We start from the raw sequence: 55,847 nt of genomic DNA on the forward strand, positions 1-55,847 counted from the left end.
TGCGGCGACGATCTCGAGCTTCTGATGACACACAGGCTCGGAACCGATGAGGCTGAGATCCATGCGATAGCCTGGGAGACGTTCGAGAAGGCGACCGCAGAGGCGAAGAGCCTGAAGCTCTACGGCGCGGGGCAGGATCTACTCTGCGATGCGTTCTCCGGCAACATCCGCGGGATGGGGCCTGGTGTCGCTGAGATGCAGTTCACAGAGCGCGACGCCGAGCCGCTGGTCGCGTTCATGATGGACAAGACCGAGCCTGGGGCGTTTAACCTTCCAATCTTCAGAATGTTTGCAGATCCCTTCAACACTGCAGGTCTTGTGATAGATCCGTCACTCCACAACGGCTTCATCTTCGAGATATGGGACATTCTGGATCACAAAAAGGTATTCATGTCATGTCCCGAGGAGATGTACAACATCCTGGCGCTCATCGGGGCGAAGAGCAGGTATGTGATAAAGAGGGTGTACCCAAAGCCCGGAGGCAAGCTCCCCTCAGAGGAGCCTGTCGCGGTTGTGAGCACTGAGAAACTTTACCAGACCGCGGGGACGTACGTCGGAAAGGACGACCCGGTCGCTCTTGTCAGGGCACAATCAGGGCTTCCCGCGCTCGGAGAAGTCCTCGAGCCCTTCGCCCTGGGCCATCTGGTATCGGGATGGATGCGCGGCTCACACAACGGCCCGCTGATGCCATGCGCCTTCGAGGATGCTCATCCCACAAGATTCGACGGCCCGCCGAGGGTGATCGCAGCTGGATTCCAGCTCTGCAACGGACTTCTCATAGGGCCTGTGGACCTCTTCGCAGATGTCGCATTCGATCTCACCCGGATGAGGGTGCTGGAGATCACGGACTACATGAGGGCGCACGGGCCGTTCGAGCCCCACAGGCTGCCGCTTGAGGACATGGAGTACACGACCCTCCCGCATGTGCTGAAGAGGCTCGCGGAGAGGTTCGAGCCTGCTGAGTGAAGTCAAGCATTATCAACAGCTCCCCCCAGGAGCTGTTTTATTCAGGAGATGCAGATGAGAGAGAGATTTGATGAGATGGGGCCTGAGCAGAGGCTTGAGTATGTCATAGAGAACCTGAGAAGCCTCCCGGCTGAACTTGTGGAACCTGCGATAGACCTCTTGCTGAGGGCGAACGAGATCGAATACGCTGTAGTGCTCTGCAGGGAGCATGGCATGATCCAGAGGGCTGTCGATATTCTGGTGGATGCTGGGGACTACCTCTGGGCCGCTCAGATCACGAAGAGCGCGGGATCCCCTGAGGAGGCGGAACGGCTGCTGCGCAGCGGTCTCGAGTACTACATATCGATGGAGATGTACGGAAGGGCCATAAGCGCTGCAACTGCCCTGAACCTGCCTCCGGATCAGATAGACGCCCTCTACAGGGAGGGCATCGCCTTCGAGAGCAAGAGCATGGATCTGAGCAGGGCACATGCAGCCCTGGAGAGCATGATGTCTGCTGTTGCGATGCTGGAGACCGATGAGGAAGTGAAGAGGGAGCTGATGGATGCGATACAGGAGGAGCTTGACAGAGAGCGCGGCTCAGCTGAAGCGACAGCTCCGCCCGCGAACAGGTCCCAGCTCAGAAGAGAAGATGACAAGATCGATGGAGACCGCTTCTGCTGAGGGTCGCCGCAGCGGTTACTGGTGGGCGATGTCTCCTCGTCGCTCTTATCCATTTGATGACTTGCCGGAAGGAGGTGTGGTCATGCTATGCATTCGTATCGATTGAATGAGTGCTATCACCAACCAGATCGCATGCCCTACACGTTGCTACGCACATATGAGCGCTCCTCATTATGAGGTCGTGGGCTCGAATAGCTGAATGATTCTGCCAGAGCGATGTCGGGCGCAGGTTGCAGAGGTGGTGTGCGCCGGACGCATCAAACTGATTTCATCACCATGACCGCCATGCCATCCCCCTTCGGGACCGCCCTTTCTATATCGTCCGCTATCTCTGATGCACTCTTTGTTCTGGAGCCGCGAGCCACACCTATCAGACGCTCCAGGTCGAAGCCCTGCGCCTCTATCATGCCCTCAGAGTAGATCACAAGGACATCTCCCTTCGAAATGGGTCGGCGCTCATACCCGAGTTTGAGATCGTCCCTGATCGTCATGGGTATCCCATCGCCGCAGAGGGTATCCACGGATCCATCCCGGCTCACCACAAACGGCGGAGCGTGGCCTGCATTTGAGTACACCAGCTCCCCCTGCCCGTGATCGAGGACCGCGTAGAAGCAGGAGATGGGGGATGATGAGCTCTTTGCCAGTATGCTGTTCGCGCGCTTTATCACCTCATCCGGGTGCTGAGATGGAAGCGCTCTTATAACCGCTCTGGCGATGGCAGCGAGGACGGCAGACTCCATCTCCTCCCCATTTGCTCTACCCATGCACAGAGCGACCTTTCCGTGCTGGATCTCCAGAACGTCGTGGAACGTGCTTCCTCTCGATATCTGGCGAATGCTGAGATCATATCCCTCGATGAGAGGAAGAGTACCGGCAGTCAGATACGTGTCAAATGATTTTAATACAGAGCTCTTGCACTCCTGTGATCCCCTTGCATAACTCTCCGCTTTGGCCCCCTCGAGGAGCGTTCTGAGAGACTGGCGCATAGACTCAATGGATTGCACAATCCCCTCGATATCGCACTCCACAGGCACGCGCCTCTCCAGCTCACCCCCGCCGATGCGCTGCAGTGCATCAGATATGCAGCCTGCAGATCTCCTGAGCTGCCTGCGGATCATTATTCCTATCAATCCGAATGCCACACCAGAGATGATTATCAGTAACAGTCCTTTTGAGAACATTGCCGCTGTGCTGCTGCGCAGGAGTTCCACGGCTCTCTGACTGAGAGCGTTCGCGCTTCTCTCCACGATGCTTAGGGGAACCATCATCCGCTCGGATGGGTACGCAACAACGACTGTCCACCCAACACTCTTCACGGGCGAATAAACCACAAACCAGCCCCGGCCATCTATCATGAGATAATCCGAGCCGCTCTTACCCTTTGATATACGATCGCCGAGCTCCGCTAATGCAGAGATGTTGGATTTGTAGAGGTTTCCGGAGAGGAGCAGATTGTCCCATGGGGCATCACCCCTCCGGACCTTGGGAATCATCACCACATCGCCACTTCTGTTCACTATGAATGGATAGCCGCTGCCTCTGAGCATCGATAGATCTGAGTAGAGATCTGACAGAGATACCTCTGATGCAGCAACGCAGTAGAGTGTGATATTCCAGTATGCAGGCGTTGCGCACATCATGTGCATCTCGTCTCCGGGAATCCATACAGTTCCGCCGGCAGCCTGTGCCGCATTGTACCATCCCAGTGATCTGAGTTCGGATGCGTTTATGGCATAATTCCTGATTCCATCTGTCTCCGGCCATGAAGCTATTCTTCCATCAGCGGTCGCCAGGTATATTCGCTCGATCGCGCTGTTCCTCTTTATCGCCCTAGCTAGGGTCTGTGAGAGGGGGCTGTTCGGATCTGCCACTCGATCGATATCAGAGAAACCGGAAGCAGCATAGTCTGCCACGAACTGATTGCTCTCCGCGATCCTCCTGAAAAACTCCTCGTACTGCATGGCCTTGGAAGAGACGATAAGCTCCTGGTCTGTTGCGCCCGAGGAGTAGTTTACTGCGGTGCTGTTTATATCGCCAAGCTGCTCCTGTATCGGCCCCACCATTCTGCTGACCTCTGTATTGAAGAGCAGCCCCATAATTGCGGCAGGTACCACTGCTGCAATCACCATGATCACGATCAGAGTCGAAGATATGGGCGGTCTCATCATAATAGTTCACAGTTTATTTTATGCTGTACAGCATGAACGCAGTTTGCAATTTCTGTAATTCATTTCCTATAAACCATTTTTCAAGCCTGGTGCTTGGCAGCGTGAAGAATTTACTCTGTTAGCAAATCAGGTGCGCACTACTGAGGCGCTGAAGGCATACACACCATCCGATAAAACCGCCGGTTATGGAAGGAGATAAGTCGCTGAATACAGAAGAGCGGAGCCAGGCGCTATTGTGTTGTCAGCTCTCCGCGATCCTCCTGAAAAACTCCTCGTACTGCATGGCCTTGGAAGAGACGATAAGCTCCTGGTCTGTTGCGCCCGAGGAGTAGTTTACTGCGGTGCTGTTTATATCGCCAAGCTGCTCCTGTATCGGCCCCACCTTTGGAGAGACAGGCTGTCGGAAGCGCTCGTTGCTGGGCGTGCATCGCAGAACCAGCGTATCTGCGGGCAGGTTATCATATGTATAGGGGCGGAAACCACCAGCGATTGTCGCCCCCTCCTGCTCACCTTCTTCCTCTTACCAGGATGCATTGCCGGGCATGCGATCTGCGCTGCCCATCCCTGCGGCAGTTAGGGCACAGATCCAGCCAGCTCTTCTGGAACCTCGCGGGCATGAGAGCTGCAACATGCTCGATCTCCCTCTCCGTGGCGAATGGTTCTCCGCAGATGCTGCATCGCTTCATCCTGAACGCGAGCGTGATGCTCTCAGTTGTGAGAGCAGAGGATATCGCACCTGTCGGGCATGTCTCGATCAGCCTGTCTGTCAAGTCCTCATGTGGATGAAACGTTATGCTGCGCATCTCTGCATCCTCTGATATGGATATGCTGCTCGATATCGCCGAGCACGCGCGGCAGCCAATACATTTTTTCTCATCTATCTTCATATCCTCACCAGCCTGGCCGCCAGAGCGCCCGCAGCCCTCCTTCTGGTGGATCTGGAGACCACATCTACATCACCAAGCCGAAGAGCCTCCGCCGGACATGTCATGACACAGATCGGCGTCTCCTTCTCAATACAGAGATCGCATCTCTGTATCATTGAACGAAGCTCTATCGCCCCAAAGGGGCATGCAACTACGCACAGTCCACAGCGTGTGCAGAGATCCTGATCGAATGCAACCATATCGCCATCCAGCCTCAGTGAGCCGGTGTAGCAGACAGCGGTGCATGGAGAGGTATCGCACTGATGGCAGTACACAGGCACAGCTGCCAGATCGCCCACGATGCCCACAGATATGCGTGGATGCCCGTGCTCCCTCTCGCACGCGACCTCACATGAGCGGCATCCGATACACCTCTCAGGGTCCAGGTATATCTTCGCCATCAATCACACCTCCTGATCCTGCACGCGGCGACCTTGAGCTCGGGCATCATAGCTTTCCTGTCGAGAAGCTCTGATGCGATCAGGTTCGTCTCCGGGAAGTGGAATGGCATGAACAGTGTCCCGCGCTTCTGTCCTTGAGTGATCTGTGCTCGCGCCCTTGCTCTGCCCCATCTAGTCTCGACCATGACGGCATCACCATCAGCTAATCCGAAACGCATAGCGTCATCTGGATTCACATCGATGTGAATCTCCGGCTCTCGTTTCACAAGCCCTTCACTTCTCATGGTCATCGATCCTGAGTTGTAGTGGAGAGCCACACGCCCTGTGATAAGGATCAACGGGTACTCTGTGGATGTGCGCTCAAGCGCTGGGTGATGGACTGGAATGATTCTCGCTTTTCCATCCGGAGTGGAGAACCTCTCCCTGTGAAGCAGAGGAGTCCCGGGATGATCCTTATGCGGGCACGGCCAGATGATCCCGCCACGAGCTCCTGCATTGCTCCTGCTGATGCCGCGGTATGCTGGAACCGCCTGGTTTATCTCCGCCAGAACCTCATCCGGTTCGGATGCGAGATCGAATCCGATGCGTGCCGCCACCTCTGATAGAATCCACAGATCCATCCTCGCTTCCCCGGGAGGCTCTCCTGCTCGATATATCCACTGGACCCTCCGCTCTGTTGATGTGATTGTGCCTTCCTTCTCCGCCCATGCAGTCGCTGGCAGCACAAGATCCGCAAGCTTTGCGGTGTCGGTCATGAATATGTCCTGCACGACCATGAAACCTCTCTTCAACCTCCTCCGGGATACAGTGGGATCTGAGTTCACGATATCCTCGCCCATCACGTAGAGGAACTTGAGATCCGCGTCTGGCATCAGATCAGCGGTAAGTCCGCGCCCCATCGGAAGGGATCTCGCATTCCATAAACGCCTGAGATCATCGATCGCCCTGGAATCTTCCACAGATCTCCATCCGGGATAGAAATCCGCCAGAGCCCCCATGTCGCACGCTCCCTGGACGTTGTTCTGCCCCCTCAGCGGAAATATACCGGCGCCAGGTCTTCCAATCTGTCCGCAGACGAGGGCGAGGTTCGCGCATGCAGCCACATTATCTGTTCCGCATGTGTGCTGTGTGATGCCCATGCAGTAAACTATTGAAGATGCAGGAGATCTCGCATATAGCCTCGCGGCTCTGATGATATCTCCAGCACTCAGGCCTGTTATCGCGGATACCCTCTCAGGGGTGTAATCTCTGAGATCGAGATTCTCGAATCCAATGGTTCTCTCATTTATGAATGCCCTTTTCTCCAGCCCCTCTCTTAGTATTACGTTGATCATGCCGTTGATGAGCGCGATATCTGTGCCAGGGTTGAGCTGCATGTGGAGATCTGCGAGCCAGGAGGTTGGTGTCACCCTCGGATCTGCTACGATCACAACCGCGCCCCTGTCCTTCGCTCTCAGGATCCACCTGGCTACCACAGGATGGTTCTCAGCCAGGTTCGATCCGATCACCAGAATGCAATCAGAGAGCGCTAGATCTGATATTGGATTGGTCATCGCGGGGGTTCCGAGCATCTCGCGCAGCGCGATGATCGTCGGCGAGTGGCAGCGTCTTGCGCAGTTATCGATGTTGTTCGTCCCCATCAGTCGCGCGATCTTCTGGAAAATATAGTTCTCCTCGTTGGTGCATTTTGCGGATCCTAGGAATGCAAGGGCCTTCGGCCCTCTCTCCCGCAGAACCTTCTCCATCTCCTCTGCCACTCTGTCAAGCGCCTCGTCCCAGGATACTCTTATCCAGTCCTTTCCGACCCTCATCATCGGATACCGCAGCCTCTCCACGTGATTCAGGATATCAAGGGCTGCATTACCCTTCGCGCAGAGAGCCCCCTCATTGACAGGGTGGTCGGGCATGTACTCCATGCCGTTCCGGGTTATGTAAAACCCGCAGCCCACAGCGCAGTAGGGGCAGACTGTGGGTGTCCTGCCGCTCATTTCATCACCGACTGCTGACAGCCACACCCCGCGCGACCTTCAGAGCGGATTCTGCCCTCTTCGAGCTCGAGATCTCTTCAACATCCCCGTAGATCAGGGCGCGTGTGGGACATGCGCTGACGCAGGCAGGTACCTCCAGGTCCGGGCACCTGTCGCATTTTATAGCAACACGAGCCCTTCTGTCCCTGCCAATCACTCCGTAAGTGCAGACAGAGGCGCACGTCCAGCAACCGATGCAGATATCCTTGTTGTGCCTCACGACTCCAGAGATCGCGTCCTGCGTCAGAGCTCCAGTGGGGCAAACCGCAACGCACGGCGCATCCTCGCAGTGTCTGCAGAGTATGGGCACCGCGAGAGAGTACTCTGGAACGTGCTCCACGAAGAGACGCTTCTGCGGCATCTCTGACAACGCTCTGAAGAGATCCCTGCTCTGGGAGTGCTCAACAGCGCATGCTATCTCGCAGGAGCGGCAGCCCATGCATCTCTCCGGGCGAACAAGTATCTCCTTCATGGTCACACCTTCAGACCCAGCGCCCTTCTCTTGCTCTCAATGTGTTCTATAATGAGTTTGGATGCCTTGAACGGATCCGGCTCTACTGCAAACGTCGCCCCAACAGCATCGCCGAGGTCCTTCGTCAGGATTCTCGTAACCACAGGGCTTCCGAGAACAGGCGGAACCGTGCCCAGCACTGTAAACACTCCGGATGCAACAACATATGCCCCGATGCTAACCGCCTTCTCGCTCATCCACTCTGGAGCCGCGCCTGCCACTGGAAGATCGCTTATGTCCACGCCAAGCTTGTTTGCGATCGCTGCTGCCACTACAAGAATTCTGCTTATGTCAACGCATGAGCCCATGTGCAAAACCGGCGGGACGCCGAGGGACTCGCAGACACCTCTGAGACCGTCTCCGGCCTCCTTTGCAGCCGCAGGCCTGAGCAGACCTGCTTTTGCGCAGGCGATCGCGTTGCATCCTGTGGTTACTACGAGCACGTTGTTCCTGATCAGCTCCCTGACGAGGTTGACGTGACCATGGTCGTGCGGAACCTTTGGGTTGTTGCACCCGACGACCGCCGCGATGCCCTTTATGGATCCGTTTACTATCGCATCTATCAGCGGCTGCGGTGTTCCGCCGAGCGCCTTCAGGATGGCCTCGACGCTGAACCCAACCATGCACTCGCTCCTCTCCCTCGGTATGAGAACTCTGCCCCTGTCCCGCTTCGGGTAGTTCTCGACCGCGGTTCTCACGATCTCCCTTGCGATCTCTGCTGCCCTCTCCTCGCTGAACTCCATCCTGAGCGCCCCGGGGAACTCTGCCTTTGGAGAGGTCGAGATGAACTTCGTGTGATAGCACGCGGCGAGGCCGCCTAGCGACGGCATGATGCACTGCACATCAACCACCATCGCCTCAACAGCGCCCGTGATTACAGCGAGCTCCTGCTGGAGGAAGTTTCCTGCAACTGGAATTCCATGGCGCATCAGCACCTCATTTCCGGTGCAGCATATCCCAGCGACGTTGATTCCGTTAGCTCCGACACTCTTTGCGAGCTTGATCATCTCCGGATCTGATGCAGCTTCAACAATCATCTCCGAGAGGATGGGCTCGTGGCCGTGGACGATTATGTTAACTTCATCCTCCTTCAGCACTCCCAGGTTCGCCTCTGATCTCCTGGGAGATGGCGTTCCAAAGAGAATATCCTGCACCTCTGTCGCAATCATCGACGAGCCCCAGCCGTCGGCGATGCTGGTTCTCAGCCCATGCTGCAGGATGTGAAGCGGGTCGTTGTCCACACCCATATGGGTGCGGTGCATGCACTCCACGATCTCCCTGTCGATGCCTCTCGGGCTTATCCCCAGACTCTCCCAGATCTTCCGGCGCTTCTCCGGGGCTCTGCGGGTGAGCGTCACATATCCCTCCTGCCTTCCGAAGTCTGAGAGAAGGGCGTTTGCTAGATCCGCTGCACCTCCCTGCTCCCCCCAGCTCGAGATGTTGTACTCGGCTGCAAGCTCTCTGAGCTTCGCCTCATCCCTGATCTGATAACTCCTTGCCCTTCCCTCTAATGCCTCTTTGAACACTATGACTGCATCCCTTGCATGGTCAGCATGTGCTGCTGCGCCTGCAGCTATCATCCTCAGGAGGTTGCGCGCAACAATGATGTCAGCTGTCGCGCCACATACGCCCTTATCAGGTCCATCCCCAAAGGGATCTATTCTGCATGGACCCATGTTGCAGTTGCGGCAGCAAATGCCGAGCTGTCCGAATCCACACTGCGGTTGCTGTTTATTGAAACGATCCCAAACAGTCTCCAGCCCAGCCCTGCGTGCCTCGAGCAGCATCTTCGTGGTGGCCGGATCGATGCTTTCCGTTGCAGTTTTGTTCGCCATTTCTGGCCCCCCTTTAATGAGCATGTCTCAAATAGCCAGCCGCAACAGGCCGCATGCAGATCCAGCCGAAGGCAAGAGAGGATCATCCTATCGCAGTCGATTACTGGTGCTGTTTTGAGACACCTTCGATCACAGATCTGCTTATACCTGCCCCGAATGCAGATTTGTGAAGTGTGTGCGTATGCATAGCATGCCATTGTATGACATATAAACATATGGGTACTTAACAATTTTATGATAGAAGTTGACAGCGTGCGCCGCCAGCATACTATTACGCTGCTGGCTGGCGCCGCTCTGCTGTTCTCGCAGTCTCCAGATGAGATACCTGCCAGAACATGTCCGACCAATAGACGGGAGCTGCTGTGTTGATAACTTTTTAAAATTACGTCTTATGATATCAATTCCGATCTATTCTCCACACGTTCCAGGAATCTGTATACCGATTTTCATGACATATCCAACACAGCAACGAGAGACAAAAACCTTACAGCTCTTGTTTATCACAATTACTTTTCGCTTATTAGCATAAGTCTCCCTGCCATAAAGCAACGCTTATCTTCATGCAGCACAATAGAAATTTTTATGCCCAGGATAGAGATTTCAGAAAACTCAGGTGCTGAGGAGCTGGCACCCATTGCAATCGCCATAAACGAGATACTCAACCTCCCGGTCACAATGAGAAGCGCCGGAGCCAGGGGGGTGAGAGTGGAGAGGGGAAAGGTGGTCGATGACGACTACACAGGCCCTGTCCTCGAGGACGTTCTCAGATCTGGAAGAGCAATGAGAACGATACCGTCAAGCGGTGCCTTCAAGGGGGTTCCGGTATCAGTCGCGCCGATCAGGCTCAAAGATCGTGTTCTCGCTGCCGTCGGCGTGGTCGATGTCGTTGGCACAATCGATATCCCCGAGATCTTCGGAGCATACGTGGATGTCGTGAGACAGGTTTCGGAGCACAGGAAGCCCTGAACACATGCGGATCCGCAGAGCTTGCATTGAGGATCTCGACAGGATCGTGGAGATCGAGAGGCTCTGCTTTCCAGAGGAGGTCCTGTTCACAAGAGGTCTCTTCTCATTTCTTTTGAGAAATGCGACAGCCCTTGTGGCCTGCGATGACGAGATCATGGGATTTGTGATAGGGTATCTCTCCGGAAGAACAGGCGTGATATATACGCTCGATGTGCATCCGGATCACAGACGAAGAGGAGTGGGATCAGCGCTGCTAGATGCCATCGAGAGGGAGATGCGGGCAGCCGGTGCGAGGCGGTTCAGGCTTGAGGCCGATACCTCAAACAGGGCTGCGCTGGAGCTCTATCACAGATCTGGCTATGTCGAAGGTGAGGTGCTCAGGAACTACTACGGTTACGGTAAGGATGCAGTCAGGCTCTGGAAGGAGATATGAGTGGTATGCGATCGAACGATATGCGAGATGCATGTCTGTTTTTCGTATGCATGATTTTGTGCACGCTCTGGTGCGATGCGGGCGCAGAGACGATCACACTCGGACAGGTGGGTATATACATCGACATGAGCTGCGTGCCGGATCCGTATGTTGTAACTCACGAGGCGATAAAGGAGACGCATTGGCCAGAGCAGATCAACTGCACGGTCCACACAACCACCATCGGGCATGCGAATGATGTCATCCTGGAGCTTCACAGGCTGGATGAAGCGATAAATGTGAGCGTGGAGAGGATGCTCTTGTTCGCCGAGCATCTTATCCCCCTGGGGTGGAGCACGGAGCATGTGGATTTTGATGTGGCTGGGCATAATGGAGTTTTAATAAATGCGACGGATCTGTACTACCCAAAGATGCGCCTGATATGTTTCAGCCCTGACGGCGACGATGGTTGGGGGCGCGAAATAATCGTGGCACGGTCAACGATATGGGGCAACCGCAGCATCGATCTATTCAGATCGATACGTCTACTGTAAAGATCATGGGCATGCAGCCCTGCAGCATCGAGCGCCGATTCGATGATGCTCGATTATGCCAGCCCCAACTCACATCTGCGGAGCGCCTCTGCTAAGTGTCTTCTGCCCCATCATCCGTTCTGATTAAGTACCCCCTCCCATAAGATCCTGACATGCGATACAAGAACGTGTGCGACAGGGTTTATGCGGTTGGAGGCCCTGGCATCACAGGCGGCGATGACTGTTGCGTCTATCTCGTCGACTGTGGTGCCGATCTCGCTCTCATCGATGCAGGCCTGGGAAGGAGTGTTGATAACATCCTGAGAAACGTCCAGTCCGCAGGATACGAGCCGCACTGGATAAAGTACATAATAGCGACACACTGCCACATCGATCACATCGGGGGTATAGCGCCGATTGTGAATCTTTACGGTCCGAAGGTCATTGCGCACGAGCTGGACAGGAAGGGCATAGAGGAGGTGCATGATGATCTCACCGCTGCAGATCTTTACGGCGTTAAATACACACCGACGAAAGTCGACATATCCCTCAGGGGTGAGCATGAGATGATCCGCATCGGAGACGTAGATTTCCACATGATCCACACGCCAGGCCATACTCCGGGATCCATATCACCCTTCATCGACACAGATGATGGCAGGGTTCTATTCGGGCAGGACATCCACGGGCCGTTTTCTCCACGATGGGGCTCGGACCTGGCGAAATGGAAAGAGTCGATGGAGAAGATCCTCTCGCTGAATATCGATGTGCTCTGCGAGGGGCATGCTGGCGTCTACAAGGGGGAGAATGCGAGAAGGTACATCGAGTCGTACCTCAAAAGATACGGGCAGTCTCGCAGCGTCTAGCAGGCGGAGCGACTCGCATGGATGGAGCATGTCATTATCCGTTCTGCTCAAAATGGTTAAGACCGATGAGTGAGAACATCTGCACGTGGAGATGATTATGTGATCGAGCTCGGCATGCTTCTGCTTCTGATCGCGGTCCTGATTGGTCTCTTCGTGATCCTGAAGTCTCTCAGGACCTTTGTGGTCAATGCCCTGATAGGCCTCTTCGTCCTGTACCTCGCAAATGCAGCTGCGGGTCTCGGCATAGGATACAGCTGGCCTGTTGTCCTGATATGCGCATTCGGCGGAGCGCTCGGCGCCCTGATGGTGATAGCGCTTCATATCATGGGATGGGCGTTCTGAGAGTCTTTCCGTACCGGTTTCACAGAGCAGGCCAGATCTCCAGGAAGAGCCAGTACACGGCCAGGTTCGCTGCTGTGAGAGGGATCCCCGCCTTCACGAACTCAAGGAATGTTATCGTGGCTCCATCCTTCTCTGCGTTCTGAATTATTATGACATTGCTCGCAGCTCCAAGTACCGAGAGGTTGCCTGCGATAGTACTTCCAGCTGCCAGCGCAACCATCGTCTGGGCAGTCGCCCCGATCTGATCGAGCACTGGCAGGTACAGGGCGACAAAGGGCACGTTTGAGACCAGCTGGCTCAGTGTGACGCTCAGCCCGAGAACCATGGATACGGAGGCGATGCCATCGCTCTCCAGACTCAGAGACTCCTGGATGAAGCCCGATCTCCACACAGCCTCCATAAGAACAAACATCGATGCGAAGAATATCAGCGTCTCCCAGTCAATGCCCCTGAGCATCTCCCACCTCCGGTTGCTCAGGGTGATGACAGGGAGAGCTGCTGCCACCGCAATGTACGTCAGCCTGAACGATTCCCCTGCGCCCAACATCACGGCCACTATCTTCAGGAGTATGAGAACCACTATCGTGGCGAGGGAGATCCTGCACACTCGTGCGAGATTCTCATCGCTGAGCGAACAACTCACGTGTATTTGATCCAGCCTCCTGAACTCATTCCTGTAAAAGGCCTTCATCAGGAGATAGACTATGAAGAGGTTGATGCATGTAGGTATGAACAGATTGCCGAAGAAGTCCGCGAAGGGATTATCCAGCCCACCGTCGATCGCTATGAGCAGGTTCTGCGGGTTGCCGATCGGGCTCATCGCGCTTCCTATTGTCACGGCGAACGCCAGCGAGAGGAGCATGAGGGCGGGCGCCACTCTGTGAAGCCTGGAGAGGTAAAGCACCACAGGGGTGCCTATTATCGCTATGGTGTCGTTCATGAGAAACGCAGAGAGCATGCCCATCCCAAATAGCAGCATTATGAGAAGCTCATCTGTGCTGTCAGCTCTTCCGAAGAGCCTGTTCGTGAGGTAGAATAGATAGCCGCTCTGGCGCATCGCCTCCCCGACCACGAACATGCCCGCGAGAAAGATCATTACATCTGCGTTGATCGATCTTATGGCATCCACGGGGGATATCTCGCCGAGCGCGACAGCAGCAATAGCTCCGCCTGTCATTATCTGCCATATCTTAAGCCTGATCCCGCCGACCTGCCTGAACGCTATGAGCACGAGAACCAGAAGAAGAATCAGCGTTGAGATCAACTGTGGGTCATCCCAATCCATCGAATTCGTGGACTGAAACTGCTCCACTGTACTCTATGATATAAATCTTCTGCTCCAAGCAGAGGCGTGTTGGAGCTCGATCCGCGAACCTGTCCGAATAAGGACTGCGATCTTATCCATTTGATGACTTGCCAGAAGGAGCTGTGGTCATGCTATGCGTGGCGAATGAATGAGGTCGTCACCAACCACATCGCATGCCCTACAAGTTGCTACCCATATATGAGCGTAAGGATTGAGTATCTCCTCCCATTCAAAAGCAGCACGCCACAGATTCATGAATTCAGCTCTTATTCGGACAGATCCATCTGCAGAATCCTCTCGCAGAAGGTCGGCATCACAAAAATATATACCCAAAAAAAAAAGATATCGTTGTGAGCTGCTATGGAGGATATCTCGGATCGCATCGCTGCGCTGGCTGCAAGGGCGCTCGAGCCGATCATCTCTGCGATGGATGCTGTCGAGATCTCATGTGAGATGGAGGCTGATGGCAGGCGCTGGATGCTGGAGGCGAGCGATGCGCACATATTCTGCCGCATGGGCATTGCAGACTGCCTGGAGCTCCTGGAGAGGAGTGCGGAAGAGCTTGGTGTGCCGCTGGAGGAGGAGCTAGTCGTGAGGCATCCCGAGATGGAGTTCGGCGAGAACATGGTCACCGGCTTCTTCGAGGCCTGGAGAGGAGTGGCGGTCAGAAGGAGGAACCCCATGGAGGATATACTCGACGCCCTCATCTCCGAGCTCGAGATGCGCGGGGTGAGCATATCTCTGGATGAGGATTTTCTGCTGCTATCCAAGCGCAGATCGATGCGCTGAACCGCTCTCGGCTCAGCCCTGCAGCGGGCTCATGCCTCTGCTCCTCACATCGATAAATGTGGGAAAGCCCCTTGCATTCAGCTCATCCTCGCCGAGAAGAATGCTGTGGCCCTGCGAATCACACGCTCTCAGCCATGATATCCGCCACCTACCAGGCTCCGCATCCGCCGGTATCCTGATATCACCCCGGTAGACGACTCCGCCGGTGCTGTCAGCGGTTGATGTCTGGTTCAGCTGCACCTCAGCCGACATCCCTCCGGAGGGGCTGACGAGCTTTATCAGCGGGGGAGATGCTCCGATCTCGGAGAGCGTGAGCGATATGTTAAGAGTATCCAGGCTTGCATTCATCACGCGGGGCTCGATCGTGAGATTCAGCAGATAGGGCCCGAGCCTGGCATCAAATTGAGAGTCGATGCCCTCCGCCACACCGCCCGACGGATCGCCGCTCGCGAGGACTATCCTCTTCTCGATCGAGAACACCCCTACCATATCCTCGGTCCTGAATCCATGAATTGCAGGATGGAGCGACGCGTCCTGAGCCTCAGCGGTTCCGTATGAGATGTGCGCCCATGCCAACGATCCTGAGATCATGAGGAAGAGCATGCAGACCAGAAGCAGCGCATCTCTGCACATCTGCCTGCGAGATGTTGCTCATCGTAGAAGAATTTTGCTCACGGCCGGTGGGAGCTGTCCGGATGGGTGCTGATGTCGGAAATCTGGACCTTACAGCCTTCAGCAGTCGAAAACACCCAATCCTTATTCAGACAGGTCCGGCCAGTGTGTCGCGCATCGACTCATCACCGCAGCCTTCCGGCTCTTCTGATGCGGGCCGCTGCCATCGCGAGCATCGACAATAGCACACCTGCTGCTGGAATCTGTCTCTTAGCGCTCTCACTCACGTTACTCGTTTCGGGATGTTCTCCTGCCAGTTCGGTCGCATTCACAGCAATCCCAGTCTCCTCCGTCACGTTCTCGACGATCAGATGGAAGCTCCTGTAGTTCGGAGGGGAGCCCTTCGCAGCGATACCGACCTCTATCGTATGATTCGCGGGAGAGATATCTCCTGCTGATAGATTCACGTTGAACGTCATCCTACCACCAGGATAGACCCATCTGGCTCTCGTCACATTCGATACTGATACACCCTCAGGCAAGCCTCTGAATACCAGTCTGGCATAGGCACCGTCACCTCCAAGGTTCTGTATCGTTATCGGAAGAGTTATGGTGGTGTTCGGACTCATGCTCACATCAGGAGCGTCAACGACCTTGAAGTACGGCGTGGCGCCTGCGGCATCCGTTGCTGCACAAATAGCCACAATCAGGACCACGATCACGGCAAGTTTTCTCATGATTGTTACATTGTCAAATTTTATAAAAGCATTTCCGGCTGGTATGTCAGATCTCGGCGTACTGGACTTCGGAAAGATCAGACGTGAAGATTCATGCTGCTCACAGGTGACACTTCACAAACCTCTCGAGGATCCAGCAGTTTCTGACCTCTGGGCTGAATAAAATACCGTAGACAGGGCGATCGCGTCCCACAAAAGCCTCACAGTTCTCCTCTATGGCTCTCAATTCGGATGGAAGCACCAGACGAAAGGCGTGGAGGTGGAACACAGGTATCGTCCGCGGCTCTCCGAGCAGCGGCGTCTCAGCGATGATCTTCACGTCTCCCATGCCGATGTGGATATACGGCAGCACGCTTCCACCCAAAATGGAGCATATGAGAGCTGCTCCAGTCGATATTCCCAGCATCGGGAGTTTGCATTCCCGTATCCAGGAGAGCTGATCTGCATCATCAAAACAGCGCCTGTCTTTGAGAGCTGTGCCGCAGAGTACGATCTTATCGTAACCATGCGGGTCATCGAGCTCACTGTAATGCAGAACATCGATCTCTGCGCCAGCTCTGCGAAGCGCTGCTGCAACAGGGTCGACGAACTCGTATCTTGAGAGCGAGCCCGCGCGATAGCACATGTCAAGGACAAGAATCACCGTATCACCATCTACGCATTGCCATTGTTCAGATGCCCCGGCTTCTCCACGAGCCTCGCTGACTCGATCACGTATCTACCCCGATTCCCGCTGAAGTGGCTTGCAGCGCGGAGAATCTCAAGACGCCTCCTGAAGATAGGCCCGTCCAGCACCAGCGTCTCTAGCTCGCCACCCTCCCCAGAGGGACTTATTCCATACCTTTTTTGAAGACCCTGAAGCTTTGCTATCATCCCATCATCAATCTCCGCTCCCAGAAAGCTCTCATCAAGGGGGTACGCGAAGACACCTGTCACAATGACCCTGAAGCCGTACGCTCTCAGCATCCTCAGATACTCGATTTGATCTAGCTGCCAGAGGGGGTTGAAGCACCAGAGATCAAGGCTGCTGCAGATCCTCTGGATTCTTGATGACTGGTAGACGGACTCGATCGCGCCTGTCACTATCCCCTCGATGCCATAAAGCCTGCGCGCCTCGATGATCGCATCTCTCAAATCCTCCAGCTCCATCTCCTCCACGCCCGGTGTTCGCCACTTGAGGATATCAACGCCAATGGCGGATGCCACAAGATCCGCGAGCCCTATGTTCGGGGTGTGGAACATGTAGCTCTCTTCATTCTCAGATATCAGGGTGATCAGACACCGTACGTCCTCATGTTCCATGGCCCTGTAGCAGGCGAAAACAGAATCCTTGCCGCCGCTGAATAGAACTCCGAGTTTCATATCAGACATATCTCATCCGTGCTGCATCTTCGGTACAGACCACCGCATCCAGTATGATATCTGGCATGGAACTTGTCTCACAAATCTCTTACTGACGATGAGCGGGACCTTTCCAGATAAGAGCTGTGGCCAAAAATCTGGATCTTCCCTCTTCTGCACATCATAAACACCTAATCCTTATTCGAACACATCCGATGAGCGGATCTCAAAATGCCACATCCCCAACAGGTCGCATGGTGGTCCTGAACCAGATGATGTGATTTTTAGGAGCTCCACTCATGGCAGGTTGTCCTCGCCATGAAGTCCGTGCTGCTTCTGGAGGCTCATGTCGATGAGTATCCTGAATATGCTCTTTATGCTTCCCGGATCGAGACCGAGCTCCGTGGCCATATCCACAGCCCTGCTGAGCACCAGTGCCTCCTGATCCGGATCGGATATCGAGAGGCCGAGCGCTGCCTTATCCCTGTAGATCTTCTCTGCAAGAGCCATGCGCTTCTGTATCAGCCTCAATATCTCCTCGTCTATTTTCTGTACCTCCAACCTGTGCTCAACCAAGCCCATCATATCCCCTCCTGAAAGAGATCCGCCTGCCCCATCCTGGCGCTTCTGTTCTCAACCGCTGCCCTTATGATCCTTCCGCCGAGAGATGACCATGCCTCCACAACATCATCTCCTGAGATATCATCGACGAGTGCAGCGTATGCTGGTCCGGTGCCGGAGAGAGTCGCTCCGGCTGCACCAGCCCTGAGCGCAAGGACGATCGGCTCCGGAGACCTGCGGAGCGCTGTGCAGTACAGTAGCCCGTTCAGTGTCATCGCTCCTGCATAATCCCCCTCAATCGCCATCTCAAACACAGCATCAGCAACCCTGGAGAGCGCTCTGCACCTCTCCACGTCAACATCTCTGGAGAAGAACTGTTCCTCAGGGATGAGGAGCACCACATCTGAGTGAAGCTCATCTCTTTTCAGGAGACATCTCTTCAAATTGTCCGTCACCACAACACCGCCGAGCATGGAGGCGCACGCGTCATCGAACGCACCGGTCACCGTGACGCCTGCGTCGAGAGCCGCCTCGACCCCAATGCGCACCGCATCGATCATATCGATCTCCTCGCCCAGTGCATCCACGGTAGCGAGAACCGCGGCGTTTGCAGCAGCACTGCTCGACTTCAGACCGCTTGCGACCGGTATCTCGCTTCTCGTCCTCACAACACCCCCGTAATCGAGATCGAAATGGCTCAACACACTCTCAACACATCTTACGATGAGCGTGGTATCGATGCCTTCCACATCCCCTCTCACACCCTCAGAATCGTCGAGCACAACCTCTGCTGATGTTCGGAGCGATATTCCGAACGCAGAGCCCTTCCAGTTCGCGATGGCGTTCAGCACAGTTGCTGCGCCGTATGCAGTGGCGTATCCCCTCATGGTGATGACCCCTTTGCCGGCATGCTCCATACGATGTTAAGAGAAGATCTCACGCCAAACCTGTCTCGATCATTCTTTTCAGCTTCTCGAGCTCCATCACGAACTCCAGCTTCTCCTCACGGGTGTACTTCGCCATGAGCTTATCCAAATAATCGAGCTCGCTGTATGTTGATTCAAAAGAGGGCTCGTAGCTGCCCAGCATGTAAAGCGGAATGACATCAACGCCACCCCTCGATGTTGTCTCCTGCAGATCCCTCACGACGATGATGAAGCAGTATCTTCTGTACCCGAGTCCCCTTGCAATATTCTTCGCCAGGCCGTCCATCTGCTGTATTCTTCTTGCTGAGAGGCTCTTGTATGCTGCCACGGAATCCTTGTATTCCACGAACATAACCGAGTCCTCTGACCAGAGTATGGCATCGTACTCCACTATTGCCACGGAGTTCTTGAGAGCGACGACATTGAAGAGAACACCCCTGCACCATCCGATGTTCAGATGTATCCTGAAATCGCTCTCGGTTGAGGGGGCCACCCTCGGCTTGAGGACATAAGGATCGCTCCTGAGCTCGATCATGAACGAATGTCTGAAACAAGCTTTTATAAAAAAATTCCCATCAGGATGCGGAACTCAAGAAACCATCAAATGGGATCATAACAGAGCTGGCACATGGAGTATGCTGTGAGCTGGTCCCAAGATAGCTAGCGTAACATGCTCAATACGTTGATATGAACTGCCCTCTTGGCAGATTTCTGGGATGAACAATCCCCAATGATGGCGACTTCAGTCGACCGCAACTCAAATACGCTCACGATATCGAGCAAATGCAGCCAGCGCCACCGGCAGGTCGCATGGGATGATGGTATAGGCACAACGGGATTGCCCCATCTATTGCCATGCAGTTTGAGATTGCCCGTTTGAGATTGCCCCAGAGAGAACGAAGAACAGCAACAGCACAATTCAGGTGTGCTGCATATCCGCTCTCATGCCTCTATCAGGACCTCCTGCGAGAGTATGTTGACCTCCTTGAGCTTACCGTCAACCTCCATCGATCCCCCGAGTATTCCCTCGAATAGAATCCTGCCATCCATGACAACGATCCTGACCACGCTCTCCATTACAAGCTCCTTCTTGCCACCGGCAACCATGTAGACCGACAGCTCACACATAACATCACCAATGGATATGACGGACCCGGCGGGACTCGAACCCGCGACCCCCGGGTTAGAAGCCCGGTGCTATATCCTGGCTAAGCCACGGGTCCATTCGGTTTCAGCCGCCCCTTGGCGGCATCTGGCCAAGCGACTGCCTCAGCTGGTCCTGAAGCTGATTGAACCTCGACTGTATCCGCTCCTCCTGCTTGGCAACCGTCTTCAGGCGGAGATCGAGAAGATCCACCCTCTCCTTCAGCTCTGTCATCAACGTCGCCTTGTCGGATCTGAGCATGAGCTCGCCGACATTCTTGTAGACCACCACATCGTCCGGAGACTTGTCCAGCTCCTTGATCGCAGCCTCAGCTTCTTTCTTGAGGAGTTCAATCTGGCTCTTCTGCGCAACCAGTGCTTGAGCCTGCTGCTGCAGCTGCTGCAGCTGAGCAAGCTGATTCTGCACCTGTGGGGGTAACTCTCCGCTCATATCTCAATCATCTCCACACATATCCTGACCAGCCTCAGCCAGGTGTTCAGGGCCGCTCTCAGGGAGACCACATCATCACCCTCGACGGTCAGCAACAACCCATTATTCGCAGCACGAATCTCCACCCTTCCACGATGGAGATCGTCATCAAGCTCCGGTTTCAGTGCATTGAGCACAACCTCTGAATCCGGCAGCTCAAAGATGATCTCTGCGCGGCCCCTCATACCATCAGATCGCCTTCATCCGCTTTACGGTTGTCGGCCGTTCCTTCATAAGTATTCTGTGGCCGCAGTAGGGGCATCTCACGCCTGCGTACTCATAATCAACTTCCACGGTCCTCTTGCACCTGGCACACTTGTAGGCCATCTACTCCGTCTCCATCGCCCTCTTTATCATGGATCTCACAACAGATCTTCCGGCGGATGTCACCGGAAGGTATGTGCCGCCTGCGAACTCATAGCCGCACTTGGAGCACTGCCATATCGCAGTGCCGACTCTCCTGACCCTGGTCCTGTTGCACCTAGGGCAGTCATACCTGACCCTGCTTTTCTCCTCGATATCGGCTACGAGCTTTCTGATCTTTCTTCCATACCTGGGCCCGAACCTGGCTGCGGACCTGGTCTTCCTACCCTTCTTGAATTGCTTGACCATAATGCATCATTCCAGAAACTTCTCTCGGATCTCCCTAGCATTATCACATGCTATATCAACAATGCGGTACACCTGATCCTCAGAGAGCATCCCCGGCCCGCTCTTCTGCATCCCGCATATCGTACCGTCTGCCTTTGTTATCACTGTGAGCTTGGCATCGGCTATTGCCTCCTCATCCACATCCGGATCGAAGAGAACAACATCCCCGAATTCGACGGCTGTCGTGGCTATGGGTATATCCCTGACCGGAAGCTGGAAGTCCTCGCCGAGACCGAACCGGCTCGCCGGCACAGTGGCTCCGAGAAGCGCTGCGATGGCGCCGAGGCTGGATGCATCCATGATATTCCCACAGTCATCCAGTATGTGTATGTCTATGAATATTATCCAGACCTTCTCCCCGGGAACGATGCAGAGTGCATCGAGATCAACAGAACCAGACTCGCGAACTCCCCTGTCGACAACCCGCGCGAGCTCTATTCCGTACTCGTTCGGCGGTCCCGGCTCGAATATCGGAGATGCCAGCGGCACAAGCTCTGCATTCGTTACTATAACACCACGGTTTGGAGCGTCCGGGAACGGCTCGCCCGGCTGTATCTTGATCCCGACCATGACCTGGGTTTTTCCGAGCTTGACAAGAGCGCTGCCTTCAGCTTTTTTTATTATGTTCCTCTCGATCTCTATCGGCCTGTATTGAGTAAAGGATCTCCCATCTGCACGCTCGCCGCGCAGCAGCAGGTTGTACAGGTAGTCCTTTCTTATCTCAGATATCACACTGCTCATCTTCTGCTCCCCTCATCCTGAAGGTCCTCGAACTGGCTGTATCTCTCTATGAGCACCCTTCTCTGGATCTTGTAGATCTCCTGGCACCCCTTCTTCGCGAGCTCCATCGCCTGGCGGAACTCATCCCTGGTCAAGATCCCGTCCATCTGCAATAGCGTGATCTCGCCGGTGGGCGTTATCGCGATCGGCATGTCCGCCTGGCCGAAGTTATCCTCATCCTTCATGGGATCCAGGACTATTTGGCCATCAACCTTCCCGGCTGCACATGACGATACAAGGCTTCTCATAGGAATGCCCGCGTCTGCGAGCGCAACAGATGCCGCATTTATCCCTGCAGTCCTGGTTCCGGCGTCTGCCTGTAGCACCTCCACGAATATGTCTATAACAGACTTCGGAAAGTATGAGGTCAGTATCACAGGCTCCAGGGCCTCACGGCTGACCTTCGAGAGCTCGTAGCTTCTTCTGTCTGGTCCGGGCCTCCTCCGCTCCTCCACGGAGAAGGAGGCCATGTTGTATCTGTACCTTATTATGGCCCTGTTGACCTCCTGGAGATGCCTGGGATGGACCTCCCGCGGTCCGTACACAGCAGCTATGACCTTGTTATCACCCATCTCCATGTAGCATGAGCCATCGGCTCTTTTGAGCACGCCAACCTCCATCTTTATGGGCCGGAGCTCATCGAAGCGTCTGCCGTCAAGACGAATTCCATCCTTTATGAATACCCTCTCATCCATATAATCATCCTCTGGCCCTTCTCGCATCCTTAATGTACTCAACAATCCTGTCTGTGAGGCCGTTCGTGTGGGCCTCCCTCTCGATCAGGAGTATGGTCTTCAAGGCCAGGTCCATATCCTCCTCGTTCCCGCTGACCCATATCCTGCCGTTCTGCCCGACGAATATGTTGCAGTTCAGCTCCTTCTTGAGCATGCTTATCATCGAACCGCCCTTTCCTATGAGCCTCGGAACCCTGGTGTGGCTTATCTCCACGACCCTCCCCGTCTTGATGACGCCAAGCCTCCTGTCGTTCAGGGTCAGCTCCACCTTCATCGCGGGATCGACATCCTTCACCCTGGCCATGACCGAGCTGCCTATGCGAAGATACTTTGACATATCCTCGACATCTATCTTCTTTGGAAACTCGGAGATGTGAAGGAGACCGTCGTAGGGTGAGTTGATATCCAGAATCCAGTTCGAGAATGTTATGTCCTTGACGACTCCGATCACGTTATCCCCGACCGCAGGGATATACTTGCCTGCAAGGGGGATCACGCTGATCCTGTCCCTGAAGCTGGCAATCCCGTAGAGAAGAGAGTACACCTTGCCGTTCCTCACGTATGTGCCTTCACCCGCTCTCCTTGTGTCCTCAGAGAGCAGATCCCCGGGTATCACGATTTTGCGGTCCATCACAAGATCCTCAGTGCTTCAGCAGCTTGGTCTCCGCATCACCCTTTGTGAGCCTGTTCACGAGAGAGTAGAACTCCGTCTGCATCCCTGCAGGGATCCTGATAACCCCGATCCAGGAGCCGTCGTTCTGCCATGCCTCCCTCACGAGCTTGCCGAAGGTTGATATCTCGCCGTAAGACTTCGCAGCATAGCTCGCAGGAACCTTCACCGCGACCTCAACCTCCTCGAACCTTATGGGGATTATGGGGCGTATGGCCTTCATCGTTATCGCGACAAGCTCCTCGAGGGACTTCGTCGGATCGATGTGAACCTTTGCCTCTGCCATCGCCTGCTCGATCCTCGATGGAGGATGTGGTGTCCTGGTCTGCGGGTTTATCGCATTCCTCGCGATCAGCTCGATTACCTGCCGCTTCTTGGACTCTATGACCCTCCGGCGCTGCTCTGCCGTGAGGCTGATCTCGCCCTTCTTTATGATGATCTCCGCTATTGCGAGAGGATCTGTTGTGCCGAAAGCCTTGAGGAGGTCCTCCTCAGCGCTTCTATCCCCTCTGCTCGCGTTCTCGAAGACATCCTCGACCGCGAGTATGTCCTCTATTCTGACATCCTCCCCGCGGCGCATCGCAAGGGCTCCATCGGGATCCACAAGAACCTCGAAGACCGCGCCGTGGCTCTTCAGCCTCGCGGGAACAGCCTCATCGAGCTTTACCATCCTAGGCCTCGCCTCCGAGCTGTGATTTCAGCATCTCGATGTACTCAGCGACCTCAGACTCCTCGAGCTTGCGGAACTTCTTGTCCTCCAGCATTATAACCCCTATCTCCGTCGTCGAGGCGTCGAGCTTCCCCTCTGATGCCCTGTAGAGGGCCTCAAGCCCGAGGAGAATGGCCTCCCTCATGTTCATATCCTCACGGTACTTCGCCTCGAAGACCTCCATGACGGCTGCTCTGCCAGCCCCTATCCCTGTTGCCTTGTACTCGAGGAGCGCACCGCTGGGATCCGTCTCGAAGAGCCTCACCCTGTTATCCTCAGCCCCTATTATGAGGAGAGCTGTTCCAAATGGCCTGACACCGCCGTACTGGGTGTAGGTCTGCTTGAAGTCGCATATCTTCTTCGAGAGTGCCTCAACGCCGATTCTCTCATCGTAGATCAGCCTGTTTATCTGACACTCGACCCTCGCCCTGTCAACCAGTATCCTGGCATCCGCAACAAGCCCGGATGTTGCAGCACCTATGTGAGTGTCTATCTGGAAAATCTTCTCTATCGACTCCGGCTCCATGAGCCTGCTCGTTATTCTCTTATCAACAAGAACCGCGACCCCATCCGTGGCCTTTATGCCCACCGCAGTCGTGCCTCGCCTGACCGCCTCTCTCGCGTACTCAACCTGAAAGAGCCGGCCGTCCGGGCTGAACACTGTGATCGCCCGGTCATACCCCATCTGAGGTGCCATCTGCATAATCACATCCTCCTTCCAAGTCAAAATATGTAAGACCCAGATATCTGGTATCCAGACCCTCTATATGGTCATCCGGAGATACATCGATCTCATGACCGCGGGTGCTCACAATCACTCCAGAAATTCCCTTTAGGTCTACTCTTCTCCGATGCTCCTCCGGTTTTATGCTAGATTGCGGTATATACTTTTCTGTGGCGGTTTTGATCGTCCCGGAGACGCCACGGATCCGTATCGCAGCCCGGAATCCTGCGATTGCATGAATGGTTGCAAGAGATGCTCTCAGCTCCTCCACATGACCATTTCTGCACCTCACTATGCCAAAGCGCCCGTCGAAAGATATTAGCCTGGGGCTGGCGCCTCCTGAATCCCCGAAGAGGCTCAGGTAGGAGGACTGAATCTCGATCGAGACATCCCTGGCATCGAGATGCCCCTCGGACTCAAGCTCGAAGACCAAATAACGCCGCCTGTCCCGCATCACCGGCAGTCTGCTCCTCAATCAGATCCCACGCTCCTCATTTCGACCTGTCTCAAGCACCTCCACCCCGGGAGATGCCCACCTCCGCTGGTTCATCTCAAGGATCCTGCCTGGCAGCCGGAGCGCATCAATGGCCTCCTCCCTGGTGATCCCAAGTATATGAGCCATTGCTATCATATCCCTCGGCGCTCTCAGATCCAGATGTGATCTCGGGCTAGCTGTTATAACAAGCGGAATCCCAAACTTCCTTGCAACCCGCACGTTGTACCTCTGCAGATCCAGCCATCTCGACCTAGATACCCCCCTGAGCCGGATCATCGGCTGGAGATCGATGGCGAGAGCCACCTGATTCCTCCTGGCAGATCTGGCCTCTGGGACTGTCAGCCTGAATCCGGCATTCAAAACCAGATCCACCCTGGGATCGTCAAGGGCCTCTCGAAGCACGGGCTCGCTGGTCGCATGAACTGCGAGAAACGGATAGCGATCCCTCAGAGAGGAGATCCTCCCCTTCAGGCTCCTCGGATCCTTTGATGCGACCTCGACCCCTCTGGCTACGCTTATGCCGCCTATCCTGTATGCAGCATCCAGCCCCTGGAGGTCTCCGGATCCGTTGATGCCCATCACGATTATGCCACTGAACCCCAACCTCCGGGCAACAATTGCCATCCTGCTGGGAGATGATGAACCCTGGGGCATCACATGAACCCTTGGCTCATAGTACATGGAGGCTCCCCTTAAATGATCTCCCTGAGCAGCCTCACAGCCTCCTCATACCTGGAGGGATATGTTGCAACATGCACCGACACATCTATCGCGTCCCCGGCCTCAGAGAGCCTGACCATCCCCCTGTACGCGGCCTGCTTATCCAGACGGAGATGCAGCTTGCAGTCTTCATCAACTCTCTCAGGGATCTCCCTGCGCAGCCGGGAGAGCTCACCCGCGGAGAGCTGCTCTCTGAGCATGTGAATGAACTCCAGCCCCTCCTTCCTACGCAGCTCTGCCTCCAGAATGGTTATCGGGTTCCCGTAGTAACCACTGGCCCTGGTTGACCTGATGTGATCGAGGGGGACGAAGATCGAAAGGGCTCTCCTGACCCTCTCCTCATCCTCGGTTACCGACACGAACGCTCTGAAGTGAACTCTGTGGATCACTTACCCCTACCGTCATGAGCCCTTATGCTGGGGCGGGTCTTCTCTGTCCCGAAGCCCTTCCTGCGGAGACCGCGTCCCTTCTTGCCTGCGCTGGTCTTGCCCCTCTCGGCCCTGCCTCTGTGAGAGCCGCCGCAGATCCAGCTGAGATCTCTGTCGCTCTTAATTGCCGGGTGGTTCGGGTCTACAAGTATCACCTCAAACCACTTGTGTCTGCCGTCCTGCCCAACCCAGTACGAGTTAAGGACCTCCATGTTTCTGAAGCGCCTGGATGCCCTCTCCTCCGCGATCCGCTGGAGGCTCTTTCCCGGGTTCTGCCTGTGCATGGCCATGTGCTTCGTCCTTCTGTTCCTGACGTACCTGGACTTCCGGAGGGCGCCTCTTCTCACCCTCACCCTGGCCAGCACTATGCCTTGCTTCGCCTTGTATCCAAGCGCCCTGGCCCTGTCGAGCCTCGTCGGCCGCTCGATCCTCTGAACGCTCATCTCACGCCGCCAGGCTATCATCCTCTGCGCTCTGAGCCTTCCAACATAGCTCTTCGCGGGAGAGTTCCAGGCATCTTTTATGTATCCGTAGAAAGACCTCAATCCGTTCACCTCAGCCTGGTTCAACCTGCAGGTCACATCCCAGGCGTGGTTGGCAAAAGCGCTCCTAGAAGATAAACCTTTTCAGGGAATCGTCTTCAGAGAAGGTCTGAGAGGACGCTCTTTCTCAGCTCCGAGTCCCTCACGAGAAACCTGATTCTGAGCCTCCCACCCTCCCTGGTCTTGGTCACGAATATCTGCTGCTCGGATCCGATCTCTGCGAGGATCTTCTCGATCTCACCCCTCAGATCATCCGATACCTCCAGCTCCTCCTCGCGGGCCGTGATCCAGTTGTAGACGCGCACCCTGTTCTTCCTGCCCAGGGGTTTGAGCCAGCCCCAGTCTGGATCGTCGAGAGAGTATGCGACAGGCCAGGATATATCTCTGCATCGCTCGTCGGGCTCGCAGTAGCTCAATCCCTGTAGCCCCAGATCCGGGTATCCCCTGGCCTCGCTCTTTATCGTGCGGCACGAGGGGCAGTTCATCCTGGCGAACCACTTCCTGAAAAGAGATTCACTCAGGCCGGTCCTCTCAGCGAAGATCTTCCAGAGCTTCAGGGCATCACCCTCGCTCCAGCCTGCCTGGCCGAGAAATGAGGCGAGAACAGCTCCGGCCCTGTTGCTGCCCTCCTCAGATGCGCGGTGGAGCATGTTCCTTATGCACGGCGGGAACCGCTCCTCCGGTATCCTCTCCATGGATATCCACAGATACCTCTTGCATGAATCCATCGAAATTATGGAGACCGGTACCTCCGAGCCCTCTTTCACCTTGAGCCTCATCTTCTCAGGTGGCCCTCTGCGACATAATCGCTTACCATACTTCTCTTATCAGCCTGCGGTATGCCTGCTGTCGGGAGCTTGTTCTTCTCATACTCGATCCGCTCTTTGAGTATGCACCTGCCCCCCCTGATCCCTCCCATCGGGTTCTTTGGCGTACCCATCGAGTTCATGCATCTCGCCATGACAGCAGCGCCGCGCGCGAGTCCATCGTCCACAAAAACGATATTCTTCTCAGGCTCATCATACAATCCCAGCTTGCCGATCTCCTCGAGGATGAGCTCCGGCTTGTTCCCCGATATCCCAGCTCTTCCCGTGACGCCTATCGCTGTTCTTTTTGTGACAAGCCCCTCCTCGATCGCGACCTCAACGAGCCTCCTGGCGATCTTCGCGCTCACAAGATCGAGCGTGGCGGAGAGCACCTTCAGACCATCCCTCCTGTATATCTCTCCACCGATCTCCGAGAGCTCGTTGAGCTTCGAGCCATTCTCACCACAGTCGCAGCCTATCAGCACGACCCCCAGCTTCTGCGCTGCTGCGGCATCAAGGGGAACATAGCCGTACCGCTTCGTTCCGACCGGCACGCGCTCTATCTTTATCAGGAGATCTATCTCCTCGGCGTAGAGCCTCGCCTTCTTGTTCACACCTGAGTTCTTATCTTTAAAGATGTCAAGTGCTGTTCCCGTTGTTGCATCCACAAGACCGGTACCCCTGACCACCGCATCAGGTATGGCGCCTGCTACACCACAGAAGTTTCCTATCGTCCTCGCATAGGGGATCTCCTCGCTCGTTATCCTCCCATCCAGGGTCGTGCCGAAGTCCATTGCAAGACACGGGTTCCTGAAATCAACATCAGTCCACTTTGCACCCTGCTTTATACCAGCTGTTGCAAGCTCGCCCTCCATCTCGTTTGCCACGATCTCCACTCCAGTCGCGCCCATCGGTGGCCAGACAGACGCCACAGGCCCGTTAAAGACGATCTTCTCTATGAGTGAGTACCTGCGGAACCTCTCAGGGATGTTGTAGATGGACATCGCAGGTGTCATCAGTCTTGGAGGCACGCCGGCATCGAGACAGCCCTGCGCCAGCGCCTGGATGAATATGCCGACCTCCTCGGGTGAGTCGAACTCGGCGACGACACCTGTGGACCTCACCACGAAGTTCAGATCCCGTTCAATCAGCAGGCCTGCTGCCTGATGGCTCTCAAGCAGAGTATCCCTGACAAGCTCGGCGATCGATTCCTTTGTGAGTGGCGTGCCACATATGGTCCTGCCGAATATCTCCTCGCCAGGCTTCGGAGGCCTAACATCCCTGGTCATGCGGACGGTCTTGTTGACTATCTGCGTCTTGCCTGTGTCCATATCAGTGGCTGTGAGTATCGATTTTGTCGTTGTATTTCCCACCTCCACGGATGCGACTATGTAGTACGGCTTGCTCCTGAGCTCCAGCAGCTTGACCGGCGGGCTTTCAGCTATCCTTGGTTTTGGCTTGAAGAGACGACGGGAGATATTCATGAGTTCCGCGTATACATGACAGACATTAAAACCTTTGGAGAATTCATCTGAGACCCGCAGGCATTCTCGCAGAGGCGATGCACATGACGATCCTATCAACAAATGCCAGCGATCACCGCTGATATACCTGGAGATCCGGATCACAGCAGCACCGAAAGCTTGATCGTCGAGTATTCCCACACAGAAATAAGTGATACATGTGGCAGTCTACAACCGCATGCCTCCAGAGGAGCTTCAGTCAAGGGCTGAGGAGGCGATTCGCAGGCTGGAGCACTGCGAGATATGCCCCAGGAGATGTGGGGTCAATCGCATTGAGGGAGAGCTGGGGTTCTGCAGGACAGGTCGCTTGGCGAAGGTGAGCAGCGCGGGCCCGCACTACGGAGAGGAGCCGCCGCTCGTCGGCTACCACGGCTCTGGAACCATATTCTTCGCCGGCTGCAACCTGGCATGCGTCTTCTGTCAGAACTACGAGATAAGTCAGCTTGATATGGGGGTAGAGGTCACCGCAGAACGCCTCGCAGGCATAATGATGCATCTCCAGCTCACAGGCTGTCATAACATCAATCTCGTCACACCGACACATGTCGTGCCGCAGATACTCGAGGCACTGGTCATCGCAAGCGAAATGGGCCTGAGCATACCGCTGGTTTACAACAGCGGCGGGTATGATTCGGTGGATACGCTTCGACTTCTCGATGGCATCGTGGACATCTACATGCCGGATGCGAAATACGGCTCCGACGAGATGGCAATGAGGTACTCCAATGCCCCCGGATATGTGGGGGTCATGAAAGCTGCAATAAAGGAGATGCACCGGCAGGTCGGGGATCTGGTCATCGAGAACGGGATCGCAGTCAGAGGGCTTCTCGTGCGCCATCTGGTCCTTCCAGATAACCTGGCAGGCACAGATGAGGTTGTGAGGTTCATATCAGAGCTCTCGAAGAACACGTACATCAACATCATGGACCAGTACAGGCCCGAGTACAGAGCAGATCGGTACAGAGAGCTCTCGAGGCGCATAACGCTGAGCGAATACAGAGAGGCCCTGCGGCTTGCAAGGGCTGCTGGCCTCTCGAGGGGACTGGAGGATATTTAAAGGCATAGGCCAATGATGTGCTGTTAACTCCGGTCTTCAGGCTTTTGGAGGCACAGATAAAATGCAGTATGAGTTTCTGGAGCACACTGCTGATGTCAAGTTCAGAGCCTATGGTACCAGCCCGGAGGAGATGCTGAGAAACGCGGCCCTGGCGATGTTCAGCGCCATGATAGATACCAAGACCGTCAGGCATGAGATGGTATGGGAGGTTGAGCTTGAGGCCGAGGATATGGAGAGCCTTGCGTACAAATGGCTCTCAGAGCTCCTGTTCCTCTTCAGCGCAGAGCTCGCGGTCTTCAGCGATTTTGATATATCCCTGAGCCATAACAGTGTATGGAGATTGAACGCCAGGGTCCACGGCGAGCATATAGACAGGAAAAGACACTCATTCGAGACCGAGGTCAAGGCAGTCACGCTCCACCAGTTCGAAGTGCGGCCTGGGGATTCCGACAGGCCCTGGATAATGCAGGTTGTGCTCGATGTTTGAGAGGTGGTCACATGCTCAATAAGATTGATGAAAATATCTACGAGCTGCCGATAGGCTACAAGGAGGGAATGCGGGTCCCGGGCAGGTTATTCATCTCCGAGTCCCTCCTGGAGATGGTGGAGCCTGGAACGATTGAACAGGTGGCGAACGTGGCCACACTGCCGGGTATAGTGAAGTACTCCATGGCCATGCCGGATGCGCATCTTGGATACGGATTTCCGATAGGCGGAGTCGCAGCATTCCGGGAGGACGGTGGGGTCATAAGCCCTGGTGGTGTGGGATTCGATATCAACTGCGGCGTGCGCCTCCTGCGCACAGACCTGACTGTTGAGGAGGTCAGGCCCGTGATCTCTGATCTCATCGAGGCCCTTTTCAAGGAGATACCTTCAGGGGTTGGAGCCACAAGCAGGCTACACGTCTCAGACAGCGAGCTCACAGAGGCGTTCATCGCTGGCGCGAGATGGGCTGTGGAGGAGGGATATGGCACGGAGGGAGATCTGGAGCACTGCGAGGAGAACGGATGTCTGAAGGGCGCGGATCCATCCCAGGTGAGCACTAAGGCAAGGAAGCGCGGAAGGCCCCAGTTCGGTACGCTCGGCAGCGGCAACCACTTCCTCGAGGTACAGTATGTGGGAGAGGTGTATGATGAGCGCATCGCCAGGCGCTTCGGACTCTTCAAGGGGCAGGTCACAGTCATGATACACTGCGGCTCCAGGGGTGCGGGCCATCAGATATGCACAGATCATCTCGAGGTCCTGGCAAAGGCTGTGAGGAAGTACAACATCGACCTGCCGGATAAGCAGCTCGCATGCGCGCCCATCGGAACTCCGGAGGCGACGAACTACTTCGGGGCGATGGCTGCAGCCGCGAATTATGCCTGGGCAAACCGGCAGATCATAGCGCACTGGACCAGGGAGGTCTTCGCGAAGTACTTCGGGGATGTGGAGATGCCCCTCGTCTACGACGTGGCGCACAACGTCGCCAAGATAGAGGAGCATATGGTTGATGGAAGGCTCGAGAGGCTGTACGTACATAGGAAGGGCGCGACCAGGTCGTTCGGCCCCTCCAGAAGAGAGGTACCCCAGGACTACAGAGATGTTGGACAGCCCCTTCTGATCCCGGGGAGCATGGGAACCCCCTCGTATGTCCTCTGTGGCCAGGACAGGGCGCTCGAGCTCACATTTGGCAGCGCATGCCATGGGTCCGGCCGGATAATGAGCAGGAGCCAGGCGAAGAAGACATACAGAGGATCGGAGGTAAAGGCAAGCCTCCAGCGAGAGGGGATCAAGGTGATGGCGACGGAGTCTGCTGTGCTCGCAGAGGAGGCGCCGGAGGTCTACAAGCCCAGCCACGAGGTGGTCGAGGTCGTGCATGCGCTCGGGCTTGCCAAGAAGGTCGCAAAGACGATACCTCTAGGGGTTTCAAAGGGATGAGTTAGATTTAAGAGTTCAAACGAACCCGCAACTGCGGATGAAGCTCAGGGTGGTGCTCGTAGAGCCCAGGTACGAAGGAAACGTGGGCGCGGTGGCGAGGTCGATGAAGAACTTCGGCTTCAACGACCTGGTTCTCGTCAGGCCCTGTGATATCGGCTCGTTTGGCATGGCAATGGCAGCGCATGCGAAGGACATACTCCAATCCGCTAAAAGTGTTGACCGTCTGGAGGACGCCCTGGAGGGTGTGAATCTCATTGTGGGCACCACCGGAAAGCGTCTCTCCAGAGACCATCACCATCTCAGGCTTCACCTCCGCGTCCCATTTCTCACACCATCAGAGCTCGCGGAGCGGTTGAGGGATAAGGACGGGACCGTAGCCCTCCTCCTGGGAAGAGAGGACTGGGGACTGACAAACGACGAGCTGATGGCCTGTGATGTGCTTGTGTCTATTCCCACAAGCGATGAGTATCCCGTTATGAATCTATCGCATGCAGCGACCGTGCTCCTCTACGAGCTGGGCCAGGTCGACTCCACACTCGAGATCAGACTGGCTGGCAGAGATATGCTGGAGAGGATATACGAGAGCACAGACCACCTCCTCAGGATCATAAACTATCCGGAGCACAAGATCCGCTACGTGGTGCTGATGCTCCGCCGCATTTTCGGACGGGCGGAGCTGACGGAGCGTGAGGCGAACACCCTGCTTGGCGTGATAAAGAAGGCGATATGGAAGGTCGAGGGAGAGGAGGACCAGGCGCCCTCAGAATGAGACAGGAAAGCCCATTCAGCGGTTCATTCGGATGCTTTGAGAATGGATGCGGCCTCAAACTATGCGCCTCCGAGCACGATATCGTCTGCGAAATCCACCCTGTACGTCAGACCGGCGCGGAGCGCCTCGAGCAGGCACTCGACTGTTTTTATTGCGGAGAGATCTGAGAGGTTCGCCCTCTCCCTGAGGATATCCTGGAGGCTGCTGACTATGTTCCTGGTCAGCTCTGTTAGCAGTCTCTTAGAGACACCATCTGACTGCGCTATGTTCAGCGCCTCAAGGTATGTGCTCACAGCTGCGTCTGTTCTCGAAGTCGCCAGCTCGCAGCCGGCGATAACCTCCAGCGCCTTGACCTGCAGGTCCCTATAGCCGAGCCTTCTGGCCTGTCGCTCTAAGAGGAGGGCAGTCTCCTCTGCCCTGGAGTGATCCTTCCTGTTGAAGTACAGGGTCGCCATGAGCGCATACGTAGAGAGGAGATCGTACATGGAGTTGATCGATTTGAAGAGCGTCAGGGCCTTCTGGAGGTGCTCCTCTGCTTCATCGTAATCGCCGGCGTTCAGAGATGCCGCACCGAGACTGCGAAGCGCCACACCCTCATCCCTCGTGAGCCCCATCTTTCTAGCAAGAGCAAGAGCCTTCTGGTAGCTGCTCCTGGCCTCGAAGGGGGCCTGCGACAGGTAAAAGTCACCCCACTCGATGTAAAGTCTGATCTTCATGGAATCATAACCGGTCTTCAGTATGAGCGTCTCCGCCTCGGAGAGGTAGAAGCGCGCCTCGCTCATCTCCCCTCTGTTCAGCTTCACCCTGGCCATCGCGAGATATGCCTCGCAGAGATCCGGGATCGCGCCTATGCTCTCAAACGTGGTGATCGCGGATAGTATATCCTCCTCAGGATCAGCTCCCCTGATCTCCTTCAAAAGCCCCAAGTTGAGACGCGACATGCTGTAGCATGGCGATGCCTTCAGCGCTCTGAACTCGCTCATGCTCCTCGAGAGGAGGTCCTCGGCGATCGACCACTCACCCCGATCCCTGTAGATCAGAGCCATGTTGAACATCGTCTCCGCAGCGCTGTACCTGTCGCCGGTGCGCTCGAAGAGCTCCAGGCTCTTCTGGTAATGATCCAGCGCCTCCTCCCAGCGGAAGATGTCAGCATATGCATTTGCCAGTATCCCGTGCATCTCCGCAGCCATCTCAACATCACCTGCCCTCTCGATCTCCTCAAGCTTTTTGAGATACCCATCGATATCTACAGATGCCTCTCCGCGGCATGATCTCACCATATCTATGTTCGCCCGGAACTCCGTGGCTGCCTCGTGATCGCCTGCACGCATCGCGCACTCTGCTGCCAGCCTGAAGTGATCGACTGCAAGCGACCACTCGCCCCTCCTGTGGTACAGGAGCCCGAGGTTGTTCAGAACCATCGCGGATGCCCCCGAATCCTCAAGCCCCTCGAAGATCTCGAGGCTCTTGTGGTAGAGCTCTATCGCCCTCTCCCACTCCCCTCTCCTGTAGTGTATGCTCGCAATGTTGCTCAGCGTTGCTCCATAACTATGCATGTCCCCGACCCGCTGGAAGTGCTCCATCGCCTTCGAGTACAGGTTCAAAGCTCGGTCCCACTCACCCCTCCTGTAAAGCACATTTGCCATGTTGTTTGTGGTGACCGCTGTGCTGTAGCCGTCGCCGAGCCTCTCGAATATCTCAAGGCTCTCACTGTAGTGCTCAAGGGCATCATCCCAGTGCCCCTGCTCCGCCAGGAGGTTGCCGATTGTGCTCAGAACCGCTGCAACACCGAGAGAATCTCCCATCCCCCTGAACCTCTCAAGCACCTTCCTGTACTCTGCAAGAGCCTCCTGCCACATGCCCTTTCTCTCATAAACAGATGCGATGCTTCCAAGCACCCTCAGGGCCTCTGGCGTATCAAGCCTGAGATCGACACACCTCTTAAAACAGTCCAGCGCATCGTCCCAAAGGCCACGCTCCAGCGCGATGCTGCCGAGGCCCATGAGAGCATAGGCCGCACCCCTCTCATCTCCAATGCTCTGGAAGGCTTCCAGGCTGGCCCTGTAGCACTTCTCCGCGCTCTCAGCATCCCCGATCCTCTGGTAGAGCCCCCCAAGATTCCATGATATCTTCGCGATGCTTGCATCTCCACCATCGAGCTCCATGCTCATCCTGTAGCTCTTTATCGCCTGCAGAATATCCCCCTTCTCCTCGTACACGTTCCCGAGGTTGTTCATAACCGCAGCCATGCCCCTGCGATCGCCGATCGCCTCGAACGTCTCCAGAGCATCCTGATAATGGGTTATGGCATCATCCCAGCGCCTCTGGATCTCGTAAAGGGTCGCGAGGTTGATGTGGGTGTTCGCGGCGCCGTGGACATCCCCGAGCTGCTCCTTCAGCTCCAGGCAGCGCATGTAGTTTCTCTCAGCAGCCTCGATCTCGCCCATGTGCTGGTAGACGAGCCCCATGTTGTTCAGTGTCTTCGACGCGCCCTGCATATCGCCAAGCCGCTCCTGGATCTGAAGAGCATCGTGATAGATATCCAGCGCCTTCTCCAGATCCCCCATCATCTGGTACACGCTCGCTATGTTTGATGTGCATGCTGCAGCACCCCTGAGATCTCCCATCTCACGCAGGAGCTCGGCACCCCTCTCATAGTGCTCTACAGCGCCATCCCAATCGCCAAGGTCTGAGAGCATGTGACCCATGCCTGTGTGCGATGCAGCCATGCCGTCCCTCTCCCCGAGGGCCTCGCTGAGCTCGAGAGACTTCATGAAATAATTCTGCGCCATCTCATAATCTCTCAATCTGTAGCATGCAGTCCCCATCTCTCTTAGAGCCCTTGCGAGATCCTGTGACTGCTCAGACTGCAGGATATCAAGAGCCTCGCGATAGCGCTCGACAGCTCCCCTCCACTCGCCCATGGACCCGTAGAGCCTGGCGAGGCTCAGCAGTGTGTTCGCCACGCTCTCGCGATCTGATACCTCTCGAAAGCCCTCCAGCGCCTTCAGGTAGCACTCCTCCGCGCTGGAAAACCTCCCCTCGATCGCATGCAGATCTCCCAGAAGAAGTGCAGTCCTCGATGCTCCCTCTATCTCATGGCAGTGCTCGTACCTGTGCATGGCCATATCGAAAAGGTCCTCAGCTCTCCTGGATTCGCCTCTGAGCTGAGATATGCGACCCAGCATCTCCAGAGACCTGCACACGAACGGAATCTCCCCCAGCCGCTCGAACTCCTCAAGGCACGTCCTGTAGAGCTCCTCAGCAGATGATAAATCCCCCATCTCCCTCCGGATCTCGGCCTCCTCCATGATCGCCCTCGCGACGGAGCTTCTGTCTCCTGATGATCTGAGGAGATATATCGCATCAGAGCTGCACTGCAGTGCATCATCCCACCGTCTTGCCTCTCTGTATGCCATGGAGAGGTTTATGAGGATACCAGCGCGCTCAGGATCCCCGCTTTCCAGTCGCGAGAGCGCATCTCTGTAGAGAGAGATCGCCCGATCCAAGTCCTCCACATTTGCATAAATTGACCCAAGTCTTGAAAGAACCTTAACCGCATCTGCTCCTGATGCACGCTCCAAAGCCCTTGAAAGATGGCTCACCGCCCGTTCGAGCGAACCGAGCTGCTGCGAGATCATGCCCAGCGAAAACCAGAGGCTATGATCTCTGGATGCTGAATTCTGCTCCGCGATCTCATCTAGATGTGATAACGCCCCGGCGCGATTCGAGGCGAGCACAGCTCTTGCCAGCGATGATATGGTCCCGTGGGTCTCCAGCGCGATCCTCTCGATCACCCTGTCATCTTTAATAACACCATCCAGGAAACCTGCGATGGTGCGCAAGGCTTCAGCCCCATCTACCACGTAATACCTCCTTTACACAAAGAAACATGATCATGAATAAGATCAATCCCCACTTTGCGGATCTCCCCACATATCCGCTCAGATATTCTCACTGTAGTAAATCTTCTCCTTTATAAAATCTACGTTTTTTGAAGTGCGTTCTATTTCAGGGTTTCTGAGTTGATCGAAACGCCTCAAAATTCTAAAAAAGATAGATGAAAATACATATGCGATGCATCCATAGATCAGGCAACCGATCACCTGGTTCGGGGTCCACCGGGCATGGTTCTGTACACCACCATATCAGGCTTGATGGATCCCGATGCGATGAGCTCCTTTGTCTCGCGGGTGATAGCGTTCATGCGTCTTGAGAAGATCTCCACCGCCAGCTCCCGTATTTTTCTCGTATCAGCATAATCCCCCTTTCCGATACCGGGGCAGCCTGGATTGTAATCTATGCTGAGAACCACATCCCCCGCGATCTCACGCTCAGATATGCGAAAGGGAAAGAGCCTGCACGCCCTGGGCCTGTGCGGGTATATCCTGCAGCCATTGTCGTAAAAGACGCAGGTCGTATCCGGCTTGGATTTAAGTACAGGTATATCCAGCACAACCTTCAGACCGTCATCCGAGACCCTGACGGTCCTCCCGTTGTAGGGATACAGAGTATCGACAAACTCATCCGGCCTGAGACCATAAACTCTCGATATTCTGGTGACCTCATCCTCATTCAGATGTATGAGGTTCGAGCGCTCGACGAACCTCTGCACAAGCTCCGGCGGTATCAAATCCGGAAACTCTGATGGCCTGCGGTGGTGGCAGCACGCGCCGCAGCGCTGACATTTGAAGCGAACCCTGTCAAATGATAGAGAGATATAAACTTTAGGCAAAAACAGAACTCCTGAAATGAAAATAAAAGCAGGGCGGAGTCTCGCCCTACAGGGTCTTCTTTATTGGATGGTTCGGATCCAGCACCTCGAGGCCGAGCTCCTGGATCGACTCAGCCTTCATGATGTCGACCATCGCCGCAGCCGGGAAGATCATCGGAGCGTTCTCGATCGGACCATATAGGTAGAAGTCAGCACCCACGATTCCGGCCACGAGGTTCGAGCCGATATCAACAGGTGCGAACGCCTCCTTGTGAGTCTTCTTCCACTTCTTCATCCAGTCCCATGCGGACGCAGCGTTGTGGAAGCCTCCGCCGACCGGCAGGCCCAGCATCGCCTTGACAGCGATGCATGCTCTGTATGTCGCTCCTGAGCCAGCTCCCAGCGGCATCGCCGCTGTGTCTATGAGAATCCTCGTTATGCCGCAGTCCTTCGCGTACTCGAGCATCCCCTTCTTGGCGCCGCCCGCCGCCTTTGTGAGTATGTCCATCTTGCCCTTAGTGCCCTTCTCCATGGCGTTGAACGCCAGGACTATCGCGGCATCCAGATCGCTCTCCTTCAGCGCCTGCAGCTCCTCATCTGTTATTGAGGCGTTGATTGAGTTGTGTATCGCCCTGTCCGCTACACCGATCTCTGTGGCGTATTTGACTCCGAAGGCACGCACCTCTGGAGCAGAGGAATCGATGAGGAAGGGGTAGTCGGAGATCTCCACGAACCAGTCGATCTCCTTCTGCATAGCCTCGTTCGTCTCTGCCACGATCTGGTTCATGCAGGTGTTCCCTGTGATCTCACTCATCTCAACCTGCTGGTTCCAGAGTTTCTCAGCAGCGTTCTTATCGAATACTCCATGCTCCGGATCGGATACTATCTTGTGCCTGGCATAGAACATAGTGCCGATGCAGCAAGTTGGGTACTCGCCAGGCTGGCCTCCGATCTTGAACTTGCCGAAGTCGAAGACCTCCTGCTTTCTATCGAACCTGAACATTCAAATCACCTTAGCCCAGTTGCCGGCATACATGAACAGTATGTACGCCAATATTATTATCAGTCCAGCACACACTCCGTAGGCAACACCCAGATCCCTGCCCACGGACTTTCCGGCTCTCATGAACTTCTCAGCCGAGTAGAACTCTATCTTCTCCTCGATCTTATCGAGACGCGCCATTATCTCCCTGTACTGGTCACGATCGACCACAGCAACAGGGACGACTGGCTTTGTATCCTTCGCCTCATCTGCCACGACTCACACCCCCATCAGCAGGAAGGGGCCCAGTACCATGGCCACAGCGAGGAAGAAGCCGATCGCAAACCCCTGCGGGGCCGCCGCGATGACGCCAGAGCTCAGCTTCGTCTCCCTGGCCAGCAGCTGCGCCTTGTACTTTATGTCGTCCACGATCTGATCGAAGAGGGGCATCGCGGGCTCTATAACAGCCGGAGTTCCCTGTCCGTAAACTATCTCATCACCTGCCATCTCAGCTCCCCCCTACCATCTTGAGTATGATCCCGAATATGGCCAGGGTCAGGGTCATTCCAACCGCGATTCCCTCTATCTTGCCCACATAAACTCCAGCCTGGAATTTATTGAGTAGGCCGTTGTTCGTAACAGCCATATCCATGGCCCGTATCCTTGAACGAACCTCCACGACCTCCGCAGCCATCGGTCTAAGGCCGGCCTCACCCTCCTCGCCTGCGCCCTCCTTGATCTCGACGATCATCGGCTCGACATCTAATGCGCCAGGGTCTTTGGCGACGAGCTCCTTTATCTTCGCGGTGATGGCACCCATATCCTCTGTGTCGATCATGTTGATCGTGGTGATCTGTTGCCTCCACCGCTCTATCGCCTCAGGCGTCAGGTTCTGGATGAATGGGATCGCACCCTTGGCCCCGACAATTCTGCCCTCCTTGTCTATTCCGCTGGCAGTGAACGCCTCTATCGCCTGCCCTGTGATGTGCCCCTTGACCTCCATGCCTGTTATGATCAGATACCTGATATTCGGATTGGAGATCACGTTGGCGACCATCTTCTCTATCCCTATGTTCTCTGTCTTGCATGGCCCGGCCAGAGCTGCACCCGCGGCTACCAGCTCTGCGTTATTGAGGTGGGAGCCGCATGTCACAACCGCAACAGGGCTCTCGGGATTGCCGACCTCGTACTCGCCGGTTATCACAGGCCAGGGCTCTGCGGGTTTCTTCTTTAGCACCATAATCAGGCACCTCCCATAGCCTTTCGGAGCATCTCAAGCTTCGCCGGATCGCTGAAGACCATGCCGATCAGCACGACAAACGAGATCACCAGACCTATGATGAAGCCGACCCAGATGTTGGTGTAAAGGCCGCCTATGAGAGAGGTCTTTCCCCTGTTCTTGTACGACTCCAGCAGCTCGTTATCCGGGACCAGCTGGTTCACCAGGTCGTCTGCGATCGCATCAAGCCTGTCAATCCTGTCCATCACCGGATCGAAGGTGTAGAGAACCACATCCTCCCTCTGCTCCGCGACCACCCCTTTAAGCGGATCGAAGAGCAGCCCCAGTTCTGGAGATATTCTGACATATCCCATCTTTTTGCCTCCTCATAGCGCGCTAGGCGGCAGCAGACCTGTTCCAACAACTGCTGCAGCATCTCTCTTGACCAGCCTGTAGTACCAGACGTAGAAGTAGTACCATGCAGCTGCACCGATTATGATTGTTATGAGCGCTGCAGCGGCGCTGAGCGTTGCCAGTGAACAGAGACCAACGGCGACGACTGCCAGAGAGCCTACCATCAGCCCGTTCACCAGTGTTCTGTCCTGCTTCTCATCCGGTCCCAGGTTCGCGTTGAACGGATGCAGGATCGCAAGGCCACCACAGATGAAGACTATCGCAAGATATCCGGTGTTGAACACCTTATCTACCAGGTCTACATATGCCAGCGATCCAGAGATCGCATAGGACCAGCCGATGATCGCCATCGCGCCCGCGCCTGAGAGGTCTGTAAGCCCCTCCTCCATTATGGGTATGCCGAATCCAAGAACCTTGTTGGCAATTGTCCCAACGATGTAGCCGAAGACCATCGCATAGACCAGAGCTATGATGACACCTGCCATCGATACGCCCAGCTGCTGCGCAGTTGAGAACCCGAACGACGCTCCGACTATACCCATGCCTAGTGCGAGCATTCCTATCGACGGGACACCGGTACCTATACCATAGCCGCAGACCCTCCGGACTGCATTGGCTCCGGTTACCGCGGCTGCCACAGCACCCACTGCAGCTAGAACCGAGAATATGTCCGTATCAAGAACACTGTTAAGCACAGCAGCGAGGTATATCCCGACGAGCGCTCCCCCAAGCCCGTAGATCCTGAGCTTCTCAGCGGGTATCGCTGCAGGTGCAGTTGGTGCGCCTCCCGCTACTGTCATTTCATGCACCTCCCGTTATTGTCACGGCCACCAGTGCCAGAATCAGGGTGGCAACCAGACATGATCTGAACGCCTTTGTCCATCTCTTGAACTTCGGATCGTGGAACCCCTCGATCGTTCCCTGGATGTTCCAGGAAGCCAGAACGGCGTTCACCAGGAATATGCCGATCGCGAAGAGGGCACTCAGAGATGGGTTATGATTTATCATCATCAGCGGGTAGTAGATCAGAGCACCGCCGAGACCGCCCATGAAGCCGCCGATCGTCCCGCTCACAAAGGAGACTGTGGGTATACCCTGCCCGACTGTGCCGGGGGCAACATACGGTGGCTGAGAGTATCCGGTGATCGGATCGTAATTGACCTTGGCTGATGCGAATGGTGCGCCCACTGCGTAAGCGTATATCCAGCCACCAACCATCATTGTGGCATCTATCATTATCATTGCTCCAACGGCTCCTGATGCCAGAATTGGCCAGATGTTATCTGTGACTGACATCATGAGACCTGCGGCCAGCAGGCCAGTGAGGCCGGATCCAGCAGCAAGCTGAACTGTGCCCGTGCCAACTCCTGTAGCCTGGGCCATTGCCGCAGGCGCGCCGCCGACCGGCACGAAGTGAACACCCACGCCCACAAGCAGGCCGCCCACGATGATCTCAAGAATGTACACTATGGTCAACGCGTCAAAGTTCATGCTGGAATATCCCCCTTGTACCCTGGATACGGACCATACTTTCTTCTCACCGAGGTCTCAACATAGTAGTTGTAGAGATTCATCAGTATCACAAAGAACAGTCCCATGCCTATTGCCAGACCGGACTGTGTCACCGGGTCGAAGACTGTTGTGCGCCAGCTATCCAGGAATACCACCAGACCGAACGCAAGACCTGTAAACGGACCTCCAAGCTTGGCACAGAACCATGCGTTGTCGATGGAGTTCCTCAACCCAGCCTCGGCCTTCCTGACAATCTGGCCCGAGAGCATCGTGTTGAGACCCTGGCCGAAGATTCTCCACTGGAACTCACGCTCGCCTCCATAATGAATATCACCCACAGAAGAACCGATCGCACCAACAGCTATTCCCCAGATCATAGCGATAACAGGCATCGGGAACGGATGATGTGGCATCAAAATCTGTGTCTGTATGTACGCTATACATGTTATGCAGAATGCCGTTATCCATGCATGTGCCATTATGGATGGTGTCGTGTAACGGACTATGTCCAGATAGATCCACTGATTGAACCTGCGCTGGCTTGCGTTCCTGCCGAAGTAAGCGCTGGTCGAGAAGACTCCATTGAAGAGCGCTGCAACTGACGCGCCTACGGCTATTGCGAAGAGCGCAGGCATTGCGAACTTTGTTATCAGCGTGTAAGCCACAACAGCAGCGGTTGTAGCCCAAAGGGCGTTCGCCGGTGGCTCGCCTGAGATGGCCTTGTTGTATATCCTGTGGGGGTTTCCGACCTGTGCAGCAAGCTGGACCTGCGAGTTTGGATTGCTCTGTGAGCCAACATCCGATTCAATATCCTCGCTGGCTCCAGCAACGGTCGCAAGGGCCCCCATAGCAGCGACGAGCCCCATGCTCAATGCGTCCATTTTTCCTCCTCCTATTCATTTTCGCCAAATCATTATGACAAATTTGGCTAATAACGCTGTCTTATCCTTTAGCCAGGCTTATAAAGGTTTCGCGAACAAAAACCATTGCTGCATATCAGAATTAAGATTCATATTATTACAAATTATATTTTGTGCGCCGGCTAATCATGACCTCTATCATCTATCCAACAAAGAAGCCATCGCTCTTATCCCTATGATAATTTTCCCTCAAATGGGTTAGCCTGGCATGCACTTCTAGCGAATGGATGTGTAGCAAGCAGCTTGCATGCATTCCAAGTTGCTAGAGATATGAAAGAGCGGAAGCCATAATGGTTTACGGGGAATGCAAGTCACCGAATTTCTGGTTGTGTTAAGAGCCCATCAGCCGAGGCATTTGGCCAGCATGAAAAATAGCTCTCGTATTCAACCTGGGACTCGTGCAATTTGTTTCTGGAGACGCCAGTTCATTCACCACAAAAACATGACTAAATCTCATGGCAAACCATCAGATGGATATGAGCGAACAGATCTTGAACCATTTTCATCCACATGGGCGACCCTGTGCGATGAGCGCTTTTTCCCATCATGACAGTGAGAATATGAAAGATGCCGGCCTCAGGGGGCCAGCATCTTGACCATGTATGCGACAATCAGGGCGAAAACGCCAAACCCCAGGATGGCCACCAGCGGAAGATATGCCATCTTCCCAGAATCCTCACCCGCAGGTGGGGTGGTCTTTTGCTCAAAACCTCGCATGTAATCAGCCACGATCTCACCTCCTGTAGATCTGAGACGCATGATATGTATTCAATCTTTTGATCTCAGGTGGGGTGCTCAAATAACCGAATGGCTCTTCTGGAGATTGCCAGGGCAGGAGATTATTCCATAAACTCAGATGTGAGTTTACCATGGTATTTGCTCAATATCGTGAGTGTGCTTGAGTTGCTGATCAAGTGAAGCCGCTATCATCAGGAGTTGTTCATCCATAAATCTGCCAAGAGGACAATTTACCTCAACTTATTGAGCATGTTCTTACCATAACGATTGTACGAACCGACCTCACCATGGCTCCTTCTTCGCCCCGATCATGTATCCGATCACATTTGCGAAGCGATGAAGTACAGGCGTGATCAGGAGAACGAGGATTATGACTGGAGAGGTGAACTGTGCATTAAACCACTCCGGGGCGAGCAGAAATGTCAGAGCCCATGCGCCCATGACAAAGTCGAGCTGATCGACGAGAAAGAACGACGCTCCACGCTTCATCCCGAGTCGTCTCTTGATGAAGCTAGCTGTCAGGTCGCCTAACATCGACCCCGCCGAGAGACCGAAGAGAACGAGAAATAACTCCATCCCATCGCCGAAACTGGGCAGACCAAACACTCCGGCGATACTGTTCTGAAGTAATCCCACGATAATTCCTCCAGCAACTCCTGCGATCGTGCCACGGATCGTCTTTCCATTTCCAAATACACGGTGCCCATCAGGAAGGCTCATCCCCATATCCAGAGGTGTGCCACCACCGAAAAGCGCCGCGAAGTTGTTGGGAACATACGCGGGCAGCATCAGCCAGATGGAGTGTACGATTATATTCATTGACTTACTCAACCAGCATCAACCGCTATATCAAAGTATCTGAGAGTGGGGTTTGGTCAGCGGAAGATCCGCTGCACTGGCACAACGTAGTATGAATCTCCGGATGCGGACTTGGATCCTGAGCATTTTGGGTTTTGGCATTCACTGGCATAACAAATCACGAGCCCTGCAAGGCAATGCAGTTCGGCTCAGCGAAACGATCATGCAAATTATATTAAATTAATATTACAAAGTCACATGCCTCTGAATCCATTGCTGTGAACGCGTATCAAAATTATGGTTGTATCTCCTCTTCAACATGACAGTCGTTTCAGTCGGATGTTATCTTCCCGTACTCCAGCTCCTCTTTTGGCACAGGAGGCTTGGTCTCATCAGGATAGCCGAATGCTATGATCGACTCCACGCGTAGATCTTCCGGAAGACCAAGAACCTCCCTCACGTACTCCTCAGAGGTCTTGCTCGCATTGTGCATCCTGTTTCTTATCTGGATCCAGCAGGATCCCAGGCCAAGGCTGTGGGCTGTGAGATGCATGATGATGGATGCTATCGAGCAGTCTTCTATCCACACATCAGACTCGCTTTCCTTAGCGCAGACGACAACCCCCAGACGGGCGTCCTTGAGAAACGACGAGCCGCTCTCCTTCGCCCGCGATAGCTCTTCAAGCGTCTTCCTGTCTCTTATGAAGAAGAACCTCCATGGATTTATTCCCCGAGATGTCGGAGATCTGAGCGCTGCCTCCTTCAAAAGCTCTACCTTCTCAGGCTCGATATCCTTTGCCTTATACCTCCTTATGCTCCTCCTGCTTCTAAGCAAGTCGATCATGCCGGATCACCTTTGTAATCATGATGAATTTCCTGGAAAAAGTTATTGTCGTGAAGATCTTCCCACAAATGATCATGTCCAGAGAGAGGGTTCTGATCTTGGGGGCAGCAGGGCGTGACTTCCACAACTTCAACGTGCTCTATCGCTCCGATACCGAACATCACGTCGTGGGGTTCACGGCCGCACAGATACCAAACATCGCATTTCGCGTTTATCCACCAGAGCTATCCGGTCCTCTGTATCCTGATGGAATACCCATCTTCCCGGAGAGCGATCTCGATAGGCTGATCGGAGAGCTGGATGTCGACAGATGCGTTCTCTCATACAGCGATCTGAGCAACCAAGAGGTCATGGAGATCGCATCCAGAGTGATCTCATGCGGCGCGGATTTCGAACTTGTGGGCAAAAGAACGATGATCCGCTCATCAAAACCGGTCGTCGCAGTGTGCGCGGTGAGGACCGGCGCAGGAAAGAGCCAGACCACCCGTTACGTGGCTGATGTGCTGAGATCACTCCATCTGAAACCAGCTGTGATCAGACATCCGATGCCGTACAGGGATTTCCGCGCAGTCCAGAGATTCTCAGCTCCCGAAGATCTGGATCCCCTGAGCATCGAAGAACGTGAGGAGTACGAATCTCACATCATGAATGGCACAGTCGTTTATTCTGGAGTGGATTGCGAGAGGGTGCTCAGAGAGGTTGAGAACGAGGCTGACATCATAGTCTGGGATGGAGGAAATAACGATCTCCCGTTTGTCAGGCCGGATCTCTGGGTAACCGTTGCGGACGCGATGCGCCCCGGGCACGAGCTCACATATTATCCTGGAAGCATCAATTTCAGATGTGCTGATATCATAGTGATAAACAAGGTGAACAGCGCCTCTGAGGACGATGTTGCGATTATAGAGAGAAACGCTGCGCGGCTCAACCCCAGGGCAAAGGTATTCAGAGCCGCCTCCGCCATAAGCGTAGAGAATCCAGATCTCATAACGGGCAGGAGGGTTCTGGTGATCGAGGATGGCCCCACCCTGACGCATGGAGGCATGCCGTCAGGAGCCGGCAGAATAGCAGCTGAGATGTACAGCGCCGCGGAGGTCGTGGATCCCAGGCCGTTCGCCGTCGGAAGTATCCGTGAGACGCTCGAGAGGTACGGTCACATCAAGGATGCCCTTCCCGCGCTCGGCTATTACCCGGAGCAGATGAAAGAGCTCGAGGAGAGCATAAACAGATGCGACTGTGACGCGGTGGTCATCGCCACGCCGGTCGACCTGCGCCGCGTGATGAGCATAAACAAACCATCGACCTCTGTCAGGTACGAGCTCATCGATCCCGAGAACATGCTCGCTGACGCGATACGCAAACACCTGAACCGGATGGGAGTGCCTGTGTAAAGCGCATGCCGCATTCTCCACGCGAGTGACCAGAGGTGCCTGGAAGAGCGCGTCACTGGGAATTCTGTAAGCGCAGGAAGCAACCAGTGGGACCAGGCAATCCGGGCGTGCTCAATCGAAAGCATTAAAAGTCTGGCATGAGACAGAATGGCGAGCGCGCCGATGGTCTAGCGGTTATGACTTGGGCCTTCCAAGCATCCCGAAGAAAGCCTACAACCCGGGTTCGAATCCCGGTCGGCGCATCACTATTTTGCAGACAATCTCCATCATCGTTGAATGCCGAACGACATTTCGCCATCTTTATATTCTAGTTGCTCAAGTTAACTGGCATGAATTCTGAGGGTGAGTTTTCAAACATCAGGGGCTTGCTGGCCGAGAAGATCGCCGGCGAGATCACGCTTTCCCAGAACCCTGGCGAGACCCTCAGAAAGTGGCGCCGGAACTTCGGGATAAGCCAGACAGAGCTCTCGAACTACCTGGGCATATCACCGAGCGTGATAAGCGATTACGAGAGCGGAAGAAGACGATCACCAGGCATACTGATCGTCAGCAAAATCATCGATGCGCTTCTCAAAATAGATGAGCTGAGAGGATGCAATGTGCTGCGCGCATACGAGAGCATGTTTGGGGATATGGTTGGTCTCAGCGCGATCTGCTCCGTATGCGAGTATGCCAGGCCGGTCACGCTTGCGGAGTTCATGGCCGAGATCGATGCGACACTTATATGCGGGAGCACGGATGTGCAGATCAACGGCTACACGATAATCGATAGCATAAAGGCGATACTGGAGCTTCTGCCTGAGCAGTTCTATAAGATATATGGTCGAAGCACTGCCAGAGCACTTATATTCACAGGTGTCACAAGGGGTAGATCGCCGCTGGTTGCAATAAGGGTTTCAAACCTGAAGCCAGGGGCGGTCATCCTCCAGGGCATAGAGGCTGAGCGCGTGGATCCGGTGGCTGTAAAGATAGCAAGGGTGGAGAACATACCCCTTCTTACCACGCTGCTCTCGCCAGAGGAGCTTTCCAGCAGCTTGAGCAGGATATGAGAGGGGATCACTTGGGCGTCGGTATAGTCAGCTATGGCGTTTACATTCCGAGATACAGGATAAAGGTCGATGAGATTGCCAGGGTCTGGGGTGAGGTGGAGGACATCGCGAGGGGGCTAAATGTCTACGAGAAGGCGGTTCCAGACCTGGATGAGGACACAGCCACAATCGCTGTTGAGGCGGCCAGAAACGCAATATCCAGGGCGAATATCGATCCGCACAGGATTGGCGCGATATACACAGGCTCCGAGAGCCACCCATACGCTGTAAAGCCGACCGGGACCATAGTCGGAGAGGCTATCGGCTGTTCTCATTCTCATACCGTCGCTGATATGGAGTTCGCCTGCAAGGCAGGCACTGCAGCTCTGCAGGCATGCATGGGTCTCGTCAGGTCGGGCATGATAGATCTGGGGCTGGCCATAGGCGCAGACGTGAGCCAAGGTGCACCTGGAGATGCTCTGGAGTACACAGCAGCTGCTGGTGGGGCAGCATATGTTGTGGGCGCCGCGGATCTGATCGCGGAGATAGAGGGCACGTACTCATTCACCACCGACACCCCGGATTTCTGGCGGAGAGAGGGCATACCGTATCCCGAGCACGGTGGGAGGTTCACAGGGGAGCCGGCGTACTTCAAGCACGTGATGTCCGCCGCGAGAGGACTGATGGAGCTGCTAGGGAAAAAACCGGAGGATTACGATTATGCCGTCTTCCATCAGCCCAACGGAAAGTTCCCCGTGAGGGTCGCGGCAAAGCTCGGATTTACAAAAGAGCAGATCGCTCCAGGGCTTGTGGTGCCCCACATAGGGAATACCTACTCCGGCTCGACCCTGATCGGCCTGGCGGCGACACTCGACCAGGCAGAGCCGGGGGAGAGCATCTTCGTCACCAGCTTCGGATCCGGCGCGGGAAGTGATGCCTTCAGCATTAGGGTCACAGAAAGGATAAATGACATCAGGGATCGCGCTCCTGGCGTGAGGGATTACATAGCAATAGCGGAGTACATCGACTACGCGAGATACGCGAAGCATAAGGGGAAGCTCAGACTATGAGATCGGTCTCCATAATAGGGATCGGATGCACGCGGTTTGGCGAGCGGTGGGGCAGCTCCCTGCGCGATCTGGTCGTGGAAACGGGAATCGCTGCGATAGAGGATGCTGGCGTTACAGGCGAGGCAATAGACGCGCTCTACATCGGAAACATGAGCGGTGGCAGATTTGTGGAGCAGGAGCACATAGGCGCTCTGATTGCAGACTACGCAGGTCTCTCAAGGCTGCACATACCATCGACAAGAGTGGAGGCTGCATGTGCGTCCGGTGGCCTTGCGCTCCGTGAGGCGTTCCTGGCAGTCGCCAGCGGCTACGCAGACATAGTTATAGCAGCCGGCGTTGAGAAGATGACCGATGTCTCAAGTGGTGTCGCGGCGGATGCCCTTGCTGCAGCTGCTGACAGAGAATGGGAGTGCTTCTTTGGCGCGACATTTCCTGCGCTCTATGCGATGATCGCGAGGCTTCACATGCGAAGGTATGGCACGACAAGAGAGCAGCTCGCGCAGGTGGCTGTGAAGAACCATCACCATGGACATATGAATCCGATAGCTCAGTACCATACAGAGATAAAAGTGGACGATGTCATCAACTCCCCGCTGGTCGCAGATCCTCTCAGAATACTGGACTGCTCGCCGATAACCGATGGAGCGGCTGCGGTTGTTCTGGCACCCACAGATATCGCATCAAGGTACTCTGACACACCCATCAGGATCCTTGCGAGCGCGCAGGCGAGCGACAGCCTCGCGCTTCATGATCGTAGAGACATAACGACGCTGGATGCGACGGTCTATGCGGCGAAGAAGGCGTTCGCTCAGGCGCGGTTAACTCCAGCTGATATAGACATAGCAGAGGTTCATGACTGCTTCACCATAGGAGAGATACTCGCCATTGAGGACCTCGGGTTCTTCCCCAAGGGAGAGGGGGGGATTGCGACAGAGGAGGGGAGGACTTCAATAGGAGGCGATGTCGCAGTCAACACCTCTGGGGGGCTGAAGGCGTGTGGCCATCCGGTGGGCGCCACGGGCATAAAGCAGGCGTATGAGATCGTGCTCCAGCTGAGGGGCGAGGCGGGCAAACGTCAGGTGAGTGACGCTGAGATCGGTCTGACTCACAACGTTGGCGGCTCCGGAGGAACTGCACTGGTGCACATACTCTCGAGGTGATACCACGACGACAAATGCTCCGAGGTTCTGGAGGTGCATACCCCAGAGGTACAACCTGATAGGAACGCACTGCAAGAGCTGTGGTGAGTACTATTTCCCTCCCAGGACGCTATGTCCGAACTGCAGGAGGACAGGCCAGATGGAGGAGCACAGCTTCAGGGGTACAGGCACTGTGATCACATACACCACGATATACAGCGGAACAGAAGACTTTGAGAGGCTCACTCCATACAATTTAGCGATAATCCAGCTCGACGAGGGGCCGAAGCTCACAGGACAGGTCGTTTGCTCGCCTGAGAAGATGAAAATAGGCATGCGGGTCAGGCCTGTTTTCAGGATACTCGGAAAGGAGGGGGAGAGGGGCATAATATACTACGGCACGAAGTTCGCCCCTGCGGAGGATGCTCCTTAGGATGGTGCGATCAGGAAGACCCGCTCTTCAGCGGGTTCGCCAGAATCGCCCAGAGACGCTTTTGGCACGCTGTATCCACATGATTAGATACTTATTGTAGAAGCCCGTATAAGTTCTGGTTCAGCTTTCAGGGGGATTCAACGGTTTTGAGCGAGACGATGTATGATGCGAGTCATATCAAGGTGATGGAGGGGCTTGAGGCGGTCAGGCACAGGCCCTCGATGTACATAGGATCCACAGATGTACATGGATTGCACCATCTTGTTTATGAAGTGGTCGATAACAGTGTTGATGAGGCGATGGCCGGTTACTGCAAGGAGATATCCGTGGTCATCCATGGAGACGGCTCGGTCTCAGTAAAGGATGATGGTCGTGGCATTCCTGTCGATATTCATCCGCAGTACAACCGGCCTGCTGTGGAGATAGTCATGACCGTGCTCCACGCTGGTGGGAAGTTTGACCACGATACGTATCACGTCTCTGGCGGGCTGCATGGCGTCGGAGTATCTGTTGTCAACGCCCTCTCAGAGTGGCTTGAGGTTGAGGTCAGCCGAGAGGGAAGGGTATACAGGCAGAGATACGAGCGCGGCAGGCCCGTATCAGATCTCCAGGAGACAGGCGTTTCTGAGAATACCGGAACCACCGTGAGGTTCAAGCCCGATCCCGAGATCTTTGAGGTCACCGACTTCAGCTTTGACGTTCTTTCATCACGCCTCAGAGAGCTCGCATTTCTGAACCGCGGTCTTAAGATCAGCATAACTGATGAGAGGTCAGGCAGGAGCAAGACGTTCCATTATGATGGGGGAATAATCTCCTTCGTCCAGTACCTGAATAAATCCAAGGAGGTGCTGCATCCAAACCCGATATACTTCTCCAGGGTGCGGGATGATGTATCGGTGGAGGTGGCGATGCAGTACAACACGAGCTACAACGAGTCTGTGTTCACCTTCGCGAACAACATAAACACCCGGGAGGGGGGAACGCACCTCTCAGGTTTCAGAGCAGCGCTGACAAAAACGGTAAACGATTTTGTCAGGGAGAAGAAGCTTCTGAAGGGGGATGCAAAGCTCACAGGTGATGACCTCAGGGAGGGGCTGGTCGCTGTGGTCAGCGTTCGGCTCCCCGATCCGCAGTTCGAGGGTCAGACCAAGACGAGGCTGGGGAACAGCGCGGTTCGTGGCCTAGTTGAATCCCTCGTGTCCGAGGGGCTGATGGAGTACTTCGAGCTGAATCCGCAGGTGGCCGAGGCGATCGTGGAGAAGGCGACAGAGGCGATGCGCGCCCGCGAGGCCGCCAGGAAGGCAAAAGAGATCACGAGGCGGAAGACCGCGCTGACATCATCAGGGCTCCCGGGAAAGCTAGCAGACTGCGTGGAGCGCGATCCCGCAAAGAGCGAGCTGTACATCGTAGAGGGGGAGTCGGCGGGTGGTTCTGCGAAGCAGGGCAGGAATAGACACTTCCAGGCAGTCCTGCCGCTCAGAGGTAAGATTCTGAATGTGGAGCGCGCGAGACTCGACAAGATGCTCAAGAACGAGGAGATCAGGAACCTCATAACAGCCCTCGGCACCGGCATAGGTGATGATTTCGATATAACAAAAGCCAGGTACCACAAGATCATCATAATGACAGATGCTGATGTTGATGGATCCCACATACGCACGCTTCTCCTCACGTTCTTTTACAGATACATGCAGCCTCTGATAGAAGCTGGCTACGTCTACATCGCCCAGCCGCCGCTGTACCAGGTCAGAAAGGGGAAGAGCGTGAAGTACGCGTACTCAGATGAGGAGCTCGCAAAGCTTCTGGAAGATGGCAAGGCTGTGGTCCAGCGGTACAAGGGCCTGGGCGAGATGAACCCTGAGCAGCTATGGGAGACCACGATGAATCCAGAGAAGAGGACACTCCTCAGGGTGACGCTGAAGGATGCAGTCGAGGCTGATGAGATCTTCTCCGTACTGATGGGGGAGCAGGTCGAGCCGAGAAGGGTCTTCATAGAGACGCATGCGAGAGAAGTGAGAAACCTGGACGTGTGATTCATGGCAGAGATAGATGTCGATGTAACAGAGGAGATGAAATCCTCCTACATAGATTACGCGATGAGCGTGATCGTCGGGCGGGCTCTTCCCGATGTCAGGGATGGCCTGAAGCCGGTCCACAGGCGCATCCTCTACGCCATGTACGAGCAGGGCGTGACATTCGATCAGCCGTACAAGAAGTCCGCCCGCATCGTCGGTGACGTGATGGGTAAATATCACCCGCATGGCGATGTGGCGATCTACGACACCATGGTCAGGATGGCACAGGACTTCTCGATGCGCTACACCCTTATAGATGGGCAGGGGAACTTCGGCTCGGTCGATGGAGATCCGCCAGCTGCGATGCGTTACACAGAGGTTCGGCTCTCGAAGATCGCGGGCGAGATGCTCGCAGATATCGAGAAGGATACTGTGGATTTTGTCCCGAACTACGACGGTTCCCTCAAAGAACCGACCGTGCTCCCGTCCAGGCTCCCGAACCTTCTCGTCAACGGATCCACAGGCATAGCTGTCGGAATGGCGACGAACATCCCGCCCCACAACCTCCGGGAGGTCGTGTACGCGCTCATTCACCTGATCGAGAACCCTGATGCATCTGTAACGGATCTCATGAACTTCATAAGGGGCCCGGATTTCCCCACCGGAGGATACATAGTGGGGAGAAGCGGTATAGAGAGCGCGTATTCCACAGGCAGAGGTACGATAACGATCAGAGCCAGATCCGAGATAGAGGAGGGGCGAAGGGGCTCGAGGATAATATTCACAGAGCTCCCCTATCAGGTCAACAAGGCGAAGGTCGTTGAGGATATCGCAGAGCTGGTCAAGGCCGGAAGGGTGGATGGGATCTCAGAGATCAGGGATGAATCTGACAGAGAAGGAATAAGGCTGGTCGTGGAGCTGAAGCAGGGCGTGAATCCTCAGGTGGTCCTGAACCAGCTCCACAAGCACACACAGCTCGAGACCACCTACGGGATAATAAACCTCGTCCTCGTCGATGGACAGCCCAGAACCCTGACGCTGAAGGAGACGCTGGAGCAATACATCAACTACAGGGCTGAAGTGATCGAGAGGAGGACCCGCTTCGAGCTCGAACAGGCGGAGAAAAGAGCTCATATCCTCGCGGGAATTCTGATCGCCCTCAGAGATATAGATGAAGTCATAGCCCTGATAAGGGGCTCGCCCTCGCCCTCCGATGCCAGAAATCTGCTCATGAATAGGTTTGGTCTCAGTGAGGAGCAGGCAAGGGCGATTCTGGATATGAGGTTGCAGCGTTTGACTGGCCTGGAGCAGGAGAAGGTCGCATCCGAAGCAAGAGAACTCGAGTCCACGATCGCAAGATTGAAGGGGATACTCGCGAGCAGGACGGAGGTCCTCGATATAATTAAAAATGAACTGAGGGAGCTCGACGAGATCTACGGCGATGATAGAAGGACGGAGATACTGGAGTCCGTGGAGTCGGTCAGACCCGAGGACCTCATCCAGGATGAGGAGGTCGCCGTAATAATAACAAACAACGGCTACATCAAACGTCAGCCACTCTCTGTGTACAGAATGCAGAGAAGAGGGGGAAAGGGGAGCATTGGGGCCGAGACGAAGAGTGAGGATTTCGTCACGGATATATTCACGGCATCAACGCTTGATTACCTCATGATCTTCACAGACAGGGGCAAGGCCCACTGGCTGAGGGTCTATGAGATACCGATGGTCTCCAAGGTAGCCAGAGGCAGACCGATAGCCAGTCTCCTCCAGCTTGAGGAGAATGAGAGGATAACCGAGGCGATTCCTGTCGAGAGCTTCGGCACAGATGAATACATCGTGCTCGCAACACGTAACGGAAGCATTGTGAAGACTCCGCTGAGGGCGTTCAGCAACCCGAGGAGGGGCGGGATCAAGGCAGTCAACCTCCGCGGCGACTCTCTTGTGGCTGCCAGGCTCACAGACGGCTCGCGTGAGCTGATAGTCGCCACAAAGAAGGGCAAGGCGATAAGGTTCCACGAGAGTGATGTGAGGTCGAGCGGAAGGGGATCTATGGGTGTGAAGGCGATAAATCTCTCAGAGGGGGATGAGCTGATCTCCATGGACGTTGTGAAAGAGGGCGAGACACTCTTCACCATTACAACCCAGGGATACGGTAAGAGGACGGAGCTGAGCGAGTATCCGCTCCAGAGGCGCGGCGGCAAAGGGGTCAAGAACATAGACACACGGAGAGGGGACGTGGTGGCCGCAATCACAGTGTCAGACGACGACGGACTCCTGATAACCACAAAAGAAGGGGTTATGATAAGGATAGCTGCATCAGATGTGAGAGTGCAGGGAAGGGCAACACAGGGCGTGAAGATCATGGACGTAAAGCCCGGAGATGAGATTTCGGATGTGGCGAGGGTCGATTAGGGGCTGCGGGAATGCCGATGGCAAGTAGCAGTGCGCAAACTCCAATCTTCATATGAGATGGTCACATCCGTGGTATCCTGCTTTGACTCTGGGAAGTGAAGAGAGCGTATTTGGGATGAAAACGAAGCCTTCCCTGCCTCTGGCATGCTCGACGATAGATATTTGATGTAATAGATCGATATTATAATTCAATAAATGATAGAGTATTCCTAAAAACCTCTGGTTTTGAGGCAAATGTGAGCCAAATACGATATCAGCGAGAATCCGCCATTGTAAAAATAAGGGTTTATAGGAATACTCGATTATCATCTACAAATATCCGATTCATCAAAGCTATCAAGAGAGAAGGCAATCAGTGGTCTGCCATTGTTCAGGCAGATCGAGAGCATGAGCCATTGCCTGAGATCGGAGGTGTGTGAGGTTGGATGTCTGAAATCATTTGTTGTGGACACAGGTAACAACTCTGTGGAGAATCCAGGGTTTGCAGAGAAGGTTAGCACTAAAGTTAAGAACATCCATAGGAGATTATCCAGAGCTGAGAAAGGCTCCAAGAATCGTCAGACACTCATAGATAAGCTGAACAAGGTAAATTATAAAATCAAGAATCAGAGAAACGATTTTCTCCACAAGCTCTCAAGACACTATGTCAACAACTATAAGATAATCTGTGTTGAAGATCTGGATGTCAAACGTATGAAGGAGAATGGCCATAACAAAAGCATGCATCGTGACATCCATGATGCATTCTGGTCCAGGTTCATGTTCATGCTCTCGTACGAGGCTGAATGTGCTGGTCGAAGGCTGATCGAGGTGAATCCCATGAACACCACTCAAAGGTGTTCTGCCTGTAGAAGCATTGTAGAAAAAGAGTTATCGGACAGGGTTCATGAGTGTCCTCACTGTGGATTCTCATGTGATATAGACTGCAATGCTTCCATGCACATCGCAGGGATGGAACAGCCCGTAGCGCCCATGGAGTCAACTTCTACATCACATTTCTGTGATGCAAGTGTTGGCTATGATGTGGGAAGCCCTGCCCTTCAGGGTGGGGCAGTTCATACAACGTATGAGGCATACCCTGTGTGGTAGATTGTGGTGATCCCGCGCATAGAACTCTACAGAAGGTACCTCAAGGCCAGCGGCGCGCTGGAGATTGCCAGGCGTCTCT

65 protein-coding genes and 2 tRNA genes (2 of these 67 running past the window's edge) are annotated in these 55,847 nt (G+C 54.9%); 22 read left to right on the forward strand and 45 right to left on the reverse strand.

Annotated features, from left to right (window positions below; all coding sequences use genetic code 11):
- Window positions 1-966, forward strand: the 3' portion of a protein-coding gene (fbp, locus tag MTHE_RS06955; protein WP_011696501.1) for a fructose-1,6-bisphosphate aldolase/phosphatase. It extends 150 nt beyond the left edge of the window; 966 of the gene's 1,116 nt are visible here — the last part of the coding sequence; its start codon lies off the left edge, out of view; the stop codon is at window positions 964-966.
- A gap of 54 nt (window positions 967-1,020) precedes the next feature.
- Entirely contained in the window at window positions 1,021-1,629 is a 609-nt protein-coding gene (locus MTHE_RS06960) for a hypothetical protein (protein WP_011696502.1), read from the forward strand.
- A gap of 257 nt (window positions 1,630-1,886) precedes the next feature.
- Here the strand turns inward: MTHE_RS06960 and MTHE_RS06965 are convergent, their stop codons facing one another.
- The 7 genes from MTHE_RS06965 to cooS all read right to left on the reverse strand — a co-directional run bounded on the left by MTHE_RS06965 (window position 1,887) and on the right by cooS (window position 9,497).
- On the reverse strand, window positions 1,887-3,797 hold the full coding sequence (locus MTHE_RS06965) for a SpoIIE family protein phosphatase (RefSeq protein ID WP_011696503.1): 1,911 nt from the start codon (window positions 3,795-3,797) through the stop codon (window positions 1,887-1,889).
- A 241-nt stretch (window positions 3,798-4,038) separates the two neighbouring features.
- Window positions 4,039-4,179: a hypothetical protein gene (locus MTHE_RS06970; RefSeq protein WP_175265902.1), complete on the reverse strand. Its 141-nt coding sequence runs from the start codon at window positions 4,177-4,179 to the stop codon at window positions 4,039-4,041.
- 124 nt (window positions 4,180-4,303) lie between these two features.
- A complete protein-coding gene (locus tag MTHE_RS06975; protein ID WP_011696504.1) occupies window positions 4,304-4,684 on the reverse strand; it encodes a 4Fe-4S ferredoxin, iron-sulfur-binding in 381 nt (126 codons plus the stop codon).
- Window positions 4,681-5,124 (reverse strand): 4Fe-4S binding protein, encoded by a 444-nt coding sequence (locus MTHE_RS06980; protein ID WP_011696505.1) that lies wholly within the window; start codon window positions 5,122-5,124, stop codon window positions 4,681-4,683. The genes MTHE_RS06975 and MTHE_RS06980 overlap by 4 nt, the downstream gene beginning before the upstream one ends.
- Window positions 5,124-7,112, reverse strand: coding sequence for a formate dehydrogenase subunit alpha (gene fdhF, locus MTHE_RS06985; protein ID WP_011696506.1), 1,989 nt, complete (start codon window positions 7,110-7,112; stop codon window positions 5,124-5,126). The genes MTHE_RS06980 and fdhF overlap by 1 nt, the downstream gene beginning before the upstream one ends.
- Before the next feature lie 4 nt (window positions 7,113-7,116).
- Window positions 7,117-7,623, reverse strand: coding sequence for a 4Fe-4S dicluster domain-containing protein (locus tag MTHE_RS06990; protein ID WP_011696507.1), 507 nt, complete (start codon window positions 7,621-7,623; stop codon window positions 7,117-7,119).
- 2 nt (window positions 7,624-7,625) lie between these two features.
- Complete coding sequence (cooS, locus tag MTHE_RS06995; protein ID WP_011696508.1) at window positions 7,626-9,497, reverse strand: anaerobic carbon-monoxide dehydrogenase catalytic subunit; 1,872 nt, start codon at window positions 9,495-9,497, stop codon at window positions 7,626-7,628.
- Between the two features lie 582 nt (window positions 9,498-10,079).
- Between cooS and MTHE_RS07000 the strand changes: the two genes are divergently transcribed.
- From MTHE_RS07000 to MTHE_RS07020, 5 genes are all read left to right on the forward strand, one after another.
- On the forward strand, window positions 10,080-10,463 hold the full coding sequence (locus MTHE_RS07000; protein ID WP_011696509.1) for a DUF2111 domain-containing protein: 384 nt from the start codon (window positions 10,080-10,082) through the stop codon (window positions 10,461-10,463).
- A gap of 4 nt (window positions 10,464-10,467) precedes the next feature.
- Window positions 10,468-10,896 carry a GNAT family N-acetyltransferase gene (locus tag MTHE_RS07005; protein WP_011696510.1) on the forward strand — a complete coding sequence of 143 codons (429 nt, stop codon included), beginning with the start codon at window positions 10,468-10,470 and terminating at the stop codon, window positions 10,894-10,896.
- Between the two features lie 5 nt (window positions 10,897-10,901).
- A complete protein-coding gene (locus MTHE_RS07010) occupies window positions 10,902-11,429 on the forward strand; it encodes a hypothetical protein (RefSeq protein ID WP_011696511.1) in 528 nt (175 codons plus the stop codon).
- A gap of 152 nt (window positions 11,430-11,581) precedes the next feature.
- Window positions 11,582-12,274 (forward strand): MBL fold metallo-hydrolase, encoded by a 693-nt coding sequence (locus tag MTHE_RS07015; RefSeq protein ID WP_011696512.1) that lies wholly within the window; start codon window positions 11,582-11,584, stop codon window positions 12,272-12,274.
- A gap of 69 nt (window positions 12,275-12,343) precedes the next feature.
- Window positions 12,344-12,616: a pro-sigmaK processing inhibitor BofA family protein gene (locus MTHE_RS07020; RefSeq protein ID WP_232840840.1), complete on the forward strand. Its 273-nt coding sequence runs from the start codon at window positions 12,344-12,346 to the stop codon at window positions 12,614-12,616.
- 19 nt (window positions 12,617-12,635) lie between these two features.
- Here MTHE_RS07020 and MTHE_RS07025 read toward each other — a convergent pair whose 3' ends face one another.
- Window positions 12,636-13,880, reverse strand: coding sequence for an anion transporter (locus MTHE_RS07025; RefSeq protein ID WP_011696514.1), 1,245 nt, complete (start codon window positions 13,878-13,880; stop codon window positions 12,636-12,638).
- Between the two features lie 402 nt (window positions 13,881-14,282).
- Here MTHE_RS07025 and MTHE_RS07030 point away from each other — a divergent pair, with 402 nt between their 5' ends.
- Window positions 14,283-14,711 carry a hypothetical protein gene (locus MTHE_RS07030; RefSeq protein ID WP_011696515.1) on the forward strand — a complete coding sequence of 143 codons (429 nt, stop codon included), beginning with the start codon at window positions 14,283-14,285 and terminating at the stop codon, window positions 14,709-14,711.
- A 12-nt stretch (window positions 14,712-14,723) separates the two neighbouring features.
- Here MTHE_RS07030 and MTHE_RS07035 read toward each other — a convergent pair whose 3' ends face one another.
- The 24 genes from MTHE_RS07035 to MTHE_RS07150 form a co-directional block, all read right to left on the reverse strand.
- The gene (locus MTHE_RS07035; RefSeq protein ID WP_011696516.1) at window positions 14,724-15,344 is read right to left on the reverse strand and encodes a hypothetical protein; all 621 of its coding nucleotides are present in this window, start codon (window positions 15,342-15,344) and stop codon (window positions 14,724-14,726) included.
- A gap of 164 nt (window positions 15,345-15,508) precedes the next feature.
- On the reverse strand, window positions 15,509-16,060 hold the full coding sequence (locus MTHE_RS07040; protein WP_011696517.1) for a hypothetical protein: 552 nt from the start codon (window positions 16,058-16,060) through the stop codon (window positions 15,509-15,511).
- 100 nt (window positions 16,061-16,160) lie between these two features.
- The gene (locus MTHE_RS07045; RefSeq protein WP_011696518.1) at window positions 16,161-16,703 is read right to left on the reverse strand and encodes a glutamine amidotransferase-related protein; all 543 of its coding nucleotides are present in this window, start codon (window positions 16,701-16,703) and stop codon (window positions 16,161-16,163) included.
- An 11-nt stretch (window positions 16,704-16,714) separates the two neighbouring features.
- Window positions 16,715-17,431, reverse strand: a complete 717-nt coding sequence (locus MTHE_RS07050; RefSeq protein WP_011696519.1) for a diphthine--ammonia ligase — start codon at window positions 17,429-17,431, stop codon at window positions 16,715-16,717.
- 267 nt (window positions 17,432-17,698) lie between these two features.
- Window positions 17,699-17,986: a chorismate mutase gene (locus MTHE_RS07055; RefSeq protein WP_011696520.1), complete on the reverse strand. Its 288-nt coding sequence runs from the start codon at window positions 17,984-17,986 to the stop codon at window positions 17,699-17,701.
- Window positions 17,983-18,855 (reverse strand): shikimate kinase, encoded by an 873-nt coding sequence (locus tag MTHE_RS07060; protein WP_175266070.1) that lies wholly within the window; start codon window positions 18,853-18,855, stop codon window positions 17,983-17,985. Before MTHE_RS07060 ends, MTHE_RS07055 begins: the two co-directional genes overlap by 4 nt.
- A 43-nt stretch (window positions 18,856-18,898) precedes the next feature.
- The gene (locus MTHE_RS07065; RefSeq protein ID WP_011696522.1) at window positions 18,899-19,423 is read right to left on the reverse strand and encodes a hypothetical protein; all 525 of its coding nucleotides are present in this window, start codon (window positions 19,421-19,423) and stop codon (window positions 18,899-18,901) included.
- Window positions 19,424-19,830: 407 nt separating this feature from the next.
- Window positions 19,831-20,016 carry a CooT family nickel-binding protein gene (locus MTHE_RS07070; protein WP_011696523.1) on the reverse strand — a complete coding sequence of 62 codons (186 nt, stop codon included), beginning with the start codon at window positions 20,014-20,016 and terminating at the stop codon, window positions 19,831-19,833.
- A 20-nt stretch (window positions 20,017-20,036) separates the two neighbouring features.
- Window positions 20,037-20,111, reverse strand: a tRNA-Arg gene (locus tag MTHE_RS07075).
- Between the two features lie 8 nt (window positions 20,112-20,119).
- Complete coding sequence (locus MTHE_RS07080) at window positions 20,120-20,482, reverse strand: prefoldin subunit beta (RefSeq protein WP_011696524.1); 363 nt, start codon at window positions 20,480-20,482, stop codon at window positions 20,120-20,122.
- Window positions 20,479-20,706 (reverse strand): KEOPS complex subunit Pcc1, encoded by a 228-nt coding sequence (locus tag MTHE_RS07085; RefSeq protein ID WP_011696525.1) that lies wholly within the window; start codon window positions 20,704-20,706, stop codon window positions 20,479-20,481. The genes MTHE_RS07080 and MTHE_RS07085 overlap by 4 nt, the downstream gene beginning before the upstream one ends.
- 4 nt (window positions 20,707-20,710) lie before the next feature.
- On the reverse strand, window positions 20,711-20,848 hold the full coding sequence (locus tag MTHE_RS07090; protein ID WP_011696526.1) for a DNA-directed RNA polymerase subunit P: 138 nt from the start codon (window positions 20,846-20,848) through the stop codon (window positions 20,711-20,713).
- Window positions 20,849-21,133 carry a 50S ribosomal protein L37ae gene (locus tag MTHE_RS07095; RefSeq protein WP_011696527.1) on the reverse strand — a complete coding sequence of 95 codons (285 nt, stop codon included), beginning with the start codon at window positions 21,131-21,133 and terminating at the stop codon, window positions 20,849-20,851.
- 6 nt (window positions 21,134-21,139) lie between these two features.
- Window positions 21,140-21,913: an exosome complex protein Rrp42 gene (gene rrp42 / locus MTHE_RS07100; protein ID WP_011696528.1), complete on the reverse strand. Its 774-nt coding sequence runs from the start codon at window positions 21,911-21,913 to the stop codon at window positions 21,140-21,142.
- Window positions 21,910-22,647: an exosome complex exonuclease Rrp41 gene (rrp41, locus tag MTHE_RS07105; RefSeq protein WP_011696529.1), complete on the reverse strand. Its 738-nt coding sequence runs from the start codon at window positions 22,645-22,647 to the stop codon at window positions 21,910-21,912. Before rrp41 ends, rrp42 begins: the two co-directional genes overlap by 4 nt.
- Window positions 22,648-22,651: 4 nt before the next feature.
- Window positions 22,652-23,317, reverse strand: coding sequence for an exosome complex RNA-binding protein Rrp4 (gene rrp4 / locus MTHE_RS07110; protein WP_011696530.1), 666 nt, complete (start codon window positions 23,315-23,317; stop codon window positions 22,652-22,654).
- A 10-nt stretch (window positions 23,318-23,327) separates the two neighbouring features.
- A complete protein-coding gene (locus MTHE_RS07115) occupies window positions 23,328-24,026 on the reverse strand; it encodes a ribosome assembly factor SBDS (RefSeq protein WP_011696531.1) in 699 nt (232 codons plus the stop codon).
- A gap of 1 nt (window position 24,027) precedes the next feature.
- Window positions 24,028-24,768, reverse strand: a complete 741-nt coding sequence (gene psmA / locus MTHE_RS07120) for an archaeal proteasome endopeptidase complex subunit alpha (RefSeq protein ID WP_175265904.1) — start codon at window positions 24,766-24,768, stop codon at window positions 24,028-24,030.
- A complete protein-coding gene (locus tag MTHE_RS07125) occupies window positions 24,740-25,264 on the reverse strand; it encodes an Rpp14/Pop5 family protein (protein ID WP_011696533.1) in 525 nt (174 codons plus the stop codon). The genes psmA and MTHE_RS07125 overlap by 29 nt, the downstream gene beginning before the upstream one ends.
- The gene (locus MTHE_RS07130) at window positions 25,265-25,966 is read right to left on the reverse strand and encodes an RNase P subunit p30 family protein (RefSeq protein WP_011696534.1); all 702 of its coding nucleotides are present in this window, start codon (window positions 25,964-25,966) and stop codon (window positions 25,265-25,267) included.
- An 11-nt stretch (window positions 25,967-25,977) separates the two neighbouring features.
- Window positions 25,978-26,394: an RNA-binding domain-containing protein gene (locus MTHE_RS07135; RefSeq protein WP_011696535.1), complete on the reverse strand. Its 417-nt coding sequence runs from the start codon at window positions 26,392-26,394 to the stop codon at window positions 25,978-25,980.
- A complete protein-coding gene (locus tag MTHE_RS07140) occupies window positions 26,391-26,978 on the reverse strand; it encodes a 50S ribosomal protein L15e (protein WP_175266071.1) in 588 nt (195 codons plus the stop codon). Before MTHE_RS07140 ends, MTHE_RS07135 begins: the two co-directional genes overlap by 4 nt.
- A gap of 95 nt (window positions 26,979-27,073) precedes the next feature.
- Complete coding sequence (locus tag MTHE_RS07145; RefSeq protein WP_011696537.1) at window positions 27,074-27,754, reverse strand: hypothetical protein; 681 nt, start codon at window positions 27,752-27,754, stop codon at window positions 27,074-27,076.
- Window positions 27,751-29,265 carry a methanogenesis marker 14 protein gene (locus MTHE_RS07150; RefSeq protein WP_011696538.1) on the reverse strand — a complete coding sequence of 505 codons (1,515 nt, stop codon included), beginning with the start codon at window positions 29,263-29,265 and terminating at the stop codon, window positions 27,751-27,753. Before MTHE_RS07150 ends, MTHE_RS07145 begins: the two co-directional genes overlap by 4 nt.
- A gap of 199 nt (window positions 29,266-29,464) precedes the next feature.
- Between MTHE_RS07150 and MTHE_RS07155 the strand changes: the two genes are divergently transcribed.
- The 4 genes from MTHE_RS07155 (at window position 29,465) to MTHE_RS07170 (ending at window position 33,050) form a co-directional block, all read left to right on the forward strand.
- Window positions 29,465-30,361 (forward strand): radical SAM protein, encoded by an 897-nt coding sequence (locus MTHE_RS07155; protein WP_011696539.1) that lies wholly within the window; start codon window positions 29,465-29,467, stop codon window positions 30,359-30,361.
- Between the two features lie 61 nt (window positions 30,362-30,422).
- The gene (locus tag MTHE_RS07160; RefSeq protein ID WP_011696540.1) at window positions 30,423-30,848 is read left to right on the forward strand and encodes an archease; all 426 of its coding nucleotides are present in this window, start codon (window positions 30,423-30,425) and stop codon (window positions 30,846-30,848) included.
- Between the two features lie 11 nt (window positions 30,849-30,859).
- Window positions 30,860-32,281, forward strand: coding sequence for an RtcB family protein (locus tag MTHE_RS07165; RefSeq protein WP_011696541.1), 1,422 nt, complete (start codon window positions 30,860-30,862; stop codon window positions 32,279-32,281).
- A gap of 37 nt (window positions 32,282-32,318) precedes the next feature.
- Window positions 32,319-33,050: an RNA methyltransferase gene (locus tag MTHE_RS07170; RefSeq protein ID WP_011696542.1), complete on the forward strand. Its 732-nt coding sequence runs from the start codon at window positions 32,319-32,321 to the stop codon at window positions 33,048-33,050.
- 59 nt (window positions 33,051-33,109) lie between these two features.
- Here the strand turns inward: MTHE_RS07170 and MTHE_RS07175 are convergent, their stop codons facing one another.
- The 13 genes from MTHE_RS07175 to MTHE_RS07235 all read right to left on the reverse strand — a co-directional run bounded on the left by MTHE_RS07175 (window position 33,110) and on the right by MTHE_RS07235 (window position 45,191).
- Window positions 33,110-36,916 carry a tetratricopeptide repeat protein gene (locus MTHE_RS07175; protein WP_175265905.1) on the reverse strand — a complete coding sequence of 1,269 codons (3,807 nt, stop codon included), beginning with the start codon at window positions 36,914-36,916 and terminating at the stop codon, window positions 33,110-33,112.
- 236 nt (window positions 36,917-37,152) lie between these two features.
- Window positions 37,153-37,785, reverse strand: a complete 633-nt coding sequence (locus MTHE_RS07180; protein ID WP_011696544.1) for a YkgJ family cysteine cluster protein — start codon at window positions 37,783-37,785, stop codon at window positions 37,153-37,155.
- Between the two features lie 46 nt (window positions 37,786-37,831).
- A complete protein-coding gene (gene mtrH, locus MTHE_RS07185) occupies window positions 37,832-38,767 on the reverse strand; it encodes a tetrahydromethanopterin S-methyltransferase subunit H (RefSeq protein WP_011696545.1) in 936 nt (311 codons plus the stop codon).
- On the reverse strand, window positions 38,768-39,022 hold the full coding sequence (mtrG, locus tag MTHE_RS07190) for a tetrahydromethanopterin S-methyltransferase subunit MtrG (protein ID WP_011696546.1): 255 nt from the start codon (window positions 39,020-39,022) through the stop codon (window positions 38,768-38,770).
- 3 nt (window positions 39,023-39,025) lie between these two features.
- Complete coding sequence (locus MTHE_RS07195) at window positions 39,026-39,253, reverse strand: tetrahydromethanopterin S-methyltransferase subunit F (protein WP_011696547.1); 228 nt, start codon at window positions 39,251-39,253, stop codon at window positions 39,026-39,028.
- A 1-nt stretch (window position 39,254) separates the two neighbouring features.
- Window positions 39,255-39,986, reverse strand: a complete 732-nt coding sequence (gene mtrA, locus MTHE_RS07200) for a tetrahydromethanopterin S-methyltransferase subunit A (protein ID WP_011696548.1) — start codon at window positions 39,984-39,986, stop codon at window positions 39,255-39,257.
- Window positions 39,987-39,988: 2 nt separating this feature from the next.
- Window positions 39,989-40,339, reverse strand: a complete 351-nt coding sequence (locus tag MTHE_RS07205) for a tetrahydromethanopterin S-methyltransferase subunit B (protein WP_011696549.1) — start codon at window positions 40,337-40,339, stop codon at window positions 39,989-39,991.
- A 12-nt stretch (window positions 40,340-40,351) separates the two neighbouring features.
- Window positions 40,352-41,179 (reverse strand): tetrahydromethanopterin S-methyltransferase subunit MtrC, encoded by an 828-nt coding sequence (mtrC, locus tag MTHE_RS07210; protein WP_011696550.1) that lies wholly within the window; start codon window positions 41,177-41,179, stop codon window positions 40,352-40,354.
- A gap of 1 nt (window position 41,180) precedes the next feature.
- Window positions 41,181-41,870, reverse strand: a complete 690-nt coding sequence (gene mtrD / locus MTHE_RS07215) for a tetrahydromethanopterin S-methyltransferase subunit D (RefSeq protein WP_011696551.1) — start codon at window positions 41,868-41,870, stop codon at window positions 41,181-41,183.
- Window positions 41,867-42,772, reverse strand: coding sequence for a tetrahydromethanopterin S-methyltransferase subunit E (mtrE, locus tag MTHE_RS07220; protein ID WP_011696552.1), 906 nt, complete (start codon window positions 42,770-42,772; stop codon window positions 41,867-41,869). The genes mtrD and mtrE overlap by 4 nt, the downstream gene beginning before the upstream one ends.
- A 615-nt stretch (window positions 42,773-43,387) precedes the next feature.
- Window positions 43,388-43,570: a hypothetical protein gene (locus tag MTHE_RS07225; RefSeq protein ID WP_175265906.1), complete on the reverse strand. Its 183-nt coding sequence runs from the start codon at window positions 43,568-43,570 to the stop codon at window positions 43,388-43,390.
- Between the two features lie 261 nt (window positions 43,571-43,831).
- On the reverse strand, window positions 43,832-44,368 hold the full coding sequence (locus MTHE_RS07230; protein ID WP_011696553.1) for a CDP-2,3-bis-(O-geranylgeranyl)-sn-glycerol synthase: 537 nt from the start codon (window positions 44,366-44,368) through the stop codon (window positions 43,832-43,834).
- Between the two features lie 310 nt (window positions 44,369-44,678).
- Complete coding sequence (locus tag MTHE_RS07235; RefSeq protein ID WP_011696554.1) at window positions 44,679-45,191, reverse strand: nitroreductase family protein; 513 nt, start codon at window positions 45,189-45,191, stop codon at window positions 44,679-44,681.
- 74 nt (window positions 45,192-45,265) lie between these two features.
- On the opposite strand from MTHE_RS07235, the gene MTHE_RS07240 reads away from it, so the two are divergent.
- From MTHE_RS07240 to MTHE_RS07285, 10 genes are all read left to right on the forward strand, one after another.
- Complete coding sequence (locus MTHE_RS07240; protein WP_175265907.1) at window positions 45,266-46,582, forward strand: cyclic 2,3-diphosphoglycerate synthase; 1,317 nt, start codon at window positions 45,266-45,268, stop codon at window positions 46,580-46,582.
- Window positions 46,583-46,738: 156 nt separating this feature from the next.
- Window positions 46,739-46,824 (forward strand) — tRNA-Gly (locus MTHE_RS07245).
- A gap of 87 nt (window positions 46,825-46,911) precedes the next feature.
- Window positions 46,912-47,631, forward strand: coding sequence for a helix-turn-helix domain-containing protein (locus MTHE_RS07250; RefSeq protein WP_011696556.1), 720 nt, complete (start codon window positions 46,912-46,914; stop codon window positions 47,629-47,631).
- An 11-nt stretch (window positions 47,632-47,642) separates the two neighbouring features.
- A complete protein-coding gene (locus MTHE_RS07255) occupies window positions 47,643-48,680 on the forward strand; it encodes a hydroxymethylglutaryl-CoA synthase (protein ID WP_011696557.1) in 1,038 nt (345 codons plus the stop codon).
- A complete protein-coding gene (locus MTHE_RS07260; RefSeq protein ID WP_011696558.1) occupies window positions 48,677-49,840 on the forward strand; it encodes a thiolase domain-containing protein in 1,164 nt (387 codons plus the stop codon). The genes MTHE_RS07255 and MTHE_RS07260 overlap by 4 nt, the downstream gene beginning before the upstream one ends.
- Window positions 49,794-50,252: a Zn-ribbon domain-containing OB-fold protein gene (locus tag MTHE_RS07265; protein ID WP_011696559.1), complete on the forward strand. Its 459-nt coding sequence runs from the start codon at window positions 49,794-49,796 to the stop codon at window positions 50,250-50,252. The genes MTHE_RS07260 and MTHE_RS07265 overlap by 47 nt, the downstream gene beginning before the upstream one ends.
- A gap of 158 nt (window positions 50,253-50,410) precedes the next feature.
- Complete coding sequence (gyrB, locus tag MTHE_RS07270; RefSeq protein ID WP_175266074.1) at window positions 50,411-52,285, forward strand: DNA topoisomerase (ATP-hydrolyzing) subunit B; 1,875 nt, start codon at window positions 50,411-50,413, stop codon at window positions 52,283-52,285.
- A 3-nt stretch (window positions 52,286-52,288) separates the two neighbouring features.
- Entirely contained in the window at window positions 52,289-54,679 is a 2,391-nt protein-coding gene (gene gyrA, locus MTHE_RS07275; RefSeq protein ID WP_011696561.1) for a DNA gyrase subunit A, read from the forward strand.
- Between the two features lie 411 nt (window positions 54,680-55,090).
- A complete protein-coding gene (locus MTHE_RS07280) occupies window positions 55,091-55,768 on the forward strand; it encodes an RNA-guided endonuclease InsQ/TnpB family protein (protein ID WP_232840842.1) in 678 nt (225 codons plus the stop codon).
- 3 nt (window positions 55,769-55,771) lie between these two features.
- On the forward strand, window positions 55,772-55,847 hold the start of the coding sequence (locus MTHE_RS07285) for a VIT1/CCC1 transporter family protein (protein WP_011696563.1). It continues 518 nt past the right edge of the window; the window shows 76 of its 594 coding nt (coding positions 1-76); it begins with the start codon at window positions 55,772-55,774; the stop codon falls past the right edge of the window.

This window comes from Methanothrix thermoacetophila PT (genome assembly GCF_000014945.1).
GTDB classification, from domain to species: domain Archaea; phylum Halobacteriota; class Methanosarcinia; order Methanotrichales; family Methanotrichaceae; genus Methanothrix_B; species Methanothrix_B thermoacetophila.

Bases quoted from the DNA above. Each gene is read 5' to 3' on its own strand.
- MTHE_RS07230 (WP_011696553.1), bottom strand. From the start codon at position 44,368: ATGAATATAATCGTACACTCCATCTGGCTGATGCTGCCCGCGTATGTT.
- mtrC (WP_011696550.1), bottom strand. From the start codon at position 41,179: ATGACAGTAGCGGGAGGCGCACCAACTGCACCTGCAGCGATACCCGCT.
- cooS (WP_011696508.1), bottom strand. From the start codon at position 9,497: ATGGCGAACAAAACTGCAACGGAAAGCATCGATCCGGCCACCACGAAG.
- MTHE_RS07080 (WP_011696524.1), bottom strand. From the start codon at position 20,482: ATGAGCGGAGAGTTACCCCCACAGGTGCAGAATCAGCTTGCTCAGCTG.
- MTHE_RS07205 (WP_011696549.1), bottom strand. From the start codon at position 40,339: ATGGGATATGTCAGAATATCTCCAGAACTGGGGCTGCTCTTCGATCCG.
- MTHE_RS07040 (WP_011696517.1), bottom strand. From the start codon at position 16,060: ATGAGAAAACTTGCCGTGATCGTGGTCCTGATTGTGGCTATTTGTGCA.
- mtrD (WP_011696551.1), bottom strand. From the start codon at position 41,870: ATGAACTTTGACGCGTTGACCATAGTGTACATTCTTGAGATCATCGTG.
- MTHE_RS07005 (WP_011696510.1), top strand. From the start codon at position 10,468: ATGCGGATCCGCAGAGCTTGCATTGAGGATCTCGACAGGATCGTGGAG.
- rrp4 (WP_011696530.1), bottom strand. From the start codon at position 23,317: ATGGACCGCAAAATCGTGATACCCGGGGATCTGCTCTCTGAGGACACA.
- MTHE_RS06980 (WP_011696505.1), bottom strand. From the start codon at position 5,124: ATGGCGAAGATATACCTGGACCCTGAGAGGTGTATCGGATGCCGCTCA.
- MTHE_RS07010 (WP_011696511.1), top strand. From the start codon at position 10,902: ATGCGATCGAACGATATGCGAGATGCATGTCTGTTTTTCGTATGCATG.
- MTHE_RS06990 (WP_011696507.1), bottom strand. From the start codon at position 7,623: ATGAAGGAGATACTTGTTCGCCCGGAGAGATGCATGGGCTGCCGCTCC.
- MTHE_RS07250 (WP_011696556.1), top strand. From the start codon at position 46,912: ATGAATTCTGAGGGTGAGTTTTCAAACATCAGGGGCTTGCTGGCCGAG.
- mtrA (WP_011696548.1), bottom strand. From the start codon at position 39,986: ATGGTGCTAAAGAAGAAACCCGCAGAGCCCTGGCCTGTGATAACCGGC.
- MTHE_RS06975 (WP_011696504.1), bottom strand. From the start codon at position 4,684: ATGAAGATAGATGAGAAAAAATGTATTGGCTGCCGCGCGTGCTCGGCG.
- MTHE_RS07235 (WP_011696554.1), bottom strand. From the start codon at position 45,191: ATGATCGACTTGCTTAGAAGCAGGAGGAGCATAAGGAGGTATAAGGCA.
- MTHE_RS07240 (WP_175265907.1), top strand. From the start codon at position 45,266: ATGTCCAGAGAGAGGGTTCTGATCTTGGGGGCAGCAGGGCGTGACTTC.
- MTHE_RS07035 (WP_011696516.1), bottom strand. From the start codon at position 15,344: ATGTGCAGAGATGCGCTGCTTCTGGTCTGCATGCTCTTCCTCATGATC.
- mtrE (WP_011696552.1), bottom strand. From the start codon at position 42,772: ATGGACGCATTGAGCATGGGGCTCGTCGCTGCTATGGGGGCCCTTGCG.
- MTHE_RS07095 (WP_011696527.1), bottom strand. From the start codon at position 21,133: ATGGTCAAGCAATTCAAGAAGGGTAGGAAGACCAGGTCCGCAGCCAGG.
- MTHE_RS07065 (WP_011696522.1), bottom strand. From the start codon at position 19,423: ATGATCGAGCTCAGGAGCGATCCTTATGTCCTCAAGCCGAGGGTGGCC.
- MTHE_RS07050 (WP_011696519.1), bottom strand. From the start codon at position 17,431: ATGTCTGATATGAAACTCGGAGTTCTATTCAGCGGCGGCAAGGATTCT.
- psmA (WP_175265904.1), bottom strand. From the start codon at position 24,768: ATGCAGATGGCACCTCAGATGGGGTATGACCGGGCGATCACAGTGTTC.
- gyrB (WP_175266074.1), top strand. From the start codon at position 50,411: ATGTATGATGCGAGTCATATCAAGGTGATGGAGGGGCTTGAGGCGGTC.
- MTHE_RS07195 (WP_011696547.1), bottom strand. From the start codon at position 39,253: ATGGCAGGTGATGAGATAGTTTACGGACAGGGAACTCCGGCTGTTATA.
- MTHE_RS06960 (WP_011696502.1), top strand. From the start codon at position 1,021: ATGAGAGAGAGATTTGATGAGATGGGGCCTGAGCAGAGGCTTGAGTAT.
- MTHE_RS07085 (WP_011696525.1), bottom strand. From the start codon at position 20,706: ATGAGGGGCCGCGCAGAGATCATCTTTGAGCTGCCGGATTCAGAGGTT.
- MTHE_RS07130 (WP_011696534.1), bottom strand. From the start codon at position 25,966: ATGTACTATGAGCCAAGGGTTCATGTGATGCCCCAGGGTTCATCATCT.
- rrp41 (WP_011696529.1), bottom strand. From the start codon at position 22,647: ATGGATGAGAGGGTATTCATAAAGGATGGAATTCGTCTTGACGGCAGA.
- MTHE_RS07030 (WP_011696515.1), top strand. From the start codon at position 14,283: ATGGAGGATATCTCGGATCGCATCGCTGCGCTGGCTGCAAGGGCGCTC.
- gyrA (WP_011696561.1), top strand. From the start codon at position 52,289: ATGGCAGAGATAGATGTCGATGTAACAGAGGAGATGAAATCCTCCTAC.
- MTHE_RS07070 (WP_011696523.1), bottom strand. From the start codon at position 20,016: ATGTGTGAGCTGTCGGTCTACATGGTTGCCGGTGGCAAGAAGGAGCTT.
- MTHE_RS07015 (WP_011696512.1), top strand. From the start codon at position 11,582: ATGCGATACAAGAACGTGTGCGACAGGGTTTATGCGGTTGGAGGCCCT.
- MTHE_RS07170 (WP_011696542.1), top strand. From the start codon at position 32,319: ATGAAGCTCAGGGTGGTGCTCGTAGAGCCCAGGTACGAAGGAAACGTG.
- MTHE_RS07055 (WP_011696520.1), bottom strand. From the start codon at position 17,986: ATGATGGGCTTGGTTGAGCACAGGTTGGAGGTACAGAAAATAGACGAG.
- MTHE_RS07090 (WP_011696526.1), bottom strand. From the start codon at position 20,848: ATGGCCTACAAGTGTGCCAGGTGCAAGAGGACCGTGGAAGTTGATTAT.
- MTHE_RS07225 (WP_175265906.1), bottom strand. From the start codon at position 43,570: ATGCGTCTCAGATCTACAGGAGGTGAGATCGTGGCTGATTACATGCGA.
- fdhF (WP_011696506.1), bottom strand. From the start codon at position 7,112: ATGAGCGGCAGGACACCCACAGTCTGCCCCTACTGCGCTGTGGGCTGC.
- MTHE_RS07260 (WP_011696558.1), top strand. From the start codon at position 48,677: ATGAGATCGGTCTCCATAATAGGGATCGGATGCACGCGGTTTGGCGAG.
- MTHE_RS06965 (WP_011696503.1), bottom strand. From the start codon at position 3,797: ATGATGAGACCGCCCATATCTTCGACTCTGATCGTGATCATGGTGATT.
- MTHE_RS07165 (WP_011696541.1), top strand. From the start codon at position 30,860: ATGCTCAATAAGATTGATGAAAATATCTACGAGCTGCCGATAGGCTAC.
- MTHE_RS07160 (WP_011696540.1), top strand. From the start codon at position 30,423: ATGCAGTATGAGTTTCTGGAGCACACTGCTGATGTCAAGTTCAGAGCC.
- MTHE_RS07115 (WP_011696531.1), bottom strand. From the start codon at position 24,026: ATGGTAAAGCTCGATGAGGCTGTTCCCGCGAGGCTGAAGAGCCACGGC.
- rrp42 (WP_011696528.1), bottom strand. From the start codon at position 21,913: ATGAGCAGTGTGATATCTGAGATAAGAAAGGACTACCTGTACAACCTG.
- MTHE_RS07000 (WP_011696509.1), top strand. From the start codon at position 10,080: ATGCCCAGGATAGAGATTTCAGAAAACTCAGGTGCTGAGGAGCTGGCA.
- MTHE_RS07150 (WP_011696538.1), bottom strand. From the start codon at position 29,265: ATGAATATCTCCCGTCGTCTCTTCAAGCCAAAACCAAGGATAGCTGAA.
- mtrH (WP_011696545.1), bottom strand. From the start codon at position 38,767: ATGTTCAGGTTCGATAGAAAGCAGGAGGTCTTCGACTTCGGCAAGTTC.
- MTHE_RS07145 (WP_011696537.1), bottom strand. From the start codon at position 27,754: ATGAGGCTCAAGGTGAAAGAGGGCTCGGAGGTACCGGTCTCCATAATT.